The sequence below is a fragment of the Alphaproteobacteria bacterium genome (assembly GCA_040905865.1).
GTDB lineage: Bacteria > Pseudomonadota > Alphaproteobacteria > UBA8366.
In genome coordinates this window covers 57,532-115,202 of sequence record JBBDQU010000022.1, presented here as the reverse complement: position 1 = coordinate 115,202, position 57,671 = coordinate 57,532, and the positions used below count along the sequence as shown (strand labels likewise).

At 61.3% G+C, this 57,671-nt stretch carries 51 protein-coding genes, 1 tRNA gene, 1 other RNA gene and 1 pseudogene (2 of these 54 only partly in view); 25 read left to right on the top strand and 29 right to left on the bottom strand.

What is annotated here, in order from left to right:
* A protein-coding gene (locus WD767_04695; GenBank protein MEX2615373.1) for a prephenate dehydratase crosses the window boundary here: on the top strand, window positions 1-778 show its 3' portion. Its footprint begins 77 nt before the window's first position; 778 of the gene's 855 nt are visible here — the last part of the coding sequence; its start codon lies off the left edge, out of view; it ends in the stop codon at window positions 776-778.
* 4 nt (window positions 779-782) lie between these two features.
* Here WD767_04695 and nudC read toward each other — a convergent pair whose 3' ends face one another.
* Entirely contained in the window at window positions 783-1,685 is a 903-nt protein-coding gene (nudC, locus tag WD767_04690; GenBank protein MEX2615372.1) for an NAD(+) diphosphatase, read from the bottom strand.
* A 100-nt stretch (window positions 1,686-1,785) separates the two neighbouring features.
* On the opposite strand from nudC, the gene ffs reads away from it, so the two are divergent.
* The 5 genes from ffs (at window position 1,786) to WD767_04665 (ending at window position 6,219) form a co-directional block, all read left to right on the top strand.
* Window positions 1,786-1,883, top strand: an RNA gene (ffs, locus tag WD767_04685) — signal recognition particle sRNA small type.
* A 40-nt stretch (window positions 1,884-1,923) separates the two neighbouring features.
* The gene (locus WD767_04680; protein ID MEX2615371.1) at window positions 1,924-3,774 is read left to right on the top strand and encodes a DNA polymerase III subunit gamma/tau; all 1,851 of its coding nucleotides are present in this window, start codon (window positions 1,924-1,926) and stop codon (window positions 3,772-3,774) included.
* Complete coding sequence (locus WD767_04675) at window positions 3,771-4,094, top strand: YbaB/EbfC family nucleoid-associated protein (GenBank protein MEX2615370.1); 324 nt, start codon at window positions 3,771-3,773, stop codon at window positions 4,092-4,094. Before WD767_04680 ends, WD767_04675 begins: the two co-directional genes overlap by 4 nt.
* 22 nt (window positions 4,095-4,116) lie before the next feature.
* Entirely contained in the window at window positions 4,117-4,704 is a 588-nt protein-coding gene (gene recR / locus WD767_04670; GenBank protein MEX2615369.1) for a recombination mediator RecR, read from the top strand.
* A 96-nt stretch (window positions 4,705-4,800) separates the two neighbouring features.
* Window positions 4,801-6,219, top strand: coding sequence for a DUF4139 domain-containing protein (locus tag WD767_04665; GenBank protein MEX2615368.1), 1,419 nt, complete (start codon window positions 4,801-4,803; stop codon window positions 6,217-6,219).
* Here WD767_04665 and WD767_04660 read toward each other — a convergent pair.
* Window positions 6,209-7,675 (bottom strand): DNA recombination protein RmuC, encoded by a 1,467-nt coding sequence (locus tag WD767_04660; GenBank protein MEX2615367.1) that lies wholly within the window; start codon window positions 7,673-7,675, stop codon window positions 6,209-6,211. The genes WD767_04665 and WD767_04660 overlap by 11 nt on opposite strands.
* A 115-nt stretch (window positions 7,676-7,790) precedes the next feature.
* On the opposite strand from WD767_04660, the gene def reads away from it, so the two are divergent.
* Genes def through truA form a run of 3 tightly spaced genes read left to right on the top strand, consistent with a single transcriptional unit; the run spans window position 7,791 to window position 9,984 of the window.
* Window positions 7,791-8,318: a peptide deformylase gene (gene def, locus WD767_04655; GenBank protein ID MEX2615366.1), complete on the top strand. Its 528-nt coding sequence runs from the start codon at window positions 7,791-7,793 to the stop codon at window positions 8,316-8,318.
* A gap of 5 nt (window positions 8,319-8,323) precedes the next feature.
* Window positions 8,324-9,250 carry a methionyl-tRNA formyltransferase gene (fmt, locus tag WD767_04650; GenBank protein ID MEX2615365.1) on the top strand — a complete coding sequence of 309 codons (927 nt, stop codon included), beginning with the start codon at window positions 8,324-8,326 and terminating at the stop codon, window positions 9,248-9,250.
* Window positions 9,247-9,984: a tRNA pseudouridine(38-40) synthase TruA gene (gene truA, locus WD767_04645; GenBank protein ID MEX2615364.1), complete on the top strand. Its 738-nt coding sequence runs from the start codon at window positions 9,247-9,249 to the stop codon at window positions 9,982-9,984. Before fmt ends, truA begins: the two co-directional genes overlap by 4 nt.
* A 22-nt stretch (window positions 9,985-10,006) precedes the next feature.
* Here the strand turns inward: truA and WD767_04640 are convergent, their stop codons facing one another.
* From WD767_04640 to WD767_04610, 7 genes are all read right to left on the bottom strand, one after another.
* A complete protein-coding gene (locus tag WD767_04640; GenBank protein ID MEX2615363.1) occupies window positions 10,007-10,177 on the bottom strand; it encodes a hypothetical protein in 171 nt (56 codons plus the stop codon).
* Window positions 10,178-10,360: 183 nt separating this feature from the next.
* Complete coding sequence (locus tag WD767_04635; GenBank protein MEX2615362.1) at window positions 10,361-11,398, bottom strand: class I SAM-dependent methyltransferase; 1,038 nt, start codon at window positions 11,396-11,398, stop codon at window positions 10,361-10,363.
* Window positions 11,399-11,448: 50 nt separating this feature from the next.
* Window positions 11,449-12,405, bottom strand: coding sequence for a hypothetical protein (locus tag WD767_04630; GenBank protein ID MEX2615361.1), 957 nt, complete (start codon window positions 12,403-12,405; stop codon window positions 11,449-11,451).
* A 125-nt stretch (window positions 12,406-12,530) separates the two neighbouring features.
* Complete coding sequence (locus WD767_04625; protein MEX2615360.1) at window positions 12,531-13,100, bottom strand: hypothetical protein; 570 nt, start codon at window positions 13,098-13,100, stop codon at window positions 12,531-12,533.
* A complete protein-coding gene (gene dapE, locus WD767_04620) occupies window positions 13,097-14,296 on the bottom strand; it encodes a succinyl-diaminopimelate desuccinylase (protein ID MEX2615359.1) in 1,200 nt (399 codons plus the stop codon). The genes WD767_04625 and dapE overlap by 4 nt, the downstream gene beginning before the upstream one ends.
* Window positions 14,247-15,092, bottom strand: coding sequence for a 2,3,4,5-tetrahydropyridine-2,6-dicarboxylate N-succinyltransferase (gene dapD / locus WD767_04615; protein ID MEX2615358.1), 846 nt, complete (start codon window positions 15,090-15,092; stop codon window positions 14,247-14,249). The genes dapE and dapD overlap by 50 nt, the downstream gene beginning before the upstream one ends.
* A 75-nt stretch (window positions 15,093-15,167) precedes the next feature.
* Window positions 15,168-15,857: a pyrimidine 5'-nucleotidase gene (locus WD767_04610; protein MEX2615357.1), complete on the bottom strand. Its 690-nt coding sequence runs from the start codon at window positions 15,855-15,857 to the stop codon at window positions 15,168-15,170.
* A 193-nt stretch (window positions 15,858-16,050) separates the two neighbouring features.
* Between WD767_04610 and WD767_04605 the strand changes: the two genes are divergently transcribed.
* Window positions 16,051-17,769 (top strand): diguanylate cyclase, encoded by a 1,719-nt coding sequence (locus tag WD767_04605; protein MEX2615356.1) that lies wholly within the window; start codon window positions 16,051-16,053, stop codon window positions 17,767-17,769.
* Between the two features lie 14 nt (window positions 17,770-17,783).
* A complete protein-coding gene (locus WD767_04600) occupies window positions 17,784-19,058 on the top strand; it encodes a DUF2336 domain-containing protein (GenBank protein MEX2615355.1) in 1,275 nt (424 codons plus the stop codon).
* A 68-nt stretch (window positions 19,059-19,126) separates the two neighbouring features.
* On the opposite strand, the gene argB is transcribed toward WD767_04600, so the two are convergent.
* The 6 genes from argB to rpmH are packed head-to-tail and all read right to left on the bottom strand — an operon-like array spanning window position 19,127 to window position 23,362.
* The gene (gene argB, locus WD767_04595; protein MEX2615354.1) at window positions 19,127-20,035 is read right to left on the bottom strand and encodes an acetylglutamate kinase; all 909 of its coding nucleotides are present in this window, start codon (window positions 20,033-20,035) and stop codon (window positions 19,127-19,129) included.
* 45 nt (window positions 20,036-20,080) lie between these two features.
* Complete coding sequence (gene yihA, locus WD767_04590; protein MEX2615353.1) at window positions 20,081-20,731, bottom strand: ribosome biogenesis GTP-binding protein YihA/YsxC; 651 nt, start codon at window positions 20,729-20,731, stop codon at window positions 20,081-20,083.
* A complete protein-coding gene (gene yidC, locus WD767_04585) occupies window positions 20,728-22,551 on the bottom strand; it encodes a membrane protein insertase YidC (protein ID MEX2615352.1) in 1,824 nt (607 codons plus the stop codon). Before yidC ends, yihA begins: the two co-directional genes overlap by 4 nt.
* On the bottom strand, window positions 22,548-22,856 hold the full coding sequence (gene yidD, locus WD767_04580; GenBank protein ID MEX2615351.1) for a membrane protein insertion efficiency factor YidD: 309 nt from the start codon (window positions 22,854-22,856) through the stop codon (window positions 22,548-22,550). The genes yidC and yidD overlap by 4 nt, the downstream gene beginning before the upstream one ends.
* Window positions 22,849-23,202, bottom strand: coding sequence for a ribonuclease P protein component (rnpA, locus tag WD767_04575; protein MEX2615350.1), 354 nt, complete (start codon window positions 23,200-23,202; stop codon window positions 22,849-22,851). The genes yidD and rnpA overlap by 8 nt, the downstream gene beginning before the upstream one ends.
* Window positions 23,203-23,227: 25 nt before the next feature.
* Entirely contained in the window at window positions 23,228-23,362 is a 135-nt protein-coding gene (rpmH, locus tag WD767_04570) for a 50S ribosomal protein L34 (protein ID MEX2615349.1), read from the bottom strand.
* A 160-nt stretch (window positions 23,363-23,522) separates the two neighbouring features.
* Between rpmH and WD767_04565 the strand changes: the two genes are divergently transcribed.
* Both WD767_04565 and WD767_04560 read left to right on the top strand, forming a co-directional pair.
* Window positions 23,523-24,275 (top strand): TVP38/TMEM64 family protein, encoded by a 753-nt coding sequence (locus WD767_04565; GenBank protein ID MEX2615348.1) that lies wholly within the window; start codon window positions 23,523-23,525, stop codon window positions 24,273-24,275.
* Between the two features lie 64 nt (window positions 24,276-24,339).
* Window positions 24,340-25,698 carry a HAMP domain-containing sensor histidine kinase gene (locus WD767_04560; protein MEX2615347.1) on the top strand — a complete coding sequence of 453 codons (1,359 nt, stop codon included), beginning with the start codon at window positions 24,340-24,342 and terminating at the stop codon, window positions 25,696-25,698.
* Between the two features lie 6 nt (window positions 25,699-25,704).
* Here the strand turns inward: WD767_04560 and WD767_04555 are convergent, their stop codons facing one another.
* Together WD767_04555 and ggt are read right to left on the bottom strand one after the other, a co-directional pair.
* Window positions 25,705-26,886, bottom strand: a complete 1,182-nt coding sequence (locus WD767_04555; protein MEX2615346.1) for a class I SAM-dependent rRNA methyltransferase — start codon at window positions 26,884-26,886, stop codon at window positions 25,705-25,707.
* Entirely contained in the window at window positions 26,886-28,625 is a 1,740-nt protein-coding gene (gene ggt, locus WD767_04550; protein MEX2615345.1) for a gamma-glutamyltransferase, read from the bottom strand. The genes WD767_04555 and ggt overlap by 1 nt, the downstream gene beginning before the upstream one ends.
* 174 nt (window positions 28,626-28,799) lie before the next feature.
* On the opposite strand from ggt, the gene panC reads away from it, so the two are divergent.
* Window positions 28,800-29,723, top strand: a complete 924-nt coding sequence (gene panC / locus WD767_04545; protein ID MEX2615344.1) for a pantoate--beta-alanine ligase — start codon at window positions 28,800-28,802, stop codon at window positions 29,721-29,723.
* Between the two features lie 138 nt (window positions 29,724-29,861).
* Here the strand turns inward: panC and WD767_04540 are convergent, their stop codons facing one another.
* A complete protein-coding gene (locus tag WD767_04540) occupies window positions 29,862-30,284 on the bottom strand; it encodes a DUF4864 domain-containing protein (GenBank protein MEX2615343.1) in 423 nt (140 codons plus the stop codon).
* Between the two features lie 105 nt (window positions 30,285-30,389).
* Window positions 30,390-31,571, bottom strand: coding sequence for a hypothetical protein (locus WD767_04535; GenBank protein ID MEX2615342.1), 1,182 nt, complete (start codon window positions 31,569-31,571; stop codon window positions 30,390-30,392).
* Between the two features lie 247 nt (window positions 31,572-31,818).
* Between WD767_04535 and WD767_04530 the strand changes: the two genes are divergently transcribed.
* The 6 genes and pseudogenes from WD767_04530 (at window position 31,819) to WD767_04505 (ending at window position 36,197) form a co-directional block, all read left to right on the top strand.
* Window positions 31,819-31,895, top strand: a tRNA-Arg gene (locus WD767_04530).
* 163 nt (window positions 31,896-32,058) lie between these two features.
* Window positions 32,059-32,268, top strand: a pseudogene (locus WD767_04525) (hydrogenase expression protein HypE).
* An 11-nt stretch (window positions 32,269-32,279) separates the two neighbouring features.
* Window positions 32,280-32,696 (top strand): hydrogenase, encoded by a 417-nt coding sequence (locus tag WD767_04520; protein ID MEX2615341.1) that lies wholly within the window; start codon window positions 32,280-32,282, stop codon window positions 32,694-32,696.
* A gap of 8 nt (window positions 32,697-32,704) precedes the next feature.
* Complete coding sequence (locus WD767_04515) at window positions 32,705-33,592, top strand: DMT family transporter (GenBank protein ID MEX2615340.1); 888 nt, start codon at window positions 32,705-32,707, stop codon at window positions 33,590-33,592.
* A 257-nt stretch (window positions 33,593-33,849) separates the two neighbouring features.
* Window positions 33,850-34,890, top strand: coding sequence for a hypothetical protein (locus WD767_04510; GenBank protein ID MEX2615339.1), 1,041 nt, complete (start codon window positions 33,850-33,852; stop codon window positions 34,888-34,890).
* Window positions 34,891-35,048: 158 nt separating this feature from the next.
* Window positions 35,049-36,197 carry a hypothetical protein gene (locus tag WD767_04505; protein ID MEX2615338.1) on the top strand — a complete coding sequence of 383 codons (1,149 nt, stop codon included), beginning with the start codon at window positions 35,049-35,051 and terminating at the stop codon, window positions 36,195-36,197.
* 134 nt (window positions 36,198-36,331) lie between these two features.
* Here WD767_04505 and WD767_04500 read toward each other — a convergent pair whose 3' ends face one another.
* The 3 genes from WD767_04500 to WD767_04490 form a co-directional block, all read right to left on the bottom strand.
* Window positions 36,332-37,237, bottom strand: coding sequence for a PEP-CTERM sorting domain-containing protein (locus tag WD767_04500; protein MEX2615337.1), 906 nt, complete (start codon window positions 37,235-37,237; stop codon window positions 36,332-36,334).
* 309 nt (window positions 37,238-37,546) lie between these two features.
* A complete protein-coding gene (prsT, locus tag WD767_04495) occupies window positions 37,547-40,414 on the bottom strand; it encodes an XrtA/PEP-CTERM system TPR-repeat protein PrsT (protein ID MEX2615336.1) in 2,868 nt (955 codons plus the stop codon).
* Window positions 40,415-40,609: 195 nt separating this feature from the next.
* Window positions 40,610-40,984 (bottom strand): cyclophilin-like fold protein, encoded by a 375-nt coding sequence (locus tag WD767_04490; protein ID MEX2615335.1) that lies wholly within the window; start codon window positions 40,982-40,984, stop codon window positions 40,610-40,612.
* Window positions 40,985-41,121: 137 nt separating this feature from the next.
* Here WD767_04490 and WD767_04485 point away from each other — a divergent pair, with 137 nt between their 5' ends.
* Window positions 41,122-41,583 carry an MmcB family DNA repair protein gene (locus WD767_04485; GenBank protein MEX2615334.1) on the top strand — a complete coding sequence of 154 codons (462 nt, stop codon included), beginning with the start codon at window positions 41,122-41,124 and terminating at the stop codon, window positions 41,581-41,583.
* Between the two features lie 9 nt (window positions 41,584-41,592).
* On the opposite strand, the gene rfaE1 is transcribed toward WD767_04485, so the two are convergent.
* From rfaE1 to WD767_04470, 3 genes are all read right to left on the bottom strand, one after another.
* Window positions 41,593-43,053 carry a D-glycero-beta-D-manno-heptose-7-phosphate kinase gene (gene rfaE1 / locus WD767_04480; GenBank protein ID MEX2615333.1) on the bottom strand — a complete coding sequence of 487 codons (1,461 nt, stop codon included), beginning with the start codon at window positions 43,051-43,053 and terminating at the stop codon, window positions 41,593-41,595.
* 83 nt (window positions 43,054-43,136) lie between these two features.
* Complete coding sequence (locus WD767_04475; protein MEX2615332.1) at window positions 43,137-43,883, bottom strand: metallophosphoesterase family protein; 747 nt, start codon at window positions 43,881-43,883, stop codon at window positions 43,137-43,139.
* Window positions 43,884-43,896: 13 nt separating this feature from the next.
* Window positions 43,897-46,002, bottom strand: a complete 2,106-nt coding sequence (locus tag WD767_04470; GenBank protein ID MEX2615331.1) for an HD domain-containing phosphohydrolase — start codon at window positions 46,000-46,002, stop codon at window positions 43,897-43,899.
* 127 nt (window positions 46,003-46,129) lie between these two features.
* On the opposite strand from WD767_04470, the gene WD767_04465 reads away from it, so the two are divergent.
* Entirely contained in the window at window positions 46,130-46,813 is a 684-nt protein-coding gene (locus WD767_04465) for a transglutaminase-like cysteine peptidase (GenBank protein MEX2615330.1), read from the top strand.
* Between the two features lie 59 nt (window positions 46,814-46,872).
* Here WD767_04465 and WD767_04460 read toward each other — a convergent pair whose 3' ends face one another.
* Window positions 46,873-48,531 (bottom strand): POTRA domain-containing protein, encoded by a 1,659-nt coding sequence (locus tag WD767_04460; protein ID MEX2615329.1) that lies wholly within the window; start codon window positions 48,529-48,531, stop codon window positions 46,873-46,875.
* Window positions 48,532-48,905: 374 nt separating this feature from the next.
* Here WD767_04460 and WD767_04455 point away from each other — a divergent pair, with 374 nt between their 5' ends.
* From WD767_04455 to WD767_04445, 3 genes are all read left to right on the top strand, one after another.
* A complete protein-coding gene (locus tag WD767_04455; protein ID MEX2615328.1) occupies window positions 48,906-50,336 on the top strand; it encodes a FecR family protein in 1,431 nt (476 codons plus the stop codon).
* Between the two features lie 123 nt (window positions 50,337-50,459).
* Window positions 50,460-53,297 (top strand): EAL domain-containing protein, encoded by a 2,838-nt coding sequence (locus tag WD767_04450; GenBank protein ID MEX2615327.1) that lies wholly within the window; start codon window positions 50,460-50,462, stop codon window positions 53,295-53,297.
* Window positions 53,298-53,480: 183 nt separating this feature from the next.
* A complete protein-coding gene (locus WD767_04445; GenBank protein MEX2615326.1) occupies window positions 53,481-54,770 on the top strand; it encodes a hypothetical protein in 1,290 nt (429 codons plus the stop codon).
* Between the two features lie 58 nt (window positions 54,771-54,828).
* Here WD767_04445 and WD767_04440 read toward each other — a convergent pair whose 3' ends face one another.
* The 3 genes in view from WD767_04440 to cobT are tightly spaced (at most 23 nt apart) and all read right to left on the bottom strand, a layout consistent with a single transcriptional unit that may run on beyond the window.
* Complete coding sequence (locus tag WD767_04440; GenBank protein MEX2615325.1) at window positions 54,829-55,368, bottom strand: ActR/PrrA/RegA family redox response regulator transcription factor; 540 nt, start codon at window positions 55,366-55,368, stop codon at window positions 54,829-54,831.
* Between the two features lie 18 nt (window positions 55,369-55,386).
* Window positions 55,387-56,712: an ActS/PrrB/RegB family redox-sensitive histidine kinase gene (locus tag WD767_04435; protein ID MEX2615324.1), complete on the bottom strand. Its 1,326-nt coding sequence runs from the start codon at window positions 56,710-56,712 to the stop codon at window positions 55,387-55,389.
* Between the two features lie 23 nt (window positions 56,713-56,735).
* Window positions 56,736-57,671, bottom strand: the 3' portion of a protein-coding gene (cobT, locus tag WD767_04430) for a nicotinate-nucleotide--dimethylbenzimidazole phosphoribosyltransferase (GenBank protein MEX2615323.1). The gene runs 90 nt beyond the window's last position; the window shows 936 of its 1,026 coding nt (coding positions 91-1,026); its start codon lies off the right edge, out of view — the gene reads right to left on this strand; its stop codon occupies window positions 56,736-56,738.

Genomic DNA, 57,671 nt, shown 5'->3' with positions numbered 1-57,671 from the left:
GTACCCTGACATGACGCCGCTGCCCTGTCCGTCCTTCGAGGACGTTTTCGCCGCCGTTCGCGATGGCGAAGCCCGGCTGGCAATGATCCCGATTGAAAATTCGACAGCGGGGCGAGTCGCCGATATCCATCACCTGTTGCCGGATTCAAGGCTGCACATCATCGCCGAACATTTCCAGCCGGTGAATTACCTGCTGCTGGCCAATCCGGGCGTGAAGATCGAAAGCCTTGAATATGTATACAGCCATCATCAATCGCTGTCGCAATGCCGTGAAACGCTGCGGAAACTGGGCCTGAAGCCGATGACACACGCGGACAACGCGGGGGCGGCAAAGGACCTGTCCGAAAATCCCGACCCAAGGCAGGGCGCGCTGTCATCCCATCTCGCAGCGGAAATTTACGGGCTCGATATCCTGCGCCGCGACATGGAAGACTACGCCAACAACACGACCCGGTTCATCATCATGTCGAACGAACCGATCGATCCGGACCCGGAATCCGGACCCATCATCACGTCCTTCGTTTTTCAGGTCCGCAACGTGCCGGCCGCGCTGTACAAGGCAATGGGCGGTTTCGCGACCAACGGCGTGAACATGACGAAGCTGGAATCCTACATGATCAACGGGGAATTCACCGCAACGCAGTTCTATGCCGATATCGAAGGCCACCCGAGCGATACCTCGGTCCGGCTGGCGCTGGAGGAACTGGGCTTTTTCAGCCGCCAGGTGAAGGTGCTGGGCGTCTATCCGGCAAATCCGCAGCGCTACGCGAAACGCTGATCGGTCAGATTTCGCCGCGCATCCAGTCCTCGATCAGGCGGCGCGAAATCGAATCCTTCCGCGGCAGGCGAAAGCTGTCGTTTTCGGGCGAACTCAACAGCTGATCGCGGGTAAACCAGGCAGCGTCTTCCAGTTCTTCCCGGTCCACGTTCAGCGTCAGATCCGTCGCCCGCGCCGAAAAGCCCAGCATGATGGACGACGGGAACGGCCAGGGCTGCGACGAATGATACTGAATATCCGTAATCCGCACGCCGGCTTCCTCGAAGACTTCCCGGGCGACTGCGTCTTCCAGCGATTCGCCCGATTCGACAAAACCGGCAAGAACGGAATGCTGTCCCCGCGCCCAGTTGCGCTGCCGGCCCAGAATCAGTCTGTCGCCGCCGTCGTGGATCAGCATGATGACCGCGGGGTCGAGGCGCGGAAAAAACTGCGTGGCGCATTCCGGATCCGTGCATTGCCGGATATGTCCCGATTGCCTGCTTTCCGTCGGACTGCCGCAAATGCCGCAGAACCGGTGCCGCGCATGCCACTGAATGGCGGCACGGGCATAGACCAGCAGCGCCCCTTCCCGATGCGGCAGCAACTGGCCGACCCCGCGCATATCGCGGAAATGGCCATGCTCCGCCAGTGGCGGGTCGTCATATCCCGAAAAATCGGCGGCGAAATGCGGCCGCCCGTCGATCAGGCCAAGAAAGACCACCATCTGGGCGCCCATCAGCAGGCCACGGCTCGATTCAAGGACGGCGACTTCCGGCGACGGGCCGTGCCGCAGGAAATTCTGGGTGCGCCATAACGGTACGATGCGGGTTTCCCGACTGGCGAGCTGTTCGGCGATCCAGGCTTCGTTGGCGCGAAGATGCGCCGCGCGATCCATGCCGCCGGACGCGTAAAAATTAGGCGATTTCATGGACCTGACAGTGCCACGCTTTTACAGGCGGCGCAAATGATCCGCGCCGCGGACGACTCCTCTTGCCCGGGTGGGGTTGAGTCCTGATATAGTGTCTACGGAAGGCTGGCGCGTGGACGGATCCCTCGCCAAACCGGTCAGGTCCGGAAGGAAGCAGCCGTAACGAGTTCGATCCGGGTTGCGCGTCCAGTCTTCCACTTTTATTTCCCTTGCGCGGTGACAGGCATTTTCTGAGGATATGACCGACAGCCCCCAACCCGGCGCGTACCGCGTTCTCGCACGTAAATACCGGCCGCGCGGATTCGACGAGTTGATTGGCCAGGAAGCGCTGGTTCGCACGCTGTCGAATGCCATTTCCTCCGGCCGCATCGCCCATGCCTTCATCCTGACCGGGGTGCGTGGCGTTGGCAAAACCACGACCGCCAGGATCATCGCCCGCGCCCTGAACTGCGTCGGGCCCGACGGCGCGGGCGGCCCCACCATTGCGCCCTGCGGTGCCTGCAACAATTGCATGGCCATTGCCGAGGACCGGCATGTCGATGTTATTGAAATGGACGCGGCCAGCCGCACCGGCATCGACGATATCCGCGACCTGATCGAAGGCGTCCGCTACAAGCCGGTTTCCGCGCGCTACAAGGTCTATATCATCGACGAAGTCCACATGCTGTCGCGGCAGGCCTTCAACGGGTTGCTGAAGACGCTGGAAGAACCGCCGGAACATGTCATCTTCGTTTTTGCGACGACCGAAATACGCAAGGTTCCGGTCACCGTGCTGTCGCGATGCCAGCGGTTCGACCTGCGCCGGGTGGAACGGGAACTGCTGGCGCCGCATTTCCGCTCCATCGCCGAAAAGGAAGGCGTGCAGATCGAAGACGCCGCCGTCGATATCATTGCCCGCGCCGCCGACGGATCGGTCCGCGACGGGCTGTCGCTGCTGGATCAGGCCATAGCCCTCTCGGCCGATACGGTCACGGCGGCGCAGATCCGCGACATGCTGGGCCTTGCCGATCGCAGCGCCGTTTTCGACCTGTTCGATACGCTGATGTCCGGCGACACCCCCGCCGCGCTGGACCGGTTCCAGGAAATGTACCGCAACGGCGCCGACCCGATTGTCATCCTGGAAGACCTGCTGGAACTGACCCATTGGCTGACCCGGGTCAAGATCGCCCCGGCGCTGGCGGAGGAACCGGGCGTTCCCGAGGAGGAGCGCAGCAAGGGCGCGCAAATGTCCAGGGCGCTGACCATGCCGGTCCTGACGCGATGCTGGCAGATGCTGCTGAAGGGGCTTGGCGAAACGCAGATCGCCCCGTCGCCCCTGTCGGCGGCGGAAATGGTGCTGATCCGCATGACCCATGCAGCCGACATGCCGCCGCCGGCCGAATTATTGAAAACCCTGAAAGACGGATCGGAGGCCACCGCCGCGCCGTCCGTCGCCGCACCGCAACCCGCGCCGGCGGCAACCACGGCCGCCCGGCCGCGGCATGAACCGGCAATCGCGCCCGCCGCCCCGCAAATGACAGTCGCGGCAGGGTCCGAATCCGGCGGCGGCCGCGCCGTGGCGGCGCGTGACCCCCGTCCCGAACAGTATCCGGACGAACCGCCGATGCCGGATATCGATTCCTATGACGATATCGGCCCGTCGGCCGATTTCGACCCCGACGACATGCCGGTCGAGATACCCGGCGTTCTGAGCCCGCAAAGTTATGACGAGGTCGTCAGCCTGTTCGATGAAAAGCGCGAAGGCATCCTGACCGCGCATCTGCGCCAGGACGTACACCTGGTCCATTTTTCGCCGGGACGCATCGAATTCCGGCCCGGACCGCATGCGCCAAAGGATCTCGCCAACCGCATGGGACACTTCCTGTCGGACTGGACCGGCGAACGGTGGATCGTCAGCATTTCAGATGCGGAAGGCGCCCCCACGTTGTCCGAGCAGCGGGACGCGGCGGAAGCGGCCCGGTTTGCCGAAGCCAACAGCAATCCCCTGGTCACTGCCGTCAAGGAAGCCTTCCCCGGCGCCCGCGTCATCAAGGTCGTTGACCGGCCCGGCAGAAGACCGGCGGAAAACATGGAGAAGAAACAATTATGAAAAATCTTGGCCAGTTGATGAAACAGGCGCAGGAAATGCAGACCAGGATGGCGGAGATGCAACAGCGACTCGCCGACGTGGAAATTACCGGCCAGTCCGCGGCGGGCATGGTTGTCGTCACCCTTAACGGCAAGGGCGAAATGCGCGGGATCAGGATCGATCCGTCGCTGATCGACCCGGCGGATGCCGAAGTCCTGGAAGACCTGGTAGTCGCCGCCCATAACGATGCCCGCACGAAGGTGGATGCGCATATGAAGGAAGAATCGTCCAAAGCGATGGGCGGACTTGAGCTTCCGCCCGGCTTCAAGCTGCCGTTCTAGCGCCGCGCCGCCTGACGCATTCATGCGCGAAGTCGAACATCTGATTCAATTGCTGTCGCGGCTGCCCGGTCTGGGCCCGCGTTCCGCGCGCCGTGCGGCGCTGCATCTGATCCGGAAACCCGAAACGCTGATGGCGCCGCTGGCGCGGGCGCTGGGCGAGGCCGCCGCCGCCATCCGCACCTGCGGCACCTGCGGCAATATCGATACCATCGACCCCTGCGCCGTCTGCGCCGACCCGGAACGAGACGCCACGATCATCTGCGTCGTGGAAGACGTGGCGGACCTGTGGGCGCTGGAACGGACCGGCACGTATTCCGGCCGGTATCACGTTCTCGGCGGCCGGCTTTCCGCGCTGGACGGCATCGGGCCGGAAGACCTGAACATCGGGGGGCTCATCGCCCGCGCCGACGCGGGCGCGTTCAGCGAAGTCATCCTCGCCACCAACCTCACCGTCGATGGCCAGACGACCGCGCATTACCTGACCGACCGGCTGGCGCATAGCGGCGTGGCGGTGACGCGACTGGCGCATGGCGTGCCGGTCGGCGGCGAACTGGATTACCTGGACGACGGCACGCTGACCGCCGCATTACGGGCCCGCCGCCCGCTATGACGTCACCAATCCGCCGCAATCGGGGCGTCTAACCGCCTTGATCGGGCTATATCAAAGAATATCGCCCCGCCATCCCGCCGACAGAGGAGAAAATCATTGGCTTACAGACCGCTTGCAGCCCTGCTTCTGATACTGCCCCTTGCCGTCGCCGATTTACGGGCGGAGGAGCAGGCCACCACGGCGAATGACCGAACCGCCCTGTCATTGACAGTCTATCAGGGGAACCTGACGCTGGTCAGCGAGGAACGACGCCTTACCCTGCGACGGGAAACGGAGCGCCTGGCGGTCGTCGATGTGCCCCCCGCGATCATGCCGCAGACCGTTCTGGCCACGGGGACCCCGGCGGACAGCCTGCGCGTCACCGGCCAGGTATTCGAAACAGGGGTTCTGTCGCCGGAAGCGATTCTCGCCGCCTCGGTCGGCAAAACGGTCGAGGTTATCCGGACAAACCCCGCAACCGGCGCGGAAACGCTTGTCCCCGCAGAGGTGCTGCGGGCCAATGGCCGTGAAGCACTGGTTCGGATTGACGGCGGCATCCGGACCGTCAGCACGGACCGGATCGCCTTTGGCGCCCTGCCGCCCGGGCTGCGCGCGGCGCCGACGCTGGTGCTGGATCTCGCGGGCGGCGGCGAGGCGGCGTCCGGCCAACTCGTGTTGCGATACCTGACGGGCGGGCTGAACTGGCGGGCGGATTATGTCGCCGAACTCAATGCCGAAGAAACGGCCATCCAACTGGCAGGTTGGGTCAGTCTGACCAATGATTCCGGTGTCCCGTTCGACAATGCGAAGCTGCGCCTCGTATCCGGATCGATAAACCGCGAAAGCAGCGGGCTTGACCCGCGCGCCAAGGAAATGACGGTACAGGCCATGGTCGCCGCGGACGCGCCGGCCCAGTCGGTCGTGTCAGACCTGCATGTTTTCGATTTCAACCGCATGATTTCCGTCGGCGGTAATGAAACCCGTCAGCTTTCACTGTTGTCCGCGACCCGGGTCCCGGTGGCGAAGGAATATCGGCTGGTCAGCAACGGGGCGCATTACGGACAGCAGCTATCCGGGGAAACTGTCGACAACCCGTCGATCCGGTTCCGCTTCACGAATGAGGCCGCGGACGGGCTGGGCAGGGGGCTGCCGGCAGGTACGATGCGGTTTTACGCCAGCGATTCGGGCGGTCCGATCCTGGTCGGCGAGGACGCGGTCTCCTATACCGCACCGGACGAAAAGTTATTTGTCACGGTTGGCAAGGCCGTGGATATCGTCAGCGAGAGGCGGCAGACCGACTTCCGCCGCGACGGCCTGCCGCGCGGGGTTTCCGAAACCGCGCATGCGATCACGCTGCGCAACGCCAAAGCCACGGACGTTTCGGTGTCGGTCATCGAGCGTATCCCCGGCGACTGGACGATGCTTGCCGAATCGCAGCCCCACAGCAAGAAGTCGGCCGGCGAAGCGTCCTGGGATGTGACCGTCCCGGCCGGCGGCAAGGCGGAACTGGCCTACCGGGTCCGGGTTAAGTTCTAACCTGATCGGCGGCGGGTGGCGGCAGCTCCCTCCGGGAATCGACAACATTCGAATCGGTATCGATGGCATCCGGTGAGTCTGTCTCCACTACCTGAAAACCGGGCAGCGCCTTCGGCAATCCCTTCGATGGCGCCTCGATCCCCTGATCGATCAGCTTCCGGGCGCGGGGCAGAACGCGCGAATTGATCGACCCGGACAGTTTTCCATAGGCGGTCGCCGCCGACTTCAACCCGCGCCCCACCCCGCCGACATGAGTGAGCATAACCGTCACGCTTTCGATCAACTCGTGGACGGTTTCGACGATCCGGTCGCGGTTTTCCGCCTGCCGGCCCAGGTTGATGTGCAGGCCCGCGACCCCCATCGCGGTCCAGAGACTGTTCGGACCGGCCACGTAAATGTTCTGCTGCGACGCCTTGCGCTGGAAATCGGGGTCCGCCCGCTGCACTTTCTCCACTGCGCCGTCATTGGGCAGCCACATGATGCTGATCAACTGCCTTGCCTCTCGCCCATGACCGGCGGCCTTGTAATCCGCCTGGATCGCGGCGCGATACTGTCGTCCCGCCAGATCGCGCAGGTGCTGGTTCATGCTGGCGGCCAGGCGGACGTTCGCCGCCGATTCGGACATTTCATCCTCGGCGCGCGCGAGATCCAGAAGGTGTTTCGAGGCCTTGCTGTCCACCACCAGTACCGTATCGCCCGGCAGGAAAACCAGCGCGTCCGGGCGCAGCCGACCGCCTTCGCCGGAATCGACTGTGTATTGCAGGACATAATCCCGACCGGCTATCAGGCCAAAGGATTTCAGCGTGTTTTCCAGCACGGTTTCGGCGGCATAGCCGGCGCTGCTCGGATTCGACAGGGCCCGTTCAATCAGATTGACGGTCTCACGGCTCTGGCCGACCTGATCATGCAAGGAGGACACGGTCCGCGACAGCGTTTCGAACTGCGTCAGCAGTTGCTTCGTCGCCTCGCTGACCCGCTTTTCGCCCTCCTCCTTCGCCGTTTTCGATTCGCGCTTGTGGTCCTCCAGCAGCTTGCTCGACATATCCGCCGCCGTTTTCAGCATTGCCGATCGCGCCGCCGCCAGTGCTTCCTCCTTGGTCTTTTCCCAGTCGGTCATGCTGGCCCGGATAGCTTCGGTCTGCTGTTGCGCCAGCGCCGTCGCCTGTTCCGCCGCCGCGCGCGCCTGTTTCGCGGTTTCCAGTTCAGCCGCCTGTTTCGCCTGTCGGGTCAGGCTGTCCGTCAATTGCGACTCGGCCAGGGCGAGGCGGGTTTCGGCTTCGGTGGTGCGGCGCATGTGGTCATTGACCGCATCATTGGCGATGCGGTTGCGGTCGCGCTCCGCCGCCAGATCGGCATGTACCACCGCCAGTTGCCGGTCCAGTCCCCGCACGCGCATGGCGCCCAGAATGACAGCAATGGCGAGCGCCGCGCCGAGTACAAGTATCAGCGGATCCATCCATGTTCTCCCAAGTGGCTTTCGTGGCGAGTATAGACCGAGTCGCGCGCCCTGCCTTGACGAACTCGGGTTTCGACCATAGGTAAGTGCCTCCTTTAAGCATCATTGAAGCAATATGGCCGTTTTACCGATTATCGTGGCGCCGGACCGCCGGTTGAAAATGAAATGCGCCCCCGTCAGGGAAGTCGATTCGGAAGTCGTCCGGCTGATGGCGGATATGCTGGAAACGATGTATCTGGCCCCCGGCATCGGTCTGGCCGCGCCGCAGATCGGCGTGACCAAAAGGGTCATCGTCGTGGATGTCGCCGGCAAGGACGAAGAACGCAAGCCCTACAAGATGGCCAATCCGGAACTGCTGGGCGTGTCGGCGGAAACCTGGATCCATGAAGAGGGTTGCCTGTCCCTGCCGGAACACTATGCCGACGTGGAACGCCCCGAACGGATCGAAGTCCGCTATCTGGACGAGAACGGCAACACATGTCAGATGGAAGCGGAGGGGTTGCTGGCGACCTGTATCCAGCATGAAATGGACCATCTCGACGGGCTGCTGTTCGTCGATCACATCTCCGCGCTGAAGCGCAACATGATCCTGCGCAAGCTGACCAAGACCAAAAAGCTGAACCTGTCCAGCGCGGCCGAGTAGCCGCCATGGCGGCCCGCCTGCGCCTGGCCTATATGGGCACGCCGGACTTTGCGGTGCCGGCGCTTGCGGCGCTAAAGGAAGCCGGCCATGACATCGCCTGCGTCTACAGCCAGCCGCCCCGTCCCGCCGGCCGCGGCCAGAAGGAACGTTTGTCCCCCGTGCATGCCCATGCGGAATCACAGGGTATTCCGGTCCGGACACCCGTATCGCTGCGCGATACCACAGCGCAGGATGAATTCTCCGCGCTGAATCTGGATGCCGCCGTGGTTGCCGCCTACGGGCTGATCCTGCCGAAAGCGGTGCTGGATGCGCCCCGGCTGGGCTGTTTCAATATCCATGCGTCGCTGCTGCCGCGCTGGCGCGGCGCGGCGCCGATCCACCGGGCGATCCTGGCCGGCGACCGCGAAACCGGCGTCACCATCATGCGGATGGATGAAGGGCTGGATACCGGCGATATCATCAGCCGCAAGGCATTGCCCATTACCGAAGAAACCACGGCCGAAAATCTGCATGCCGTGCTGGCGGCGCTCGGCGCGCGCATGATCGTCGCGGCGCTGGACAGCGTTGCCGCCGGAACCGCCCAGGCAACGCCGCAACCGGGAGACGGCGTCTGCTACGCGAAAAAGCTGTCGCGCGACGAAGGCCGAATCGACTGGACCCGGACGGCGGCGGAACTGGCGCGGGCCGTGCGGGCCTATACGCCCTGGCCGGGCGCCTGGTTCGAACATAATGGCCAGCGGATCAAGGTGCTGGCGGCGGTTCCGGCGGCGGGAAGCGGTGCGCCCGGCACGATCCTGGACGACCGGTTGACAGTCGCCTGTGGCGAGGGCGCCCTGCGACTGCTGACCGTGCAGCGCGGCGGCCGTGGCCCTGTGGACACCGATTCGTTCCTGCGCGGATACGACCTGCCAAAGGGAGCCGTCCTGCCATGACCCGCTGGAAAATCACCGTTGAATATGATGGCGATCCGTTTGTCGGCTGGCAGCGGCAGGACAATGGCTATTCGGTACAGGCCGCGCTGGAGGACGCCATAAAGGGATTCACCGGCGCCGCCGTCACGGTGCATGGCGCCGGACGCACGGATTCAGGCGTTCATGCGCTGGCCCAGGTCGCCCATTTCGACCTGGATGGCGACACCGACGCCGGCACGGTACGCGACGCCATGAATTATCACCTGAAGGGCCTCGCCGTGTCGGTGCTGGAAGCGGAAGCCGTGCCGGACGATTTTCACGCCCGGTTTTCTGCCACCGGGCGGCACTACCTGTACCGGATCCTGAACCGTCGCGGCCCGCCATCGCTGGAGAAAGGCCGGGTCTGGCATGTGGTGCGGCCGCTCGATGCCGAGGCGATGCACGCGGCGGCGCAGGTGCTGGTCGGCAAGCACGACTTCACCAGCTTCCGCTCGATTCACTGCCAGTCGGAAACCGCCGTGAAAACGCTGACCGCCGTCCGCGTCACGCGGGCCGGCGAGGAGGTTCATGTCACTGCGGAAGCGCGGTCCTTCCTGCACAATCAGGTGCGGATTCTGGCCGGGACGCTGAAAATGGTCGGCGAGGGGTCGTGGCCGCCCGAGCGCGTGCGAACGGCGCTGGAGGCCCGCGACCGGACCGCCGGCGGGCCGACCGCGCCGCCGACGGGTCTTTTCCTGACCAGGGTGATCTACTGAATCCAGTTGATCACGATTTGCCTTAATCAGAATCGTCGTCCCGCATCTGCCGCAGGGTAATCCAGAAGATATAGAGCAGAAAGCCGACGCCGACCACGACAACCGCCGATATCGTGCCAAAGGATTCATGCACGATGACCAGCACCACCAGCGCAATCAACGTCAACAGAATCCGTTTCAGCAGACCGGCCATGGTGTCCGTCTTCCGAAAGCGCGGCCGCAGCACATCAGGTTTGAGGCGATAATGGCTGACAAAGAACAATTGCCTCTGGTGAAATGGAGCAGGTCCATTCATGTTGGATAAAGAAACGCACCTTACCGTAATCCTTTGACTGTTTGTACACAGCCCAGAGGTTCATGACAGCAGATTCACGTGTTAACGGGGCTTGACTGCTAAAATGCCCAAATTTGGCACGAAGTGAGGCAACAGACCAGTTCTTGCCAACAGCCCAAAAGCCGCCTGTTTGGAGCGTGAGTTGTACCCGGGCTCAAAGCCGGCTAACTGTTGGGGCACGTTTCCATCCAGATCTACGAGATAATTGGGATTCTGATAGCCGGGAACCGGCCAGAACATTTTTGCAACCTCGAACCCGGCGTTGCGCAGGATTTTTCTGTATTGCCTGTTGCTGTAGTTAACGATGCGATAGCGACCGCGCCCGGAGAGACGCATCGCCATATCCGAGACAGCAACGGGAAGCGCAGGACCGAACCGTATGCCGTTATGATCTCGCCCACCCAAAAGGTAGTTCCAGCCAAACCGGTTTTTCGAATGGATCAACAGCCGGCCACCGGGCTTCAGGATATTCAGAAGCGACTGAAGAAATGCCTTGTGCGCAGCCGCTATTGTCATGTCAGGTAGGCTTAATGGCAGATACTCGAACACGCCGACCATGACAACGGCGTCAAACGCATTCTTCGAGAACGGCAGGTGCAGCAGCTGGCTGTGACAGACAGGCTGGATGTTCTCGATCTTATCCTGCTCGATCATGATGGAGAGAAACGAGACGCGTTCCATCGAGCCATCCAGGGCAATGACCTTATCGAATTTCTTGGCCAGCGCGCGCGAAACGCCGCCATAGCCGGAACCAAAATCGAGAACACATTCGCCGCCGTCCGTGATCGGCGCTATGGACAGATCCCGCTCCTGACCCGTGATTAGCTGGACGACTCTGGGCCGTATCGGCTTGATGATTTCGTCAACCGCGCGGCGCCACCCGTTTTCCCTGGCAAATGAAAGGATCTTTTGCATTGTCTCACGGTCGAATTCACCGTGGCTGCTCTCATCCACCATGAAGCTGCAAACGCCGTCTTTGATGGCGTATGTGGAACGGCACTCGCGACAACACAGGTCGTTGCTCTCGGCCTCGAGGTTTGCGCCGCATTTGGGACAAGCAAATTTTTCCAGAAATCTCATGACTACTCTTCATTCATCCATGGGACATACGGCCAGATAGCGTCCTGTTATTAATCACAAAAATGGCTTATATGTTTTTCCAGTTTTTGCCTGTGCCACATCTTACGTTTTACATCGCCGGGTGGGCAGCTAAAGAATAAAGTAGAGTGTCGAACCGCCGCACAGGTTAAGTATATATTGGAGTTCGTAAGATGTTCATCGCCATATGCATGTGTGAACTCGGCCTTTAGTTTATCCAGAATCCTAGGAACGGATAAGACAGGGTTCCTCCAGCGAAAGCGGGTTTGCTCCTCAAGGGATATTAAAAACGTGCAGACGTCCCAACAAGGCGACATTTCCGTCCACTCCCAAATTCCAGGATCGATAACGGAAATCCTGCTTCCATCGGACAGTATATTGAAAAGGGTGAAGTCGCTATGTGTTGTTGCGATTTCATGATTGGAGCACGACTGCACCATGTATTTGATTTTCTCTCTGGTTGAGTAGGGTAACGCGCCAAAGGCGGCAGGCCGTGCTTGGACGTAGCTATCCAGTTGTTCGGTAATACTACCGGTATGCCGGGTAGCATCATGCCAGTGTCGAAGCCATCGCCCCGCCAGTTTTACTCCGTTGCGCAGGTCAGGGTAGCCTTTTAGTGCTTGCCGGGGCTTCAGCCCGGCAATGTTGTCGATAAGCGAAGGCAGCGGAGATTTTTTGAGGACAACCATAGCGGTGTCCTTGCAATAGCCAACGTAAAGGGAATCGAAGTACCTGACGCCCGCGAAGGAATCTTCAAACGACTTCAGAATGAGGGCCTGCCGTTCCGTACTTATGGTCTGCCGGGTGACTGAGGAACCAACCCTCTTGACGAAGTAACGTCCGGTCGCCCCGGTAGGATCTGGAATGGTGATCTGCCATAAACGCGACATTTCACGGTCGATTGGACTTATCGAAAGCTGCATATCCGGGCTGAGGACACCAGTATGTTCAAGGGTGCGGCGAATGTCAGCGAAGTTAAGGTCTTCCATAGGACGCTTAAATTTCCCTGATTAACGGTTTAGCTGACATGATCTGATCTAGCTTTTTGAAGATATAACATGTTCGCAGGTTTGAATGGAACCTGCGAACATGTTATCGCCTGTTAGTATCGCTCTCAGTGCAGCATGCCGTGGCTCATTCCGCGGATGAACTGACCCAGCACCAGCTCGCCGATGACCAGACCGACCGCCCCGCCCGGCGAGGCTTCCAGGGCGATCCGCAGGATGAACCAGTGATAGACCAGTATGACGATCAGGACGAAGAAGGCGAAGAACGCGGCGAAACCCGGCGGAACCCTGATAACCACGCCGAGAAACAGGACCAGAAGGTACAGGACAATCTGGATTGCCGCCGACCAGTTGAAGGCGACGATATAACGGATGTAGCGGTCGTCCTTGCCGATTGCCGGCGCGATATAGGCCATGACGAGCGGCCATGCCACCCAGCTGATCACGTAGGCGATCATTTCGACCGAAGCGATGCGGAGAAACCCGACATCCTGGTACAGCTCGCCCGAGCCGAGCGCGACCCAGATGATGTATCCCGGAAGGATGACGACGGCGCAGAAAAACGATTTCCAGTAGCCGTCGATCGAATCGTCCAGCCAGTCAATGCCGCGCGGGTCGCGGATGAACAGACGCCAGGCGCCGTAAAGCGAAATCAGCACCTCGTGGCGGGAAATCATCTGAAATAGCCGTGCAGCACGGCTTCGTAAATATCGGTCAGGTTTTCGATATCCCGCACGGCGACCTGTTCGTCGGCCTTGTGCATGGTCTGTCCCACCAGGCCGAATTCCGCGACCGGGCAGTAATCCTTGATGAACCGGGCATCGGACGTGCCGCCCGTGGTGCTGAGTTCCGGCCGTTCGCCGAGCACCTTTTCGCAGGCGTCGGATATGATATCGCTGAGCCGGCCGGGCGGCGTCAGGAAGGATTCGCCGCTGACCTCGATCCGAAGGTCGTATTTTCCGCCCTTGCCGATGGCGGCATCGAAGGTCCTGTGCAGCCATTCGGTCAGCGTGGCGGAGCTGTGCAGGTCGTTGAAGCGGATGTTGAAGGTCGCCCGCGCTTCGCCGGGAATGACGTTCGTCGTCGGATTGCCGACATCTATGGTCGAAACCTGCAGGGTCGATGGCTGGAAATGATCGGAGCCCTGATCCAGCGGTTCCGACGTGATGGCCTTCAGCATGTCGACGATCCGGTGCGCCGCGTTGTCCGCCAGATGCGGATACGCGGTATGTCCCTGTTCGCCGTGAATGGTCAGCCAGCCGTTCATGCTGCCGCGCCGGCCGATCTTCATCATCTCGCCGAGCCGAGTCGGATTGGTCGGTTCACCGACAATACAAATGTCGATTTCCTGCCCGTTCTCCGCCAGCCATTGCAGCATCTTCTTGGTGCCGTTGACCGAGGGCCCTTCCTCGTCGCCCGTGATCAGCAGGCTGATCGATCCTTCGGGCGTATTTTTCCGCAGCAATCGCCGCACCGCGACCACGAAGGCCGCAATGGCGCTTTTCATGTCGGTGGCGCCGCGGCCATACAGAATGCCGTCGCGGATTTCCGCGGCGAACGGGTCGACGCTCCAGGCGTCCGTCGGCCCCGTCGGAACGACATCTGTATGGCCGGCGAAACAGAAATTCGGCCGGGCCGTCCCATAGCGGGCATAGAGGTTATCGACATCCGGCGTCCCCTCCGCCGAAAACGGCAGCCGGTGACAGACAAAACCCATGCCTTCCAGGGTCGACTGCAACAGGTCCAGCGCCCCGCCTTCCGCCGGCGTCACGCTGGGACAGCGGATCAGGTCACGCGACAGGGCGACGGCTTCATGCACCGGATCAGTCCCGCAACAGGTCGTTGATCGAGGTTTTCGATCGGGTCTGCGCATCCACGGTCTTGACGATGACGACGCAATACAGGCTCGGCACCGGCGCGCCGGACGGGTCGGCCCGCCCCGGCAGGCTGCCGGGCACGACGACCGAGTAGGCGGGTACGCGGCCGATATGGATTTCGCCCGTGGCGCGGTCCACGATCTTCGTCGAGGCGCTGATGAAACAGCCCATGGACAGCACGGAGCCTTCCTCGACAATGACGCCTTCAACCACTTCGGAACGGGCGCCGATGAAGCAGTTGTCCTCGATAATGACCGGGTCGGCCTGCAGCGGTTCCAGTACGCCGCCGATGCCGACGCCGCCGGAGAGGTGACAGTTCTTGCCGATCTGCGCACAGGATCCGACGGTCACCCAGGTATCGACCATCGTTCCCGAATCGACATAGGCGCCGAGATTGACGAAGCTGGGCATCACCACGACCTGCGGCGCGATATAGGCCGAATGCCGCACGATGCAACCCGGAACCGCCCGGAAACCGGCGCTGCGGAAATTGTCACCGGTCCAGCCCTCGAACTTGGATGGAACCTTGTCCCACCAGGGCGTATTTCTACCCGGCCCGCCGGCGATGGTTTCCATGTCGTTCAGGCGAAAGGACAGCAGCACCGCCTTCTTGAGCCACTGATTTATCTGCCAGACGCCGCCGATCTTCTCAGCGACCCGTTCCTGGCCGGAATCGAGGAGATCCAGGGTATCGCCGACCGCTTCGCGAACGGCCCCTGTCGTTTTCAGGGAAACCGTATCGCGCGCTTCCCAGGCAGCGTCGATCGTCTGCCGCAAATCGTCGTGACTCATATCCGTCCAGCCTTTCAACTATATAAAGCGGCGCCGAATTTGGTCGCCTCGCCGGGGCAAGTCAACCCGGCGCCGTCATGCCGCTTCCTCCGCCAGGATTGCCTGCAGCCAGGCCAGCAGGTCATCCGCCACATGATGGATATGGTCGTCTTCCTCCAGATCCAGCGGATGGCGTTCGGTGCGGATCAGCACGGTCCCCATGCCCAGGTCGTGGGCGGGTTTCAGGTTCCGGTGAATATCCTCGAACATGACCGCGCGGGTCGGGTCTATTTCAAACAGCCGGATCATATCGGCATAGGGTTCCGGTGACGGTTTCGGCCGGTATCCGGATGCGATAATGTCATAAATTCCCGCAAAGGCATCGGTAACGCCAAGCCGCGTCATCACATTTTCCGCGTGCCGCCGCGATCCGTTCGTATAGACGATGCACCGTCCGGGCAGTTGCGACAGCGCATCGCACAAGGCCGGGCTGGGCGGAATGGGCGTCACGTCAATATCGTGGACAAATTCCAGGAACGCGTCCGGGTGAACCCCTTCGTTCGCCATCAGCCCGGCCAGCGTCGTGCCGTGCTCGTAATAATACTGTTTTTGAATGCGCCGGGCTTCGACAAGGTCGACCCCCAGCAGGTCGGAAATAAACGAGCCCATCCGGACATCGATCTGGCTGAAGAGATCGCAGGACGCGGGATACAGCGTATTATCGAGATCGAAAATCCAGCAATCGGTCTCGTGAAAGGGCGATTTCATCGGGGTCTTTTTCTGCATGGGCGGAGATTGCGTCAAGCGCCGGGTCGAGACAAGCCCTCTGAGCAACACTGTGGCAAGGCAAAATTTCGGATCGCGGCCAGTTCCCGACGATATGCCTAACCATTGATTAATGATTTCCAATTAGCCTGTCACACGGACGGCGCTTTTCCTCAGGTTTCGTCGTGTCGCAGAAACAGCAGTTCGAGGCAGAATGGTGACGGCCAGGGTCGCATCCATAGAAGATCACGCCACGCGGATACCTCCTGATACGATCAGGGTCTCGCATGCCATTCTCGTCAACTATCCGGGCCCGGCACTGTTGTGCGACGGCATTGGCCCGCCGACAGCCCTGAACGCGGAAGGCGAACGGCTCGCCGCCTGCCTGCTGCAACTTCCGCAGGTGTCGCAGCTTGAAAAGGTAAATGAACTTTGCGCGCAGGCGATGCGGCGCGGCGCGACACTGAAATACATGTTCTCGATCGATATCGACGGCGCCAGCCAGAGTATCGACGCCGCCTTCATGGCGGTTGGCGACGGCAACGTCGTCATACTGGGGCGGACAGCAACGCTTGACGTCAACATGCGGACGGCACTGGTCGAATCGCGCCAGCGCTACAAGGACCTGGTCGAAATTTCCAGCGATTTTGCCTGGGAAACGGATGCAAACGGTATCTATACCTTTGTATCCCCGCGGGGCGCCATGGGGTTTGCCGCCAGCGAAATCGTCGGCCGGCCCGCGCGATCGTTTTTGTACGTTCCCGACGCGGTGCCGCAGAATTTCGTGTTCGAAACCGAAGAACTGCTGGAACATGTGGAATTGTGGCTGAAGGACGCAACCGACAATCCTGTTTGCGTGCTCGCCAGCGCCATACCGCTGCGCCATGCCGATGGCAGCCTGACCGGCGTGCGCGGCGTCTGCCGGGACGTCACCGCCGACCGCGTGCGCGAGAACGAGTTGACCCGCCACAAGAAGCGCGAACAGATCATCTCCTATATCGTCGAAGCCGTTCGCAACGAAGCGAAGCCGGGCAACATGCTGAACGCAGCGGTAAAATCAGTGAGTCAAGCCCGGTCCGCCACATCCTGCGCCGTCTTCAAGGTCGGCGAGTCCGGCAAACTGACCCTGGCCGCAAAACACGGCGTCGTACCAAATGGCCGCCATCTGGCGGCGGCGATAAACAGCCTGGATCGCGCCATCGGGACCCAGGAGACGCTGCTGGACGGTTTCCGGATACTTGTCGAACCGACGCATTACCGGGAAGCGCCGAACGGTGCGACATTGCTGTGCCGCAGCGCGGCCACTCCGCCGTGGGACGATGACGACAAGCTGCTGCTGCAGGCGGTCGCGGGGCAACTGGGCATCGCCCTGCAACAGATAAACGACCAGCAGGAACTCGTGCGGCTATCCCGGACGGATCCGCTGACCGGCCTGTTCAACCGCCGGGCATTCCTGCAAGAATTGAGGCCGGCAATGGAGCGGACGCAACGCAACCGCGCCAGCAGCGCGATCCTGTATCTCGACCTGAATAATTTCAAACATGTGAACGACACCCTTGGTCATGAAGCCGGCGACCAGGTCCTGAAACGGCTTTCAGGGATACTGACCGGTATAACGCGGAGCTATGATTTTGTTGCGCGGCTGGGCGGCGATGAATTCGTGGTCTGGCTGGAAAACGTGGACAAGGAAACGGCCTTTCGCCGGGCCCGGACCGTACTGGCCAGCAAACGGATCCTGTGCGATTCGCCTATCCGGACACCGGGAAAACAGCTGGGGCTGTCAATTGGCATTGCGTTGTTCGAACACGACTATCCCGAGACGCCAGAGGAGTTGATGTCACGCGCCGATGAAGCCATGTACAGGGCAAAGAACAACAACAAACAGGATATCGCCATAGCCCGGCATAGACGCAGCGGCCGGCACGGCGCCTGAGGAAACAGGGTAGGATGCAACAGACCATTTCCTACGAGGCTTCCAGGCGTCTGGCCCGTAGCGGCAGCGTCGGGGAACGACGCGCCATCGCGTCTCACCAGGAAACGCGTCCTGAAATTCTGTACTTCCTGGCCGATGACCCGGACTCCGGAATTCGCCAGTGCATTGCGGCAAACGCTTCGGCGCCGCACCAGGCCGATTTTATTCTGGCGCGGGACGCGGACGACGATGTCCGCTGCGTTCTGGCTTCCAAGATCAGCCGCCTTTTTCCAAAAGTTTCAGCGGCGCAGCAGGACACCATGCGGCGCGCGGTACTGGACGTTATCGAAGTTCTCGCATCGGACGAAGTCAGCCGGGTCCGCGCCGTCGTCGCCGAGGCGCTGAAGGACGCGCTGGACGTTCCGCATCACCTTATTTTGCAACTGGCGAACGACAGCGACCTGCAGGTCTGTCTCCCGGTTCTCGAATGCTCGCCGATCCTGACCAATGAGGACCTGCTGGCGCTGATAAAGAGCGCGCCGGTCCAGGAAGCTTTATGCGCCATTGCCAGGCGCGAGGCGCTGGACGAAGACGTTTGCGACGCGATTGCCGTCACAAAGGATCATGAAGCGATTGCCGATCTGCTGGCCAATCCCAGCGCCCAGGTTCGCGAGGAAACCCTGGACATGCTGATCGACTCGGCGCCGGGCATCGAAGCATGGCACGCGCCGCTGGTGCACCGCCCGACGCTGCCGGCGGGGCCGGCCCGGAGAATTGCCGGATTTGTCGCACAAACGTTGCTGGAAAAACTCAGCAACCGCACCGATCTTACCGAGAAGACCATGGCGGCCGTCAAGGAAGCCGTAAAATGCCGCCTCAATGCCGTGTCTTCTCCTCCGCCCACGGTCGTAACGCGTCCGTTGTCTGCAAAGGAGATCGAATCGCAACAGCGCGCCATCGCGCTGTTTGCATCGGATGCGCTTGACGATCAGGCGATCCGTCGCGCCGTCACGAAAAATGACAGTCGCTTCGTTCAAACAGCGCTGGAACTGCGGTCAGGAACGAACGCAGGTACCGTTGAGCGGATATTCAAGGCGCAAAGCGGACAGGGTGTTGTCGCCCTGTGCTGGAAGGCGGGGCTGGACATGCAAATTGCCATGCAGATTCAATTCACGCTTCTGAAGCTCGCACCCGCCGATGTCGTGCGGTCGTCGAAACTCGATTCATATCCCATGCCCCCGGAAGACATGGAGGCAAAGCTCGCGTCTTTCGGGGATTCGGGCGTCAGGACTGCAGCAGAACGAAATTGATCCGGGCAATGGGATAAAGCCGCCGGTTCTCTGGAACGGCTGTTCCGGACGCGAAAACCCGACCTGCTTCAGCCGTTGCGGATCATCGTGCCGGAACCATGCGCCGTAAATATTTCCAGCAGGGTCGCATGCAGCGTCCGTCCATCGACGATGACGGCCGCCTCGACCCCCCCTTCAATCGCCTCGATGCAGGTTTCGACCTTCGGGATCATGCCGCCGGTCAGGGTGCCGTCCGCCATGCGGGCGCGGGCTTCCGCGACATTCATTTCCTTGATCAGGACCCTGTTCTTGTCCAGAACGCCTTCGACATCCGTCAGCAGCAGAAGCCTCGACGCCCCTGTGGCGATGGCGATGGCGCCCGCCGCCGTATCCGCATTGATATTGAAGGTTTCACCATCCGCGCCCAGCCCGAGTGGCGCGATCACGGGTATTATCTCGGACGAGGCAAATACGTTCAGGATACGGGGGTCGATCCTGGTCGGCTGGCCCACGAATCCAAGGTCGAGCACACGCTCGATACTGGAATCCTCGTCGCGGGTCGTCCGCGTCAGCTTGGTCGCCTGAATCAGCCCGGCGTCCTTGCCGGACAGACCTGCCGCACGCCCGCCGGCGCCGGCAATTGCCGCAACAATTTCCTTGTTGATACTGCCGGACAGGACCATTTCCACGATTTCAACCGTTGCCGCATCCGTCACCCGCAATCCGTCGACGAATTCGCTTTTGATTTTCAGCCGTTCCAGCATCGCCCCGATCTGCGGGCCGCCGCCATGCACTACAACCGGATGAAGACCGACCTGCTTCAGCAGCACGACATCGCGTGCGAAGGCGCTGGACAGCGCGGCATCGCCCATCGCATGGCCGCCATATTTGACGACGATGGTCTGGCCGGCATATTGCCGCATATAGGGTAGCGCCTCGGTCAGGATATCGGCCTTCGCAAGCCATTCTTCGCGCTGAATTTTACTGCTGTCGTTCATGTTTCCGTCCCGATTGCGGCAGCAATGACGCTGCGGTCGTAAATTTTACAGCAAAGGCTTTGGCGCCGCCACCATCGACAAAACCGTCCGCATTTCGGCGACGCCGTCACCGGTGCGCGAACTGGTCACCAGAATTTCCGGAATGGCGGCCGCGCGTTTTTTCAGTTTACCGGTGATATCGGCGACGCACGCCGACAGGGCGCCCGCTTTTACCTTGTCCGTTTTCGTCAGAACGATCTGATAGGGCACCGCCGCCTTGTCCAGCATATCCATGATTTCCGCGTCATTTGCCTTCAGGCCATGACGGCTGTCGATCAGCAGGCATATCCGCCGCAAACCAACGCGGCCACGCAGGTAGTCGCGGACCAGGCTGGTCCAGGCATGCACGTCCGATTTCGCCGCGCGCGCATAGCCGTATCCCGGCAGGTCGACCAGCATGAGCCTGCCGCCGAGATCGAAAAAATTGATCTGTTGCGTGCGGCCCGGCGAATTGCTTGTCCGGGCCAGCGTCTTGCGGCCGGTCAGCGCATTCACGAGGCTCGATTTTCCGACATTGGAACGGCCGGCAAAAGCGACTTCGGCCAAGCCGTCGGGCGGCAGTCCCGCAAGACTGGCCACGCCCATGACGAAGTCGCACTGCTGCGCAAAAAGGAGCCGTCCCTCCTCGATTTCCGCGTCAGAAAATTCGAAGGTCAGCTTGTCTTTCCCTTGGTGGAGCCGCCGCCAATCGCGACACCCTGGCGGCGCATGATCACATATTGCTGGGCAATCGACAGCGTATTGTTCCAGGCCCAGTAAATAACCAGCCCTGCCGGGAAACCGGCCAGCATGAACATGAAGATCAGCGGCATGAACATGAACACCTTGGCCTGCACCGGATCGGTGGGGGCCGGGTTCAGCTTCTGCTGCAGATACATGGTCAGGCCCATGATGAGCGGCCAGATACCGATATTGGCGAGCGTGAGAACGGCCGGAACATCCCAGGGGAAGAAACCGAATCCGGTCAGGATACCCGCCGGATCCGGGGCGGAAAGATCATGAATCCAGCCGAAGAACGGCGCATGCCGCATCTCGATATTGACGAACAGCACCTTGTAGAGGGCAAAGAAAACCGGGATCTGAACAAGAATCGGCAGACAGCCGGCCGCCGGATTGGCGCCTTCCTTCTTGTACAGCGCCATCATTTCCTGGTTCAGTTTCGCCCGGTCGTCGCCATATTTCTCGCGCAGTTCGAGCAGGCGCGGCTGCAGGAGCTTCATCTTGCTCATCGAGACATAGGACTTGTTGGCAAGCGGGAAAAACAGCAGCTTCACGAAAACGGTCAGCGCCAGAATTGCCAGCCCGAAATTCCCCAGATGGCCGTACAGCCAGTCGATCGCATAGAAAATCGGTTTCGTGAGATAATAGAGCCAGCCGAAATCGACCGCCTTGTCAAAATCGTAAATGCCCTGTTCGGCTTCATATTTGTCCAGAAGACGCACTTCCTTGGCGCCCGCGAACAGATGGCTCGACGTCTCGGTCGACCCGCCCGCCGGGACCGTCTGCGCAGCAGAAACGTAATCCGTCTGATAAAGCGGCCGGGGGCCCTTCATATCCGCGATGTATCGTACCTTGACCGGTCCGCTGTTGTCGGGAATCAGCGCGACCAGCCAGTACTTGTCGGTTATCCCGAGCCAGCCGCTGGTGACATCGAACTGCTGCGCGCCCTTGTCGCGCAAATCCTCGTAGTCAATTTCATGCAAAATCTCGTCCAGGACACCGATGGGGCCCTCATGCAGGATGAAAAAACCCTCTATATTGGGAGTCCCGGTCCGCGAAATCAGCCCGAATGGCGTAAGGGTCACCGGGGTTCCCGTGGAATTCCGGACGCGCTGCACGTTCCGGATCATGTAATTCTCGTCGATTGAAAATATCTGTTCGAACAGCAGGCCGGCGCCATTGTCCCACGACAACGTGACGGGCGATTGCGCGGACAACACGGAACCGCTCGCCTGCCACACCGTATCGAAGGACGGCAGGACGATTTCCTTCGGGCCGATCCATCCGAAGCTCGCGTAATAGGGCGTGTCGCCCTTTGTCGGATGCAGCAGGACGATATTCGCGCTGTCCGGATCGAGGGTCTCGCGATAGTCCTTCAGCACCAGATCGTCGATCCGGGCGCCCTGCAGGGAAATGGATCCCCGAACCCGGGGCGAATCAACCCTGACGCGGGGAGTCTGCGACAACGCCGCAGCCCGGCTCTGCATCGCGTCGGGGGCCGGTGTTGCCACGCCCGCCGCGTCGAGATTCGGACCCGGTCCCACCGGTATCATGGGTGCGGGTGTGCCATCCGGCAGAGTCGGGGTCAATTGCTGACCGCCGGGCTGACCGATCTGCCCCGCCTGATTCTGCTGTTGCTGCTGTTGCTGCGCCTGTTGGCGCTGTTCCTGTTTCGGCGCCTCGATAAAATAATTCCAGCCCACCAGAATCATGATGGAAATGACGATGGCCACAAGAACGTTTCTCTGATCACTCATACGTGTTGTTCCCATTCGCCTTTTCGGTGGGCGCGCGTCTTGCGGCGTTCCGGGACCGGATCATAACCGCTGCCGCCCCAGGGATGGCATCGCCCAAGCCGCCGAACGGCCAGCCATCCGCCCGCCAGCGCCCCGTGATCGTGTATCGCGGTTTTTGCATAATTCGAGCAGGTCGGCCAATACCGGCAATGCGCCGGTAGCAGCGGCGACACAACCAATTGATAGATCCGAATCAGAAGTCGCAGCGCGCGCGCCGCAAGGGTTGCCGGGACCGGTATCCGGTCCGTCTCCACGTGTCTATCCATCCCGCCATACCTTGAGCCGCTTCAATACCGATTCAAGGTCCCTTATCAATTCATCGAATGGCCGGACGGCCGTATTGTGTCGTGCTATCATTACGTAGTCATGGCCCCGCTTCGCATGGCGGGGCATAACCTGTTCCGCAAGCGCCCGCAAGCGTCGCTTGGCCCGATTCCGCTGAACCGCGTTTCCGGTCTTGCGGCTCGCCGTGATACCGACGCGCAGGGCGCTATCGGACGCCTGGTGCGCCAGCACCTGCAACACCAGCCCCGATGCCGCAGAACTCTGGCGCGCCCTCGTGACACGCACAAAATCCGCACGCCGCTTCAAACGGTCGTACGGCGTGCGCATGCGCTACAATCTTGGCGGCTGGCGTTCAGGCAGAGAGGCGCTTACGGCCTCTCGCACGGCGCCGCGCGAGGACTGTACGGCCGCCGGTTGTGGCCATCCGGCTACGAAACCCGTGGCGCCGCTTACGGACAAGACGACTGGGCTGAAAGGTGCGTTTCACGGTGGCTCTCCGAATTCTGGCTTGAAAATCTGGCCGCTGTATAAATTGTGCGTTACATCAAGTCAATCCGGTGCGGTCGGTCTGCTACAACTCGGCCCGGGCCATGAAACGGGCATGCGGGACCCGGGCATGGCGGCGATTCGGGAAGGACAGATATCACGTGAACGATCCATATGCCGATTCACAGTCGAAAGGAGGCGGAAACTCGCCATTCGGCATCAGACGCTTTTGGCCGGTTGCCCTGTTGCTCGCGGGGCTGGGCGCCTATTACGCCTTCGGGCTGGACGCCTATTTCAGTTTCGATCTGTTGCGCGAAAACCGCGAAATCCTGCTCGATCTGGTCGAGCGATATTCCATCGCTGCCGCACTGCTGTATTCCGTCGTGTATATCGTCGTTGTCGCCTTCTCCCTGCCGGGGGGCGCCTTTCTGACAATTACTGGCGGGTTCCTTTTCGGACCATTTCTGGGTACCGGCTATGTCGTGATTTCCGCGACAATCGGTGCAACCTTGCTGTTTCTGATTGCCAGAACAGCCCTGGGTGACGCCCTGCGCCGCCGCATGGGCCCCTCGCTGCGGAAAATGGAAGCCGGCTTCCGGGAAAATGCCTTCAGCTATCTGCTCGTCCTTCGGCTGATACCGCTGTTTCCGTTTTTCGTGGTCAACCTGGTTCCGGCTTTCCTCGGCGTATCGCTTCGGACCTATATCCCCGCCACGCTGATCGGCATCATCCCCGGCACGGTGGTTTTCGCGCAGGTCGGCGCCGGGCTGGGCAGCATCTTCGACAGCGGCAAACCCTTTACGGTGTCGGGAATCCTGACACCGGATATCGTCCTGGCCCTGTCCGGCTTGGCGCTTCTGTCACTCGCGCCGATCCTGTACAAGAAGCTGAAAGCGAAGCGGCGGGGCAGTTGACGAACCGGCACAGCCCCAGGCGGATGATCGTCGGCGCATCGCGTGAACAGGTGAAGTAGAAACCATGATGCGCAGCCTTTCAGCACGCCTTCTGGTTCTGACCGTTCTGTTTGTCATGGTCGCGGAAATTATGATCTTCGTGCCGTCCGTGGCGCGGTTCTACCATGACTGGCTGACGGAACGGCTGAGCGCGGCGCATCTGGCCATCCTGGCGCTGGACGTCGCGCCGGAAGGCATGGTCGATGACCGGATGCGCGAGGAATTGCTGGCGCACGTGGACGCCTATGCAATAAACGTTCACCGTGGCGGGGCGAAACTCGTCCTGGCCAGGGATACACCTCCGCCATTGCAGGAAACGATTGACCTTGTGGAACGCGGTCCGGTCGAACTCATCATGGACGCGCTCATGGTGCTGAGCCGGACGGAAGCCCGGGTAGTGCGTATCATCGGTCCGTCGCCGCAGGATTCCGAAACGATTATCGAGGTGGTTATCGAGGAACGGCCCCTGCAGGCGGCGCTGATAGCCTTTGGCTGGCGCGTTTTCCTGCTTTCGCTGGTAATATCGCTGTTTACTGCGGGACTGGTCTATCTTTCTCTGCACTGGCTGATGGTTCGGCCGATGCGCCGGATCACCGAAAGCATGACCCGCTTTCGCGAAGACCCGGATGACCTGCGCAATATTATCGAACCGTCGACGCGCAGCGATGAAATTGGTGTCGCCCAGCACGAACTTGCAGCCATGCAGGGCGTCCTGCGCGCCTCCCTGCGGCAAAAGGGTCGGCTTGCCGCGCTCGGCACGGGTGTCGCAAAGATCAATCATGACCTGCGCGGCATCCTGTCCTCGGCCCTGCTGGTCTCCGACCGGCTGGAAAACAGCGAGGATCCCGAAGTCCGGCGCGTCACGCCGACGCTGATTTCCGCGATAGACCGCGCCGTCGCCCTGTGCGACGACACGCTGGATTATGTTCGCCACGACCACACCGCCATGCGGTTCAGCCGGTTTCCCCTGGCGTCGCTCGTCGCCGACGTTCGGGCCACCCGGTATGTGTCGAAGGGCAATCCGATGACCGTCGAATGCGCGGTGGACGCCGCGCTGACGGTGTACGCGGACCGCGGCCAGATTCTGCGGGTCCTCGGCAATATATTGCAGAACTCGGCGGAGGCCGGGGCAACCGATGTGATTATCCGTTCCGATGTTGCGAACGGCATGGTCGCCCTTCTGGTGCAGGATAACGGGCCCGGAATGCCCGAACGGGCGCGCAAACGGCTGTTCGAACCGTTCGAAGGGTCGGCCCGCGCCGGTGGCACAGGCCTCGGTCTGGCCATTGCGCGGGAGTTGATGCGCAATCACGGCGGGGATCTCAAGCTCGACGCCACCGGCGAAACCGGCACGACCTTCCGGCTGACGCTACCGATAGCGTGAGCCGGATCAGTCCAGCGCCAGGGTGAGGGATTTCAGATACGACGATTCGGGCAGGTGGGGATGAACCGGATGGTCGGGACCGGCCCCCGCGTCGCGCAGGATCCGGCCGCTACGCCGGGCATCGCCAATTCCCTTGCGAACCGCCTCGCGGAACATGTCGGGCGTCATGTGATGCGAACACGACGCGACGAACAGTATCCCGCCCGGCGCCACAAGCCGCGCCGCCAGCCGCGCCATCTTCTGGTAGACGCGGCTGCCCGCCCCGATATCCTTGCGCGTCCGGACAAAGGCAGGCGGATCGGCGACAACAATATCGTATCGCTCGCCGGCGGCATCCTGCCGTTCCATTTCCTCAAAGGCATCAGCCTTGATGACACTGCAGCAGCTGTCGACGCCGTTCCGCGCCGCCGATGCCGCGGCATCGTCCAGCGCCGTAGCGGAACGGTCGACCAGCGTCGCGCTTGCCGCGCCGGCCCGAAGCGCCTGGATCGCAAACCCGCCGCCATAGCAGAAGACATCGATCATCCGGGCATTCGCGGCGAGGGACGCGATGAAGCCGCGGTTAGACCGCTGGTCATAGAACCAGCCGGTTTTCTGCCCGGCCGCGGGATGGGTGGTAAATTCCGCACCATTTTCCCGCACAAGAACCGGCGTGTCGCCATCGCCCCGCAGCACCGTCACAATTTTCGGAAGCCCTTCCATCTCGCGGCTGGCGCTGTCATTGCGCAGGATGACGGTCCCGGCGGCAAACACCCGGTCCAGTGCGGCAACCACCGTATCGGTCAGCCGGTCCATCCCCGCCGTGTTGAACTGGATCACCGCTGCGTCGGCATAGCGGTCGATGATCAGCCCCGGCAGCCCGTCCGCTTCAGCATGGATCAGCCGGTAATAGGGCTCGGAAAACATCCGGTCACGTAAAACCAGCGCAGCCCGCAGGCGAGCCTCGAAATAATCCGCATCCAGCGCGACATCGCCCCGCCGGTCCACGATACGGCCCGCCAGCAGCGTGTGCGGATTGTATATCGCCGTCCCGAAATTCTCACCATTGTCGCCGACGACATTAACGAGGGCGCCGGTTTCGAACGCGGCTTCCGACCGGGCGATTTCGTTGGAAAATACCCAGGGATGGCCGGTCTTGACGCGCTTGTGCCGCCCCGGCAGCAGGCGAATGGCAGGATACATGGTCATCAGCGCCCCATCACCACGCCTTCACGGCGCGGATCGGCTCCGCCGACCAGGCCGCGCGGCGTGACTTCGATGCCGTGCAGGCCGGACGTATGGCTGCGAATGGCGATATCATGGCCCAGCGCCATCAGCGCGGCGCGATAGGTTTCCGCCGCCGTGTCCTTTTCCAATTCCGTATCCTTGCTGTTTCTGTTTGCGAAATGCGGCAGGGAAATAGCCGACTGGATATCCATGTCCCAGTCCAGCACCGCTATAACCGTCTTCGCGACATAGCCGATGATACTCGTACCACCCGGCGACCCGACCGCAAGACGTAATTCGCCATCAGGGCCGAAAATCAGGGTCGGTGACATGGACGAGCGCGGCCGCTTGCCGGGCCCGGCGCGATTGATATGCGCCACCCCATCCCTGCGCGGGCGGAAGGCGAAATCGGTCAGCTGGTTGTTCAGGAAAAACCCCCCCGCCATGACGCGGGACCCGAAACCGATGGCGATGGAGGTGGTGAACGACACCGCATTGCCCCGCGCATCGACAATCGACATATGCGATGTGGACGGTTGCTCATCCGTTTCGCCGCCGCGTCCGGCCTGCTCGGGCAGGTCGCCGGGCGGCGCTGTACCCATGTCCTTTTCCGGATCGATCAGCGCGCCGCGCCGACGCAGGTATTCCGGGTCCAGCAGGGATTTCGCCGGAACCGGCGTGACATCCGCATCGCCCATATACCGGTTACGGTCCGCATAGGCGAGCCGCGCCGCCTGGGTATACAGATGCACGGCTGCCGGCGACCGTGCGCCCAGCGCCTTCAGGTCGAATGGTTCCAGCAACATGAGAATCATGGCGACGGTCAGCCCGCCGGTCGATGGCGGCCCCATCCCGCAAATCCGATAGAGGCGATAGGGCGCGCAGACCGGATCGCGCTGTTTCGCTTCATAACCCGCCAGATCGGCCAGGGTCATGAGCCCCGGATTTTCCGGCGTCGCAATGGCGGCGACAATGTCGTGCGCAATGGCGCCGGTATAAAAAGCGTCGGCGCCTTCCGCCGCGATCAGCCGCAGCGTTCGCGCGAACGGCCTGTTGACGAGCCGGTGACCGACCGGCAGCGGCGTTCCGGCGGCATCGAACAGGTATTCGCGCGCCGCGCGGTAGCGTTGCAGATGTCTCGATTCGCCGGCCAGCCTGTGCAGCCGGGGTGAAATGTCGAAACCGGCTTCGGCCAGTTCGATTGCCGGGGTGAAGAGATCCGCCCAGGGCAGCACGCCATGGTCCCGGTGCGCCGCTTCGAGCATCCGCAGAACGCCCGGCACCCCGACCGAACGGCCGCCGACACGGGCATCCCACCGGTCCACGAGGTCCCCGTCAGGTCCCAGGAACAGGTCTTCGCCCACGGCGGCCGGTGCGGTTTCCCGACCATCGTAACTGGCCAGCGACTTTGCCGCCGCATCCCAGTGCAGCAGGAAGCCCCCGCCGCCGATTCCGGAACTCTGCGGTTCGACGAGATTCAGCACCATCTGAACCGCAATGGCGGCGTCGATGGCGCTGCCGCCGCGATTCAGAATGTCGTAACCCGCCCGGGCCGCCAGCGGGTTGGCGGCCGCGACCATGAAGGATTTTGCGGTAACCGCCTGCTTCGGGGTGAACCCGCTTGCCGCTTCGGGCTCCGCGTGCTGGGCAGCGCCCGACGGCGCCCAGCCGACAAGCAGGATACCGATAAGAAAGGCGCAGCGGCGCAGCGAGACCAGCATGTCGTTATCCCGGATATTGCAGACAGCATTGTAAAGTCTTGGAAGCCCCGGGGATATGGCAGAGGGCTCGGGATATTACCCGGATGCACAATTATTGTGCTCCGCAACAATTGGGCTTATTGTGCCGCCGCCAAAGCGGAATGTGACGCATCCCGATACAGGAAAATCGCAAAAATGGGCGCCAAAATCAAAACCGGATTAATAGCCACCCCGCCAGTGGGCGGCGTGACAACGGCGAAAAGCACGAAAATCACCGTCGTCCGCGATATCGAAAGCCTTCGCGCGCATACGCGGGCCTGGCGGAAAAACGGCGAGACCATCGGCCTTGTGCCAACCATGGGGGCCCTGCATGAAGGGCATCTGTCCCTGGTGCAGACGGCGCTGCGGGAATGCGACCGGGTGGTTGCGACGATCTTTGTCAATCCGGCGCAATTCGCCCCCACCGAGGATTTCGAAGCCTATCCGCGCGACGAAGCCGATGATATCGCCAAGCTGGACCGGGTGAAGACGGACCTGCTGTTCGCCCCCGATGTCGCCGAGATGTATGCCGAAGGGTTTTCCACCAGCGTCACTGTTTCGGGAATCACCGCGGGTCTGTGCGGCGCATCGCGGCCGCATTTTTTCGGCGGCGTCGCGACCGTCGTAAACAAGCTGTTCATGCAGTCATTGCCGGACCGGGCCTATTTTGGTGAAAAGGATTATCAGCAGCTTCAGGTCATCCGGCGCATGGTCCGCGATCTCGACATTCCCGTGCAGATCGTCGGCGTGCCGACAATCCGCGAAAATGACGGGCTCGCCATGTCTTCGCGTAACTGGTACCTGACCCCGGAAGAACGCGCGATTGCGCCCCTGCTGCACCAGACCCTGCAGGAAACCGCGGCCGCCGCGGCCGCGGGCGAGCCCTGTGAAGACGCCACCGCGCGTGGCCGGGCGACGCTGGCCAGAAGCGGTTTTGCGCGGGTCGATTACCTGGCGATCTGCGACGCGGAGACGCTGGCGCCCCTGGAAGGGGTGGATCGTCCGGCGCGGGCCCTGGTCGCGGCCGTGCTGGGTTCGACGCGCCTTATCGACAATATTCCGGTACCGGTACGCGCCTGATCGAACCATTCAGCGGCGGCTGGAACTCGGTTCGGCATAAGCCGGTTCGATATCCCGTGGAAACAGGGTCCGGGTTTCCTGACTGGCCTCGGTCACAAAGATTTCGACCATCAGCCGGCGGGCATTCCCCGGGCGCGGTCACGCGGGGTTGCCCGGCGCCGGCACCAGCAGGCACCCCGAGATCCGCCACGCCCCGGATTCCAACTGCATCATCGTGTACAGCGCCATGATCTGCGCGCCGTCCGGCCCGGTCAGCAGGACACGCTGGACGACGCCGCCGGTCTGTTTTACGTCAAACACGTCCAGAAAGGTCACGGAGCGGGGTCGCAGCAGGGCCGCATAATCGCTCGCGACCGCTTCCATGAAATTCGCCGCCGTTCCGAACCGGGCCTGGATGTCGGGGGAGGCATGGCTGAACGCCGCCTCGCCATCGTCGCGGCCAAAGGCATCGAGCTGTTGCTGAATTACCCTGACGATACGCTCGCGGCGACCGGAATCCTCCGCGGCCGCCGGCGATGCAACGGCCAGAATGGCAATAACCAGGAACGATAGCGCTTTCATAGCCGGCACCGGCTTCAGTACGGGCACGGTGCGACGCACCGGCCTTGCGCCAGCATACATTTAATTCGGGCGATCAGGCGACGAATTCCTGCGGCAAACCGGCAATCAGCGTACGAAAATCTGAACCTCGTTCGCTTCGACATCGGGACTTGTCGTCGCCGACAGCTTCACGCGGTTCCCCGGCAGCCCCATATCCGCCAGTGTCCGCAGCACGGCTTCCGCATTGCGCTTGGTCTGCGTGCTGTTCAGCGCCGTCTGCGCCGCGCTGCCCCGTTTCGGCGTCACGGCAACCAGATCGAAGGACGCATCGGGTTTACGTTCCAGCGCCCGGCTGATCGCATTGTACAGCGCCTGCTGGTAAGGAATATCAGGCCGGTCGAAACGAATGACGACCAGCGGGCGCTCGCCCACGGCCGGGCCGGACGCCTGCGCGGCGGCGCTGGCCAGGTTCTGGCTTTGCGCAAAGGCGCGATTGACCAGGCTGGTGCCGTACAGTTCGCCATTCTTCACCGCCAGCGACATGGTCGTGATATTGCGGCGTTCATTGGCGACATAGGTCGTCTGGCGCGAGATATCCTCGCTCAATTCGTTCAGCAGCCGGTCGATCAGCACGACGGTGCCGTTGACTTCGTCCTCGAGAATCCGCAGTTGCCGGTGATCTTCGTCAACGGCGCCGCTCAGCGTGAAGGTGGCGCGCACGCTGTCGAGCAGCCATGCGGCGAGGCCCGCTTCGCCGGCCGCATCATTGGACAGCTTGTCCATATGGCCCAGACTCTCCGCGATATGCTCAAGCTGCTGCTGCGCATCGTTCCACTGCTTCACCATGACCGGATTGCCCGGCGTGGTGCCGATCTGCAGTCTGGCGTTCATATCCGCCACGATGGCATGATAGCGCTGCGACGCGGCCACGTTTTCATTGGTGATCTGCAGCATCCGGGAATTAAGGCCGGCCACCGAATCCTGCAGCTTGATCAGGTCGTTGCGCATCTGTTCGACCTTGCGGCCGACAAAAGTACCCGTCGGCGTACCGGCCACGGGGGCGGCAATCGTCCGTTCCACGGGCGCCTGGCTTGTCTGGACGGGCGCGGCGTAAACGGATGGCTGCGGCTCGGGAATATCGAGTCGCTGCGACGCAGGCGCGGTTGTGGATACGGTCGAAGCGGCCGGCGGCGGCGCGCCCGCGGGATCCGACCCGGACAGGGTCGGCCACAATGCTTCATCGGCCCCGCTGCACCCTGCAAGCAGGAATGCCGCCAGAAGACCTACGGTATAGCCCCGAAATTCCATTATAATACTTAGCCCCGGGATTACTGAAGTTTTATTGTTAACAGCAATAGACTGCTTTTTCATTAACATAAACTGTCAATAAACGCAGATTTTATTATCAGACTCTGCGGATACTAATGGAGGGTCGATCTGGGGACAAGCCGCTTTTCGGCACCGGAAAATGAGACCTCAGTCAACATAGGGCCTTGCGAAGCGGTGCCCTATTGAGTAGGTTCCGCGCCGTTGCGCCCGCGAGGCGCAGCCATTCGCGCCCGTAGCTCAATTGGATAGAGCGTCTGACTACGGATCAGGAGGTTGGGGATTCGAATTCTCCCGGGCGCGCCACTTCCTTTTATATCGTACCGTCGGCCGGACCGGTTCCCGGCGCGGATATCCACGTCCGGCGGACATGCTTCGCGCCGCTGCGGCAGATACGCGCCATTTCCTTCGCGCCTGCCTTTGTTCGTATGTGAACATCACGCCAAAGGTTGAGTCGACCGGCGGCGGCGAGGGGCTGGCGATTGTCGAAGCCTTCCGGGGCGATGTTCTGGTATGATTGCGGCTGTGTGAGGACGGCGTGGTCGACCGATGCCATCTGCGCGATGCCTCATGGTTCCAGTGGCCGTTGCTCGAAGCCGTGGTCGAAGGCAACATCGTCGCCGATTTTCCGTTATGTAACACGTCCTTCAACTGTTCCTGTTCCGGACATGATTTGTGAGTTTTCGGCCCATGCGTAGGCACCTGCTGGAAAGCCCGTTCCGGTCGCCGCTGACCGAGGCGGCCCCGCCGCCGGGACAGGAGGCGCCTGTCGAACGCGCCGAATCGGTTGGCCGTGCCGGGCAGCGGCGCCTGTCGATCCGAGAAATCGATGCAGGGTCCTGCAATGGCTGCGAACTGGAAATACATGCATTGAACAATGCGTTCCACGATATCGAGCGATTCGGGATCCGGTTTGTCGCCTCGCCGTCGCCGAAATGGGTCGTGCCATGCGGCGATTGCGCCCGCGATGGCGGCTGCTTCGCCGGCAGCCGGGCAGTTGTCGGCGTGGCCCGCAATGTCATTCCAGTGAACCTGCATGTCCCCGGGTGCCCGCCATCGCCGGGTCGGCTTCCGGAAAGCCTGCTTGCACTGCTGGCTTCGGCATAAGGCGCATCATGGCCATTCCCCTTAGCGCCATAATTGCCGCGGTTTTCCTGCAGACCCTCTGGGGCGCCAACACGGTGGCGATCAAATTGGGGCTTGAGGCCTTTCCGCCGCTGTGGAGTGCGTTCTTTCGGTTCCTGATCGGCGCCGGGTGCATCCTGATTTATGCGCAGTGCCGCGGTATCCGGCTGCGCCCGGAATCCGGGGAGTGGTTAGGCATTCTGGCGGGCGCCGCGTTGTTCATCATCCAGATTGCCGCGATGAATTTCGGCATTTCGATGACCACGGGGATGAGCGCTTCGGTCCTGTTGTCGACCTTCCCCCTTTTTGCCGCGGTGACATCGCATTTCGTCATTGCCAATGACCGGCTCACCGTGGCGAAGACGGCGGGCCTGTGTATCGCTTTTTTCGGAGTCGCCATCGTACTGACCGACGGCCGAATGCCGGATGTGGCCAGCCTGGGTTGGGGAAACCTGATCACGCTGCTGGCCGCCGCGCTGCTCGGATCGCGCCAGGTATTCAACGCGACACTGGTGCGGCGGATCGACCCGTTCCGGGTCATCTATTGGCAGATGGTCCTGTCGCTGCCGGTGTTCGCCGGGTCCGGCGCCCTGCTGGAGACCATTGCCTGGGAAAACGCAGGCTGGGTGCCCCTTGCCGGACTGGCATACCAGGGAGTCGTGATCGCCGGATTCGGTTTCATGATCGTCGCCTATTTTCTGAAACTGTACAGCCCCAGCGTCATGTTGAGTTTTGGTTTCATCAGCCCCGTTTCGGGCGTCGCCCTCAGTGCGGTTCTTCTGTCGGAGTCCTTTACCTGGCCATTGGGGGCCGGCATGGTAGCGGTTGCCGCGGGGCTGATTATTATTACGCGTAGCGACCGGAACGGGGCAACCTGACAGAAGCGCGGCGCCGGCATGATTTTGATCAGCCCAAGAATATAAGGCATGTGATACTACTTAAGATTTTCAATATTTCGGCGTATGAAAGCTAGTATTACTTGTTCAGCATTTGACCAGCTTCGATACTGCAGTAATTTTATTTAACTGATTGAAGTTTCTCGCCCGGACGTTTTCGAAGATTTAACGAAATTTGGGTACATCAGGCATATTACGATGCCTATACGGCCACGGAATCGCGAAAGAATGCGGATAATATGACATCTGTAATACCAGGTGACCGGGATCTGAACTCGGAGATAGATTCTCTCCATATCCTGCCAATGCATTTCCTGCCCCTGAAAACCCCGGGGCTGCGACACGCGCGGATGATCAAGAATGCGCGCGGCGACAGCATGGTTGAACTGTTTCACGACAGCGATACAGGCAGCGGGCAGGTCGATCCGTCCCGCCTTGCCCGCATGTTTGACTGGCCCGTCGGCGAAAAGCATCCGGACGGTGTGCTGATTGCGAAGTTGAGCCTGATGCAGAGTTTCGATGTCTACACTCTGCGGATGCAGTTGCGCGGTTTAGGCATCGAGGTCGAGAATATTGACGATCTGCGCCTGTCGGACAGGCGGCGTCAGGAACTTGACCGATATATGAGGGTCTTTACCCGCCCGCTGATGGACCTGATTTATTCACAGGATGAACAGATCGGGCTGGCGAGCATCAGCGACCTGATCGCAAGCTTCAACAGGGGCGACAACAGGACGGCGCGCGAGAACCTCAATCGTCTGGCAGGGAGGCTTAAAATCATTCTGGCCAAGCTGCCGGCGTTTCTCACGGATTACGGGGACGTGTTCCTGTCGCTGGCATATTTCAAGGATCAGTTTGACCGGCTTGTGCCGCGTCTCGACGCTCTGTTGAGGCGAATAGAAGAACTGAAACGGGACGAGATATGCCGTAGCGACCGGCACCTGAAGGATATGCTGACGAATGTCAGTTTGGACCTGAACGAAATCATGGCGCATATCGCCGGGCGCATACAATCCTTCGACAAGCATACGGAATCAATGTGGCAGAACCTGAGTGAGGAGACGTTTCGCAAGGTCAAGATCATGATAGAAAGCAATCATGGCACGATCGGCGGCATGTTGTGCGGCCTGTATGTCAAGATTCAGGGATATGAGGAGAAGTTCGGGGAGTCGGAAACGTCGAATCAGGTTTTGGTGGATTATATTACGGCCTATATCAAGCCGGGGATCGATCGGATCAAGAGTATCGAACGGTCCGCCCGTCTTGCGGAGCATCGCTAAAGCAGATTCACGCCCTGTTATTGTATCGTCAGTTTTGCCATGGTGGGGTGCAGCTTGGAGTTCTAAGGAAGCCGGAATTTAAGTTTTCTGTACTGACGTTTTTTTGCTGCTATATTAGGTTGAGGTTTCTCAGCACCGGTATCCTTCACCCGGCAATTATGAACCGCTCGCAACTACGAAACATAATCGACTCGGGCCGGGCAATCGCACTGGACTGCTATTCCATCGGCAAGGAAATTCCGGCCGGCGATGCGGTCGGCAAACTGTTTGAAACGGATATCCTGAACAAATCCGTCCTGTTGAAGCAGTTCGAGAAATCGCTGCCAACAGCGCGGCAGCCGATGATTATCAATACGCTGGTCTATTTCCCCTATGATTACGACAATATCTATGAGGGCGGTGAGTCGCTCAATTTCAGCGACAGCGGCTTTTACACTGCACTGGCGTTCAAGATCAGCCAGGGTAATGCAAGCAAGGAAGTGCTCGACCGGATCGGCGCCGACCTGAGAATATTGAAATTATTCGATTCGATGCACAGCCTGGATCCGTTCATGCTGCGCAGCAAGGCGGAACAGATGGGGCTGGAGGAGACAATTCACAGCGCCTATTTCGCAATTTCAAAGGCGGAATGGGACAAGATCCGCCTGCCGATACGGGAAAAGATTTCCAGGCTGGTCACCAAGGCTTTGTCGTCCCTGGCGGGTGGTGCCGATGTTCCGGCCCGCGAGCAGTATGTCGAACGCTTCCTGATGAAGATCTGGCAGGCGAAGGATGTCGACGGAATCGAACCTTTCATCAAGGCAATGCAGATCGCGCCCGAGAAGGCGCCGGAAGTGTTTTTTGCCTGGAAGGCGGTCTGTTATTATCAGGTGCGGTTCCATGAGGTTCAGGAAAAACTGAAAACCCTATTCAAATGGGCGGGGCACAACCAGCTTTGTTTTCCGGTGGACCATATCAGCCTTTCAAAGGAAGAACTTGCGCAAATTCGGGCAAAGCGGGAAATTCTGCGACAGAAAATGCGGGAAGGCTATGTAGCCGCGCATCAGGTTCTGGGCGAATATGAGCGCAGCTACAATCTGTTCGTCGATGAGGACAAGCCGCAGAAGTTCATCTCGTTTCTGGAAAGCTCGGAGAATTCCTATCTGAGCCTCGCGGCGCATGTTTCCGTGGCGACGCATAGCGTCAATCTCTGGAAATGGTATGTGGAGCAATATGGCGCGGAATTACGCCATGCACAGTTCCGGGAACTGTTTGACGGGCTGACGTCCTTCTACAGCGTCGACAGGAAATCCATGGAAACGGTGTAGCCGGATCTCCCGCGGGCCATGGCGCCCGATATGTGCCGCCGCCGCTTGTACCAAAAAAGCCCGCATCACGAAGATGCGGGCTTAATTTTGGGAAACGTTACGGTACTGCGGTCGTCAGACCGCCTGACCCTGTATCAGGCGGCCAGCCTGCGGCGCCGGCGTACCAGCGCCAGGCCGGCAATCCCCACACCGAAGAGCGCCATCGCGCCCGGTTCGGGAACGCCGCTGCCCGGCGGGTCGTCCGTCGCGCCGGCGATATTGTCGATCGCGCAGGAACCGGCGCATTTGACCATCATCGAAATGATGTTCTCGCCAAGATTTCCGAAGTCCAGGAACGCCACGGTGGAATCGCCAATCTTCGGAATGTCGAGCGAGGCCCAGTCATTGGTGGTGTCGTCCAGGAACCAGACCTTGCCCATATAATCGTTGCTGCTGGTCTCTTCCTCGATATCGAAGATATTCATTCCGACGAGATCGACCGCTTCCGTAAAGTCGAATTTCAAAACGCCGCCTTTTTCCTCATCGTCCGCGTCGGTCCCCGAGGAATAGCCACAGACGCCGCCAGTGTTGGAACTATAGTAAGTTTTAGAACCGCAATCACCGTCTTCCTGAATAATCAGGATGTTCCGGTAACCCGTTGTCGCAAGCGCCGAGCCGCCGATTCCGGTACCGGAAGTCTTGAAGCCGTTCCGTCCGTTATAGGATTCCTCAAGATCCGGATCCTCACCTATGGAAGCGGAAGAACTATCGTAACCGACGGCAAAAGTCGCCTTGCTGCCATACCAGTAATTGGAAGTCCTGCCCGCACTGATCCGGACACCCAGGCCATCCGCCGCTCCCTGAATACCGTCGAGATAGCGCTGAAAGGTGTTATTGCCTGAATCATTAAGGGCGCCCTTGTCACCGAAAATCGCGTCGCCCGCCAACGTGTTCCCGTCGCTGTCCTGATCAAAATCGATAACCCAATTCGCCGCCGAAACCGGCGCCGCCATGCCCACAATGGCAAGGGCGGTAAGTCCCCTCAAAATAATCTTCTTCATCGTCGCATCCAATCCCGTAACGCCCCTTAATCCAACATCTTTCCCAAAACCACCTTGCCACCTCATATATCAAGCAAGCTTTATGCCATATCCTGACATGGCTGTCTTTTCAATGTCTTACTGGATTTTTCCAGAACATCAGGGGTGATTCTGTAAAGTTTTTCGACACTTTTATCAGAGTCGCACCCAATTTATACAATTTTTACTCTTGTATTTCAATGGCTTAATTTGAAATTCACGCTTCGCTAACGATGTAAAGAATTCCGTCACGTGCGGTCCGGGGATTGGAATTCGATTCGCATTTGCAGTTCATCCGCCTATCTGTTCGAGGAGGCGTTTGGCCTCAGCCTCGAGGTCGCCAAGCTCGTTCATTTTCAGGATATCGTTCAGATGGCTGCGCGCCTCGTCATTTCGGCCCAGCTGGCTAAGCGCCACGGCCAGATGATAGCGGATGCTAGGCCGGCGGGACGCCCGTGAATAGGCGGCGCGCAGCAGTTCCAGGCCCTTTGCCGCCTCCCCTTGCCGCACATGGATCCAGCCGAGCGTATCCAGCGTTTCCGGCTGCCGCGGCGCCAGATTGTAGGCCGCTTCCGCGAGAGCCAGCGCCCGCTTGTCGCCGGCTTCAAGGTAAATTTCCGCGAGGTTATTCAAAACCATGGGATCGTTCGGCTCTTCCCGATTCAATTCCTCGTACAGCGCCCGCGCCGCCGGGATATTCTTCGCGCTCAGATAACCCGCCGCCAGCGCGGCACGCGCCGGATAGTCTTTCGGGTTTTTGGCCACCCAGGCTTCCAGCGGCGCCAGCGTCGGCGCCTCGATTCCCGATTTCCGCCGCGCCAGATACTGCCGGATCAGCAGGTCGCCGGAAACCTGAATCGCCAGTGCATCGCGATAGGCCAGGGCCGCATCGCCATAGCGCTGCTGACGGACATGGACATCGCCGCGCAGCTTGTCGCCTAGCGGGTTGTCCGGAAACCGGCTCGTCAGCAGTGCCGCACGCGCCAGGGCGTCGTCAAACCGCTTGAGGCGGGATTCGACGCTGACGATCGCCTCCAGGGCGCCCAGATGATCGCCGTTCGTGACAAGCGCCCGGTTCAGGGTCTCATAGGCACCCGTCAGGTCGCCCGCGGCAACCTGATAGCGGGCCGCCTTCAGCAGACCGTCGGCATCGTCGCGGATCAGGCTCGCCATGCGGCGATAGGCGACAGCCGCATCTTCGGACTTTCCGAACGCGGACTCGGCCAGGCCCAGCTGCTCCATGACATCGGGATTTTCCGGAAACCTGTCCCGGAGCTTGCGGGCGTTGCGCAGCGCCGCATCGCCGTCCCCGGACCGGCCGAGCATCTGGATCAGTTCGATCTGGACGGCCAGGTTATCGGGTTCCTGTTCCCGCGCCTTGGACAGCAGGGAAACCGCTTCGCGCAGGTTGCCTTCGCCGGTCGCGAGCGCCGCCAGTTCGGTCAGGGGCTGCACGCCGGCGCCGGGCATTTTCATCATGGATTCCAGCCGCGCCTTCGCGGCGGCCTTGTCGCCTTCCCGAAGGTCGATCTGTACCAGGTTACGATGCGCCGCGAGATATTCCGGATTGAGCGCTACCGCGCGCAGCAGATTTTCCCGTGCTTCCGCATCCTCGCCCTTGGCGTATAACGCGGTGCCGATGAAATTATACAGGACCGGGTTCGTCGCATGATGTTCGACCAGTTGCCGTGAAACCTGGATGACGCCATCGAAATCGCGATCGCGCATCCTGATCATGGCCAGCATCACGCCGGGACGCAGCGCTGCGGGATCCTTGGCTATCGCCGCTTCCAGTCCGGCGACGGCCTCGTCCCGGTTACCGCTCTGCAACTGGCTGCCGGCAAGCATCATCTGCAGCGTCGTTTCCTCCGGCTGCAATGCCGCGGCGGATTTGAGCGTGATATTCGCGTCTTCGTAGCGGCCGTGCTGCAGATAGGCCAATCCCAGCTGCCGCATGATTCCGACGTCGTCCGGCGCCAGCTTCGCGGCCATTTCGAGCTGCGCTATCGCTTCCAGCACCTTGCCCTGGCGCAGCAGCAGTTCACCCAGGATTTTCCGGGCGCCGGGGTGATACCGGTCGCGGCCGACATACTCGCGGCTGTAATTAAACGCATCATTGTAATTCTTGAGCGCCAGATTCACCACCGCCGCAAGCAGCAGCTTGTCCGGATCGCCCAACAGGTGTTTCCGATCCAGGCCACGCAGCAGCGTATCGGTTTTATGCAATCCGTCGAGGAAACCCGCCGTATCTTTTTGCCGCAGCTTCAACAATGCCTCGAGATAGGGACCGAACGGGTTTTCAGGATCGCTCTCCTGCACCATCGCAAGATCCGCGGCGCTTTCCTCGAAACGGCCCATCTTGAGGAGAATCATCGCGCGCGACGCCCGCGCCTCGACATATTCAGGCTGTAACTCTATCGCCTTGTCATAGCTGATCAGCGCATCCGCCTCCCGGCCGATGCGCCGTTTGGCCCGGGCATCCACAGCCCAGGCAAGGAAATTCCCCGGTGCGGCGACAACCGCCCGGTTCGCCATATTCAGGGCGGCATGAACTTCTGACCGCGCCAGATACACTTCCGCGAGCCCGACCATCGGCATGCTTTCATCGGGTCGCAGCGCCGCCGCCTTCTCGAACGACTCTTCCGCCTCCTCCAGGTCCAGACGCGCGAGATAGGCCTGACCGCGGACAATGCGGAGGCCGGCCTCTACTTCCATGCTGCGCCGTTCCGGCACAAACTTTTCGATGACCTCATCATAGCGTTCCAGCAGGTATGTCGCACTGGCCAGCGGCACAATCAGCAACTCCTCGTCGCCCCCCTCCACCAGGGCCCGGCGCAGTTCCTTCTCCGCCGATACGGCATTCCCGAGCCGCAGATAGGCCTTGCCGATCAGTATGCGCGCCGCCAGGTCAGCAGGATTCTGCTGCAACACGTTTTTCAGCTGGATGATGGATCCCTCGAAATCCTCTTCATTGAAGCGGGTGAGGGCGTTTTCATACAGGTTGTTGTCGCCACCTTCGGTCGGCGCCGCACGAAGCGCGCCGGAACCGGAAAAGACGATTATCGACAGAAGCAGCGACACCGCGATCCACGCGGTGCGAACCGCGCGACGACGGCACGCCACCGGAATCAGTACCGGCCTGTATATGCTGGTCACCATGGAAACGTTTTCCCCTTCAGCCCGCCAATTTTGCCTTCCCCGTGGAAAACCGGTCCTTACGAACAGCTTCAAACCTTCTCCAATATTGTCCGGAACGCACACACTGCAAATGGCTGCGCCGATCCGCCCGCAGGGCGCCGCCGACGATCATGCCAATCCTGCCGGGCACACTGGTTAGCCATTATTAATGGTTTCTCAATCGACCACCGTCACCCAAATGGGTGATCCACCTGTCACGGACGACAAAAGACGGACGTCGTCCAGCGCGCGGCCCCAGATATTCGCCGGCGACGCAAGGCGGATTTCGCCGTCCCGGGAAATCGGCGTCGGCCCGAAGCCGATGGCGATCGAATCGCCAGCCAGCCAGAACGCCAGTTCGCCCGCCTCGACGACAGTGCGGGCATCCGGTTCCGCCGGCACGCTGACGGGAGTCGCGAAATATACCTCATCGCCCCAGATGCCAGCCGTGGATTCAAAGGGCAGGGCGGCATACAGCGCGTCCGCGGTCGGCGTATCGAAGAGTTCCGCTTCGATTTCAACGGAACCGATAACCATTTTCAACCGTCGCATGCCTTTCTACCTGCTTTTGTCTTTCCGATTGTTGCACCTGTTATTTCACTTGCCGACGGCGCCCTCAACCGGTTTTGCCCCGATTTCGACCATTGTACCTGTTTTGTTCCAAAATTCAATCTGGTATATCTATATGCATGCCGGGAAACACCGACAATTCACGCGATACCAGCATCGCCACGGAGATCGCCCGGGGTGTTGCCCGGCTGCTGCGCAATATGGACGCGGACTGCCTGTTCGAGTTCAAGCTGCGGACCCGGCGGCGCGCCGATGTAATCGGCCTGGGGCCGGACGGCGCCTTCACCATCGTGGAGATCAAGTCATCCATCGCCGATTTTCGCGCCGACGGCAAATGGCCGGACTATACCGGCTTTTGCGACCGGTTCTATTTCGCCGTGCCGCCCGAATTTCCCGTTCGGATACTGCCGGAAGGCTGCGGCGTCATGTTCGCGGACGGTTATGGCGGCGAAATCGTCCGGCCCGCGCCGGAAATGTCGATGAACCCGGCGCGCCGCCGGGCGCTGACCCTGCTGTTCGCCCGCACCGCCGCAACGCGGCTGATGCGAATGGCCGACCGGCGCATGATCGCCGGCCTTTAGGTCATGCGGTTACTTGCCGAGACGGCGCAGCGTTTCGGTGGTGCTGTGACCGTCCAGAATCTCCGCCAGGACCACCTTGCCGCCCCAGGATTCGACCTCGTCGCGGCCGACAACCGTATCGACCGTGTAATCGGCGCCCTTGACCAGAATATCCGGCCGCAGGGCGGAGATCAGGTTCAGCGGCGTGTCTTCGGCGAAGACCACGACGAGATCCACCGCGCTGAGCGACGCCAGCACCGCGGCGCGGCCCGCTTCGTTCTGCACCGGACGCGCCGGCCCCTTCAGCCGCCTGACCGATGCATCGCTGTTCAGGCCGACGATCAGCCGGTCGCATTGTGCCCGCGCCTGATTGAGCAGCGAAATATGGCCAGGATGCAGCAGATCGAAACAGCCATTCGTAAATCCGATCCGGCGGCCCTGGGCGCGCCATCCATCGGTGCGGTCGCGCGCCGAAGCCAGCGTCGCCACCTTGGCCTCGCCGGTCAGGAATTCCTCCTCGTGCAGCGCCGCGAGGATTTCGCCGGCATAGGCCGCCGCGGTACCGACCTTGCCGACCGCGACCCCGGCCGCCGTATTCGCCAGCCGCGCCGCCAGCAGCATCGGCGCCCCCAGCGCCAGGCCGGCGCCCAGCGCCGCCGCCACCGTATCGCCGGCGCCCGACACGTCGAACACCGCCCGGGCCCGGGCGGCCAGATGATCCACCCTGTCGCCCTGCACCAGCGTCATGCCCTGTTCGCTGCGTGTCGCCAGCACCGCGCGGACGCCGCAATCGGCAATGATCCGGCGGCAGGCCGCGACGATGGCATCGTCGCCGTCCACCGGCAGACCACTGGCTTCCGCCAGTTCGGCACGGTTCGGCGTCACCAGCGTCGCGCCGCGATATCGGGCATAATCCGCGCCCTTGGGATCGACGACAACCGGCTTGCCCGCGTCATTCGCGGCGGCAATCAGCGCCGCGATCAGACCCGGATCGAGAACGCCCTTGCCGTAATCCGACAGCACCAGCGCGGCGCAATCGGCCAGCGCCGCCGCCGCGCGGTCCCGCAGGGTCTTGCGCCCGGACTCGTCGATCGTCACCGGGGCTTCGTGATCGGCGCGCAGCAATTGCTGCCCGCCGGTCACAAAGCGCGTCTTGATGGTCGTCCGGCGTCCGGGGACGGCCACGAGATGCGCCTCGGCGCCGCGGGTCGCGCCCAGCAGCGTCGCCAGCGCCGCGCCGGACGCGTCATCGCCGACCGCCGCGACCAGCGCGGCCGACGCGCCGAAGGCGACGAGGTTGCGCACCACATTGCCTGCGCCGCCGATCATTTCCGCTTCGTCCTCGACCAGCAGCACCGGGATGGGCGCTTCGGGCGATACCCGTTCGACCCGACCGGTCACGAACCGGTCGAGCATCAGGTCGCCGACGCACAGCACCCGAGCGCCGTCCATCCGGCCCACCAGGGCCGCTATTTCCGAAATTTCCGTCATGCCCGCCGCCATGTCCTGCATTTCACTGTCGCGTGGCTAATCCATTCCCCGGCGCCGTGCAAGACCCGCCGCATGACTGCGGATCAGGCCTGAAGAAACGACCGCCGCGTTTCCGACAGCACCACCGCTGTCAGTTCCCTGCCATAGCCCGCGCCAGTATCGATGCCGATCCGGTTGCGCCGGTTCACCACCTGGGTCACGGGCGTATGGCCATGCACGATGACATGGCCGTGGTCGTTGTCGGAATCGGTGAATTCCTCGCGAATCCACATCAGGTCCGCCGGTCGCTGATCCGCCAGGGGCCGGCCGGGCCGCACCCCCGCATGGACGAAGGCATAATCCCCTTCGACATGCGACAGCGACAGCGTTTCCAGAAACCGCCGGTGACGGGCGGGGAAGTTCGCCGCAAACGCCTGACGGTGCGCCACGAGATCGGAGTAATCGGGCATCGCCCCCTGACAATCCACCCCGTAGCTGCGCAGCGTCGCATCGCCGCCAAAGGCGATCCAGTTCGCGCCCGATTCCAGGTCGCCGTCCAGAAACTTCAGGACAATATCTTCGTGATTGCCTTTCAGAAAGACGCTGTCGAATCCCGAAATCGGCCGATCGATCAGCCGATCTATGACGCTTGCGGAATCCGGGCCCCTGTCGAAATAATCGCCGACATACACGACAACCCGGCGGCGTTCCGGCGCCGTCGCCGCATCGTCGGCAATCAGCGATTGCAGTTCGGCCAGCCGATCCACATGGCCGTGAATATCGCCCACCGCGTAGACACGCGTATCGGCCGGCGGCCGGCTGTGAAAACCTGTCTTGAAGCGCTCGAACATGCAGGGCCAGAGACTATTGTTCCTCCGTGATCGCGGGATTGCCGAACGACGCCCATTCGGTTCGCCCGTCACGATTTTCAATATAGTGGATCAGCGCCGTCACCGCACGCCGGTCGAACGCCGCGCCCGATTCCTTTTGCAGGATCGCCATCGCACGGTCAAAATCCATGCCCTGGCGGTAGGACCGGGCGCTGACCATCGCGACAAAGGTGTTCGCCACCGCCACGATCCGCGCGGTCGGCAGGATATCCTCGCCCTTCAGGCCATCCGGCATGCCGGTGCCATCGAAATGCTCCTGCAATTGCCGGATTGTCTCGGCGACGGGTCCATCGAATTCGATATCCGCCACCAGATCGGCGCTGGCGAGGACGCTGTCGCGGACCATCCGGATTTCGGGTTCGGTCAGCGCCTCGGTCTTGGTCAGCACCGATTCCGGAACCGCGATCTTGCCGAGGTTCATCAGGTTGCCGGCGATTTCCACCACTTCGCCATCGGCGGAATCGAGATTCATTTCCCCGGCAATCGCCCGCGCCACCATGCCGACACGGACCGAGTGATTGGCCGAATAGGGGTCGCGCCGATCGACCACGCCGACCAGCGTATTGACCAGCTGGCGCATGATCCGCTCGCGTCGGGTGCGTTCGAGCACGGCCTCGGTGATATCCTGGGAGACGACCAGAACGCCCTGCCGCTCGTCCCGCGTTACAGGCATCGGAATCAGATCGGAACTGTAAACCCGCTCTTCACCGGATTCCTCTTGCATGGTGTGAATGTGGCTGGCGGGTTTCGCCGCTTCAAGACAGTCCGCGACCCAGCCCGCGATCTGCCTGCCGACGACCGGTCCCACGATGCTGCTGACATGCTTGCCGCGCAGCGACTGCCGGTCGAGTCCGCTTTGCTCCACAGCCACCCTGTTGAACCAGCGGTAATGCCCGTCCGGATCGTAGATGATGATCGAGTTCGGCTGGCTGTCGGTAACCAGATGCATGAAATCGCGCTGGTTCTGGAACTCCGCGGCCAGTTTCTCGAACCGGCGGGCCGCTTCCGTCGCGCGGCGCGAGGCGCCGTAATACCACAGCGCCGCCATGCCGATCAGGACCAGCCCGATAATCAGCAGGAAGGCAATGCCGATCTGCTGAATGCGGGATTCCGATTCGGCCAGCGCCTCGGCGACGTCCACCTTGTACATGAGGACCCATGGCACATCCGAGACGGCGCGCGACGTGACGAGAACTTCAGTATCGTCGTAGTCGCGTTTGCGTGCAAACCCGCCGGGTGATTTCAGGGCGAAACTGGCCGCGAGTTCGGGCGTATCCTCCGCCAGCCGGCGCGCCAGGGGGGCGGTGCCGTCCGCCTGCGGCGACAGGTACGCCACGGTCACGCCGTCGCGCTGGACCAGCAGCGCCTCCGCCGTGACATCGACGCTGCCGGGCTGTTTCAGGCGCGCGTAGAGTTCAGGCGATGCCGGCTTGACGCCGAGCACGCGGCCGATCGGCGCATCCGTGGCGACATCCGCCTGCACATCGAGTATCGGGGCAAGAAAGGCGATGACCGGCGCCCCTGACGGACCGGCAAAAATACTGGAGACCGCGCTTTTGCCACGGTCGGCCCCGGCGATGAACGTCGCCAGCGGCCCTTCGATCAGGGGCATCGACGGGCTGGCCACGATGGTCCGGCCCTCGCCATTCAGTAGCGCGATACCCGCCACGCCAACGGATCCCACGTTGGCGGAAACGGCGGCGGGTGCAATTCCCGGTACGAATTTTTCGCGCTGGGCCACCACTGTCAGCAGGTTGCGCAGATAGGTCGCTTCCGCCGTGTCGGCGCCGGGATCGGCTTCCGCCAGGACCGAAAGATAAAGCTGCAGCGAACCGTTTTCCGCGAGATCGCGCATTACCGCCATCTGCGATTCGATCCACGATTCAACGTCGGCGAGGCGGCTGTCGGCGACAATGCCAAGGCGCTGCTGCCAGCGCTTCAGTTCGCGCTCCCGCTCCGCATCCGTGAACTGGAACACCGCCAGCACGCCGACACCTGCGGAGAAAACAATTGCCAGGGCGGTCAGTACCATGCGCATCAGGGCCTGGCGGCCATCGGGTTCTGTTTTCGCGTCCTGCACGGCAATCCTCGCAATATCGCGGCGGCAATCGTTTTAAATGTATGGGGCACAGTTAATTAAATTCGTTAATTTATAATTAGACGTTTTCGGCCAGCCTCAAATGAGGGTCACGATTTAGGGGTCACCGTTGCGAGAAACCCGCCGGCATCTGGCCAGGACGTTTCTGGCCGGCGTATTTATCGCGCTGGCCGCGCCATTCGCGACGATGTATTCCGTGGCCAGCGAAAACCTGGAAGCCGGCGCCGCCCATCCCCTGCTGTTCGGCACGCGCGAGGTCCGTTCCGCCACGCTGACGAAGTTCAGCAAATGGACCGGCGTGATCGCCCGCTACGAGTCAGAGCTGCATGCGCGCCGCCAAAAATGCCGGGTATCGCGGGTGAACACCTGCGCCCTGGAACGCTGGGAGGGGTTCCTCGAGGACATCGCCGACCTGCCGCGCCGCGAACAGATCGAGAAAGTGAACGTTTATGTGAACGAACGTGTCTATATCGTCGATCCGGTCAATTACGGCATCAAGGATTACTGGGCGACGCCCAGGGAGTTCTTCGATCGCGACGGCGACTGCGAGGATTACGCGATATCGAAGTATATTTCGCTGCGGGCATTGGGCATGCCGGTCAGCGACATGCGGATTGTCGTGCTGAACGACCTGAACCTGAAAATCGCTCATGCCGTTCTGGTGGTTTATCTGGATGGCGAAGCGCTGATTCTCGACAACCAGATTTCGCAGGTGATCAACGCCGACCGCATCCGCCACTACAAGCCGATCTATTCGATCAACGAAAAGAACTGGTGGCTGCATCGCGGCTGATACCGCGCCGGAAGGTAGGGCCGCATCCCAGCCGCCCGCGACCGACCAGCGTATAGGCGTCAGAATATCGCCGTCACATTAAGGAACGCACGCGTCCCCGTACTGTCGCGGGTATTGACTTCCCGTGTCAGCGGCTTGGCAATTTCCAGATTGATCCGGAACTGCGGCGTAATGATGAATCTGGCGCCGCCACCGACAGAAGACACTGAATCACGAGTCGTGCCGTCGCCGGCGACGTCGTTCCAGACCGAGCCCAGATCGTAGAACGTATAGGCCTGATACGCACTGAGCCATTTCATGCCGGTATTTGCGGTGTAATGAAGTTCGAGCGAACCCGCCACGGCGCTATCGCCGGTCACTTCCGAAAAATCATAGGCACGGCCATACTGGGTGCCGCCCAGGCCCATTTCCTCACCCGCGAGCAGGGGCTGCGCAGACCACTGTCCGCCGACCTGCGCCTGGAGCCCGACATTGCCGAACAGCGCCTGCTGCCGCGTGATGTTACCGGTCAGCTTGGTGAAATCGCTCCTCCCGTCGGCCAGCGACAGGTTGCGCGATCCCTGTTCCGTCGCGTCGAGGATGTTCAGACCCTGGCTCACCTGGGCGGTCAGGTTCGTCGAGCCGCTGCCATGGGTCAGCCAGTAGTCAAAGCCGGCGCGGAACACACGCTGACGGTCGTCGCTGGTGGTGCGGTCAAATGCCGTCTGGACCGAGTCCTGATAATCGAAGGCTCCCTTCACCCACAAATTCTGCTTGCTGGCGAGGATGAGCGGATAGCGCAAGCGGAACTGGGCATGCGTCGCCGCACTTTCTACACCCAGGATGTTTTGTTCCGATCCCGGATCGACCGCGGTCTGGGACAGTTGGAGCGCGTAGCTCAGCCCGTCATCGCCCACCGCCTGGGTGAACGATCCCTCCAGATACATCAGTTCGCTTGGCTGAGTAGGCACGGTAAACATGCCGAACTGGAAGCGCTCGCGCCAGCCCAGCAACCCATTCAGCCCCACGCTTGCCCAGCCCTGGGCCCGACCGACCGCCGGCGTACCGCGATTGTCAACGAAGGCAAAGCCGTCCACGGGAGTATGGGTCGTCCGCAGCACCACAGCGTAGCGCCCGTTATCCGCGTCGATAGCGCGCAGCCGGGGCTCTACCCGCAGCCCTGCGGTATTGTTGATCAGGAGGATCGAACGCTCCAGCGCCTCCAGACGCAGCGGCCGCTCCGCTTTTATCCGGCGGGCATAGATATCGACCGCGTCCTGCGGGAAGTCCTGCCCTTCGTAAATGATTTGATCGACGTAGCCCTCTATGACCGTGATTCGCACGACGCCGGCGGCAAGATTCTGCGGCGGCGCGATCGCGCGTGAAAGGACATAGCCTTCGTCGCGGTATTTCTTGGTGATCCGCGCAAGAATGTTCTCAATATCCGCGAGCGTGATTTCCCGCGCGAGAAGGTCTTCGTAATACGGCGCAAAATCGACCGGGTCGAACACCGTGGCGCCGTCTAAAACCACGGCGGCCAGAACGAAGCGGTCGTCGGTTGGTCCCGCCGTTCGCACGGGCTGGTCGGGCAACAGGCGGATTTCCGTTTCGGCAGGTCGCAGGCTGGGCTTCGACTGCTCAATCTGGCGTTCGATCTGACCAGGCTCCGCCGATTGCTGCGCGCCAAGCGGCAGCGCTGTAAAACAGATACCTGCCAACACGGTGAAGAACAATCGCATTGTTTGCCGGGTTCCGGTCATTGCACCATCGAAACCAAAGTTTCTTCCTCTTCGCATAAGGCGCTCGTATTCAACAGGAAAACATCGATCAATGCGACTTTAAAGTGAGGATAAGGCGCCTAAACAGTTGCTTAATTTAGTTAAAATTTTAACAGTTCTTTCGTTTTATTTTCCTAAAATGATCAAACAGAAACAATGAATTATTAATCAATGATACCCCATTTGGAGGATTATTCCCTTTTGGATCCATAGTAGATGTTATTCCAATATGGATGCATGTCGCGCTTTGACCTGGGATTTAAATTATGAGACTTCTTGATCGCCGCCCCCTCTTCATCCTCCTGATAGTGATAACCGGGTTCTTTGCGAATACGGTGCTGGCGCAGAACAGCCTGCCCTGGACCGTGCAGACTGTCAGCGGCGATGCCCGCCACACGATCGGCGCCACAGAATCGCCGCTGGCAGGCGGTGACCAGGTTGGGATCGGCAGCAAAATCACAACAGCCGCGGGCGCAAGGGTTATTCTGGCCCGTGGCGCGGAACGGATGACCATGTCGCCGGGCAGCGAGATCGTCATCCCGGCAGAAACCGGCGGCATGGTGACCCGCATCCTCCAGAACCTGGGCACGCTGCTGCTGAAGGTGAACAACCGGCCGGAACAGCATTTCGAAGTTGCGACACCGTATCTCGCGGCCGTTGTCAAAGGCACGACCTTCACAGTGAGCGTCGATACGAACGGCAGCGCAGTGCACGTCATCGAAGGGCTGGTCCAGGTAGACGACGTCCGATCGGGCCAGAGCGGGCTGGTTCGCCCGGGTCAGACCGGTGTTGTGCCTTCGACGCCGGGCGGCGGGCTGGAAATATCCGGAAACAAGGCGCCGGTGCAGGAAACACAGGTCACCGCAACGGCATCCGATGATTCGGCCCCGGCATCTGACGATGCGCCCGCTTCCAAAGCCAAGCCTGAAAATGCAAAGTCAGAAAGCCAGGTCGCAGTGAGCAAGAAATCGGCCGGCAAAGGTACGCTTAAATCTGGCCTCAAAATATCCAAGGCACTCGGCGCCGCCAAGATTGATATTGCGACGCTCACAGGCGGATTCATTGTCACCGACGTCGGCACCGGCCTCAACGCCGGCAGTGAAATGGAAGAGAAAAGCGTGTCCGGTAACCCGGCAACAACCCCGGCAGCTGAATTGCCGGAAGTTGCCAACAACGATGGCGGGAACGGCAATGGCGGGAACGGCGGTGGCGGGAACGGTAGTGGCGGCGTCCCGGCAAGCGATACGGCACTCGCAACCGCAGCGGTCCCGGTCAACTCTGGTGGCAATGGAAATGCGGGCGGCAACGGTAGTGGTAATTCGGGAAACGGCGGCAGCAATTCGATTAACCCGGCAAATGCGGCGGCGGCAGCGCAAGCGCCAGTTACCGGTATCAACGGCGCTGCCGGGCAGGGCAGCAGCGGTTCGGTAGTTGCTGCGGCGGCACCCATAGGGGCGGCAGCAGCGGCGCCGGCCGTATCTGCCCCAGCCGTATCGGCGCCGGTCGTGACCGCACCGGTCGTGTCGGCGCCGGTCGTGTCCGCACCGGTCATGTCGGCGCCGGTCGTGTCCGCCCCGGCCGTATCGGCACCGGTCGTGGCCGCGCCCGTTTTCACGCCGCCGCCAGTCGTCGCTCCGGTGGTATCGGCCCCGGTCGTGACCGCGCCCGTTTTCACGCCGCCGCCAGTCGTGGCTCCCGTGGTATCGGCCCCAGTCGTAACCGCACCGGTTGTCACAACACCGGCCGTCTCAGCGAGCCTGTTCTAGAAAGGCGGACGGGCATCCGGTTAAGAAGCGTTTAACATCGAACGCGTATCATGCAGAAAGCGTGGTTATCATTGTCCCGGGGAATAACGCGCCACTTGTTGTAACCAGCACGGAATGACCGGCATGACAATTGATGCGGAAACGAACGCTGCCAGCCGCCGCAGCCTCCTGCCGCAACGGGTCATGCAATTCCTTCCGGCGGCGGCGGTCACGACATTCATTACCGCTATATATCTTCTCGGTGGATTAGTTGTTGTTGATAACAAACTATCGGATTTCAGTTTCACGCTGAATCCGCGTCCGGCATCCGGCAACCTCGTCCTTGTTGCCATTGACCCGAAAAGCATTGAAAAACTGGAAATCTGGCCCTGGCCGCGCCGCTTTCACGCCCAGGTGATAGATAACCTGCTGGCGGCCGGGGCAACGCAGATCGCTATTGATATAGATTTCAGCGCGCGATCACGGCCGGAGGAAGATCGCATCCTTCAGGATGCTGTCAGGCGCAGCGAAGGCCGGGTCACCTTGCCGGCTTTCAGCCAGTTGAGCCGTGCAGATGACGGTTCTCGAATTCTCAGTGAATCAGTGCCGCTTCCCGAGTTTCGTCAGCATGCGCGGCTCGCCTCCGTAAACGTGAGGCCGGATCCGGACGGGCTGATACGCCGGATATCAACCCGTGATGCCGACAAACCAACCCTGAGCGCAGCCCTTGCCGGCAGTAATTTCCAGAATATGGAAGAGTTTCGCATCGACTACAGCATTGTTCCATCGTCGGTACCTCGGCTCTCTTATGCCGACATCATGGAGGGGCAATTCGATCCTGCCGCAGTCTCCGGAAAAATGATGATGATTGGCAGCACTGCCGTTGAACTGGGAGACCAGCTCGCCGTCCCGGTATACCAGACAGTCCCGGGCCCGATGATCCATATCCTGGCATACGAAACCCTCGTCCAGGGCCGCGCGTTGCACTCGCTGGCGACCGGGCCCATGGTATTCTTCATCATACTGCTGACATTCGGCATGGACGCCCTGTTCAGGGCGCTGTCCTGGCGGCAAAGCGCCATCGGCGCGGGCATCGCCCTGTGCGCCGTGCTGGGCGCAGCCTATGCCGTGCAAGCGCTGGCTCCTGTGATTGTGGATACTGCGGCCATGCTCCTGGCCGTGATCCTTTCCTTCGTCGTCTCGGTCATACGGCGCAGCGACCAGCAGGCCATCCGACTGGTCTTCCAGAGCCTGGATATCCGCCGCCGGGACATCATGATGCGCCATGTCGTCGAGCACAGTTTCGATGGCATCGTCACGACCGCGCCATCCGGCATCGTCCTGTCCGTCAATCCGGCAGCGATGAAAATATTCGGTCAGGGTGAAACGAATATTGTCGGCGGCCATATTGGCAAACTGTTTCCGGAACTTGCAGGCAGCGAAACGCCTGAACAGCTGGCTCGGCAGCTGCATGTCGGCGAGGCGCCGCACGAACTGCGGGGACAACGAGGCACACAAAGTTCGTTTCCCGCCGAAGTATCCGCCAGCAGGGTCGAACAAGACGACCAGACCGTTTTCACAGCATTCGTTCGCGATATCACCGAACGCAAACAGCAGCGGCAGACACTTGAACACCAGGCCAGGCATGACGCCCTGACAGGCCTTCCCAACCGGGTCATGTTCCAGGAACGCATAAGCGAAATTATTGCGCAGGCAGCACAGTCGGAAAGCAGCTTCGCGGTCCTGCTACTGGACCTGGACCGGTTCAAGGAAGTCAACGACACGCTGGGTCATCATATGGGCGACCGCCTGCTGGAACAGATCGCGATCCGCCTCGGCACGGTCGTGTCGGAAACCGACACTATCGCTCGCTTTGGCGGCGACGAATTTGCCGTGATCCTGCCCTCCGCGCGCAATACGGCCGATGCCAGCGACACATCGCGGCGCATCCTGAGCGCCGTTACGGCGCCTTTCGAACTTGCGTCGCTTACCCTGGAGGTCGGGGGCAGCATCGGTATCGCCATGTATCCCGAACATGGCGACGAGCCCGAGAGCCTGGTCAAATGCGCCGACGTCGCCATGTACATCGCCAAGGCCGCGCAAACCGGGGTTGCCGTCTACGACGTTGAAAAAGACGTCAACAGCGTCCGCTACCTGACGTTGTCGGGAGACCTGCGCCGCGCCGTTGCGGAAGACGAACTCGTGCTGTTCTACCAGCCCAAGATCAACCTGAAGGACCAGCGTGTTGTCGCCACTGAGGCGCTGGTGCGATGGATTCATCCCGTCCACGGTTTCATCTTTCCTGACGACTTTATCGACAAGGCGGAGCAGACGGGTGTCATCCGCGAATTGACATATTGGGTCCTGGACAAGGCGCTGGAACAGTTGTCCCGATGGCATGCCAGCGGCCACACCATCGACGTCGCCGTCAACATGTCGGCCCGTTTACTGAACGACCGGCATATCGTTGAAATGGTTTCTGACGGGCTGGCAAAATGGAATACCGACCCCGCGTCGCTGATCCTGGAGGTCACGGAAAATGCGCTGATGGCCGACCCGTCAACGGCGATGGCAGTCACTACAGCCCTCTCCGAACTGGGTGTCCGGATATCCGTCGATGATTTCGGCACCGGCTATTCCTCGCTGGGTTACCTGAAGGACCTGCAGGCGGACGAACTGAAGATCGACAAGAGTTTCGTGATGGCCATCCTGGAAGATGCGGGAAATGAAACGATTGTCCGTTCAACCATCGGGCTCGCGCACGCCCTCGGTATGAAGGTCGTGGCGGAAGGGGTCGAAACAACGGAAATTTGCGACCTTCTGGAAAATCTTAACTGCGATGTCGGGCAAGGTTACCTGTTCAGCAAACCGTTAAATGTTGCCGATTTCGACGAATGGCTGACCCATTCCGAATGGGGCGTGAATTTGACGTCGCAGACCCCCGTCGGCAATCCGGCGCGAGACCCGGTGTCCGTTGCCTGATCGTTTCAGCCGGCAGACCATGATATTCAAAAGCGACTCATGGGCCCGAATTGAAACGACCTGTCCAGAAAGCTATGCTAACACCATGGTGGATCGGGCCTTACAGCGTTCCGGCGCGGGAAATGCGCTTGCGGACGTCACCGTTTCAGGATCATCGCGAGGCCGGACACCCAGGACAACGGGATGCCGACGCTGACCATGCAAAACGCCGAAAGCCCATACAGTCAGGCCTATCTCCTGCTCGACTACACCCGGCGGCTGGACCGTCACCGCGAGGGCCGGCGCGCCGTCCATATCCATCTGTCGCGGCTGAAACCCCAGAACCGGCGCGAACAGCACATCCGGGTCGCCGTCAATACCTTCGAGGAGACCGTCAGCCAGTACGACGGACAGGTATTCGTATTGCAGAGTTCGGACATGGTCTTCATCTGCAAGGACGCCAGGATCGCGGATATCGACGATGCGGTCATGCGGCTGCGTTACCTGTTCAGCGAAGATCCCCTGACGCAGGGGCCGGACGAAGAAGCCATGACCCGGTTCTGCACCTGGTACAATATCGAAACCGGCTATCATAAATTCCTCGCCACGGCCGAGCAGCTCTACGAAGAAGAGCAGGCCCGCGAAAGGCGCCTCGCCGCCGCCGCCGCCGAAGCGGGCATGCCCCAGGAAAGGGAAGATAACCGGCGGCCGCTGTCACCGGAACAGCTTGGCAGGCTGGAGGATTACCTGCAGCGCACGGATGTATCGAGCGTGCTGCGGCGGCAGCATATCTGCGTCGTCGTCGGGGAAAACCCGCCGCAATCCATCGTCAAGGAACTGTATATTTCCATCGCGGATCTGGCGGAGTCGATGCTGCCGGACGTGAACCTGGCGTCGAACCGCTGGCTGTTCCAGCACCTGACCCAGACGCTGGACATGCGGATGCTGCGGATGCTGTCCCGCGCCGACGACAGCGACCTGTTTTCCTCCTTCAGCCTCAACCTGAACATCAGCACGCTGCTGTCGCCGGAATTTATCGAGTTCGATACCTCGCTCCGCACCGGCAGCCGGGGCACCATTATCATCGAACTGCAGCCGACCGAGGTCTTCGCCGATTACAGCGCCTTCATGTTTGCGCGCGATTTCGTGCATGAAAAAGGCTACCGGCTGTGCCTGGACGGCGTGAGCATGCATTTCTTCAATATGATCGATCGCGAAAAAATGGGCGTCGACCTGATCAAGATGGTCTGGTCTCCCGACCTGATGACCGAAGGTCACCGGATACATCGCGATGAAATTACCGAACATGTAAAACAGTCGGGCAAGGCGCGAATCATCATGTCGCGCTGCGATTCACCCGCCGCTATCCGCGTCGGGCAATCGATGGGAATCACCATGTATCAGGGACGGCATATCGACCAGCTGATGCAGAAGCAGCGCAGTTACACGCCGCCGCCGAAACGACCGCCGCGCCGCCGCGCCCTGGCGCGCTGACAGCGGCGACACAACGGACCGCCGCGGCGGAACGGTACGCTGTCCGTCACCAGGAATTTCAGTTTCGCGGTGCGTGCTTGTTCAGGATACGCTGCAAGGTGCGGCGGTGCATTTTCAGGCGCCTTGCCGTTTCGGAAACATTGCGGTCGCATTGTTCGAATACCCGCAGGATATGCTCCCAGCGTACGCGGTCCGCCGACATCGGTTCCTCCGGCGGCGGCGGCAGCGGCCGGTCGGTTTCCAGCAGCGCCGCCGTGATCTGGTCCGCGTCCACGGGCTTGGCCAGGAAGTCCACCACGCCCGCCTTGATTGCCACCACCGCGGTCGCGATGTTGCCGTAGCCGGTCAGCATGACGATCCGCATATCGGCGCGGGCGCGGCGCAGGGCGGATACGACCTCAAGTCCGCTGCCGTCATCCAGCCGAAGATCGACGACCGCATAGGCCGGCGGCGCCACCGCCGACGACGCCACCCCTTCGGCGACGCTTTCCGCCACCGTCACCGCGAACCCGCGCTGTTCCATCGCGCGCGCCAGCCGGTTGCGCAGCGGCGCATCGTCATCGACGATCAGCAAGGTGCGCTCGCCTGATTCTGTCATATCGGTCTTACCCTGAACTTACCCATTGCTCCGTTCCGCGATGCTACGCCCAAACCGGTTGCGAGGCCAGCGGATGGCGACTTCGGCGCCCCGCCGATTGCGGAACCGCAAGGTCGCGCCGTCGGATTCCAGCAATGTCTGCGCTATAAAGACACCCAGCCCCATATGTCCGCCGGATTCCGCCCGGGTCGAGATATAGGGTTCGCCCAGCGAGGCCAGCACGGTCGGCGAGAAGCCGGGGCCATCGTCATGTACCGTAAGCCGAACCGTTTCGTCGTCCCAGTAGAGTTCCAGCGCGACGCGGCTCCGCGCGAACTGCGCCGCGTTATTCACCAGATTACCGACCCCATGCATGAATTCCGGCTTTTCGGGCGCTTCCGGCTCGGCGCCCTGGCTGGTCTCGTCGATAACAATATCCAGCGTAACATTTCCATTCCGGTAGATTTCGCAGACCTGCATGATCATCGCGGAAAACGTCAGTTTTTCGAGCGGCCGATGGTCCACCGCTTCAGGCCGCTGGGAAAGCTGCGCCAGAATGTCGCGGCAACGATCCGACTGGCTGATCAGCAGGGCGACATCCTCGGCCAAGGGGCTGCCGGCCGGCACGTCGCGCGACAGTTCGCGGGCAACCACGGCGATGGTCGCGAGCGGCGAGCCGAGTTCATGCGCCGCCGCCGCCGCCAGGCCGCCCAGCGCCGACAGGTTGCGCGCCCGGCTGAGCGAGGCTTCCGTCGCGGCCAGCGCCGCCGCCATGCGCCGGGCATCGTCCGCAACCGACCAGACATAGGTGGCGATGAAGGCCAGCGCGACCGACAGGGCCGTCCAGACGCCCAGCGCATAGGGAAACGGCAGAGCCAGCGCCGAACCCGTCCACGGCAATGGCGCCCGCAGGAATGACAGCCCGGCGACCAGCGCCAGCGCCAACAGGGTCAGCGCAATGGTCGGTCCCCGCGAAAGGATCGTCGCGGCAACGGTGACCGGCGCCAGGATCAGGATCGTGAAGGGGTTTTCCAGTCCGCCCGTCAGGTACAGCAGCATGCCAAGCTGCAGCATGTCGAAGCCGAGCACCAGGGTGGCGTCCCGGTCGCCCAGCCGCGCCCGGGGCGACATGCGCAGGGCGAGCAGAATGTTCGACACAGCCGTCAGTCCGACGACCAGCAGGCAGGCAAAGACCGGCAGCGTGAACTCAAAGCCGTAATGGACTACGAGAATGGTCAGCGTCTGTCCCGCGACGGCGATCCAGCGGATCAGGATCAGCGTCCGCAGGCCCAGCCGACCTTCGCGCGGCCGTGCGGCCGCCGGGCCGGGCTCCGGGTGACGCGTTTCGTTTTCCACTGCCGCCATTGGCAATCTTCCCGCCGATCGTATTATACGGGCCCGTCCACCCGCGCCTGCGCGAAAGTCGCCATACCCGTATGGCAGGCGATCGCGGCGCGCACCAGCCCCAGCGCAACCGCCGCGCCGGTCCCTTCGCCGAGCCGCATGCCCAGATCCAGCAGCGGGCGCTTGCCGATGACGTCCAGCAGGCGCCTGTGCCCCGGTTCCGCCGAACAATGCCCGACGATGCAATGGTCCAGCGAACCGGAATCTATCGCATACAACACCGATGCCGCAGCCGTACAGGCGAAGCCATCGAGAATGACCGGCACGCGGCCGATCCGCGCCGCCAGGATCGCGCCGCCGATCGCCGCCAGTTCGTGGCCGCCGAGGCGACGCAGCACTTCCAGCGGATCGCCCGCCGCATCACGGTGCAGGGCGACACCTTGCGCCACGACCGCCGTCTTGCGCCGCAGCGCCTCTCCGGCGAGGCCGGTGCCGGGGCCGGTCCAGTCTTCCGGCGCGCCGCCGAACAGCGCATTGCATAGCGCCGCGGCGCTGGTCGTGTTGGCAATGCCCATTTCGCCAAGACACAGGATATCGATCTGATCCTCCACCGCCATCATGCCATAGGCCATCGCCCGGGCGCATTCTTCCTCGTCCAGCGCGGCGTCCCGGGTGAAATCCCGTGTCGGATGGTCCAGCGCCATTTCGTAGACCCTGAGATCCGCATCCTGCTGCAGGCACAGCTGATTGACGGCGGCCCCGCCGCCCTGGAAATTCGCCACCATCTGCGCGGTAACGGCGGCCGGATACGCCGATACGCCCTGGACGGCGACGCCGTGATTGGCGGCGAACACCGCGACGCGCGGATGTTCGATTTGCGGTGGATGCCTGCCCTGCCAGGCAGCGCACCATTGCGTCAGCGATTCCAGCCGCCCCAACGATTTCGCCGGTTTGGTCAGCTCCGCTTCGCGCGCCGCTGT

Coding starts and splice junctions, on each gene's coding strand:
- argB (MEX2615354.1), bottom strand. CDS start 20,035: ATGAACGACAGCAGTAAAATTCAGCGCGAAGAATGGCTTGCGAAGGCC.
- WD767_04460 (MEX2615329.1), bottom strand. CDS start 48,531: ATGCGATTGTTCTTCACCGTGTTGGCAGGTATCTGTTTTACAGCGCTG.
- WD767_04435 (MEX2615324.1), bottom strand. CDS start 56,712: ATGGCGGCAGTGGAAAACGAAACGCGTCACCCGGAGCCCGGCCCGGCG.
- WD767_04625 (MEX2615360.1), bottom strand. CDS start 13,100: ATGATTTCCCGCCACGAGGTGCTGATTTCGCTTTACGGCGCCTGGCGT.
- WD767_04600 (MEX2615355.1), top strand. CDS start 17,784: ATGCAACAGACCATTTCCTACGAGGCTTCCAGGCGTCTGGCCCGTAGC.
- WD767_04605 (MEX2615356.1), top strand. CDS start 16,051: ATGGTGACGGCCAGGGTCGCATCCATAGAAGATCACGCCACGCGGATA.
- WD767_04490 (MEX2615335.1), bottom strand. CDS start 40,984: ATGCGACGGTTGAAAATGGTTATCGGTTCCGTTGAAATCGAAGCGGAA.
- WD767_04485 (MEX2615334.1), top strand. CDS start 41,122: ATGCCGGGAAACACCGACAATTCACGCGATACCAGCATCGCCACGGAG.
- WD767_04505 (MEX2615338.1), top strand. CDS start 35,049: ATGAACCGCTCGCAACTACGAAACATAATCGACTCGGGCCGGGCAATC.
- WD767_04440 (MEX2615325.1), bottom strand. CDS start 55,368: ATGACAGAATCAGGCGAGCGCACCTTGCTGATCGTCGATGACGATGCG.
- panC (MEX2615344.1), top strand. CDS start 28,800: ATGGGCGCCAAAATCAAAACCGGATTAATAGCCACCCCGCCAGTGGGC.
- WD767_04520 (MEX2615341.1), top strand. CDS start 32,280: ATGCGTAGGCACCTGCTGGAAAGCCCGTTCCGGTCGCCGCTGACCGAG.
- WD767_04515 (MEX2615340.1), top strand. CDS start 32,705: ATGGCCATTCCCCTTAGCGCCATAATTGCCGCGGTTTTCCTGCAGACC.
- yidD (MEX2615351.1), bottom strand. CDS start 22,856: ATGGATAGACACGTGGAGACGGACCGGATACCGGTCCCGGCAACCCTT.
- fmt (MEX2615365.1), top strand. CDS start 8,324: ATGGCGGCCCGCCTGCGCCTGGCCTATATGGGCACGCCGGACTTTGCG.
- WD767_04675 (MEX2615370.1), top strand. CDS start 3,771: ATGAAAAATCTTGGCCAGTTGATGAAACAGGCGCAGGAAATGCAGACC.
- WD767_04640 (MEX2615363.1), bottom strand. CDS start 10,177: ATGGCCGGTCTGCTGAAACGGATTCTGTTGACGTTGATTGCGCTGGTG.
- WD767_04630 (MEX2615361.1), bottom strand. CDS start 12,405: ATGGAAGACCTTAACTTCGCTGACATTCGCCGCACCCTTGAACATACT.
- WD767_04660 (MEX2615367.1), bottom strand. CDS start 7,675: ATGGATCCGCTGATACTTGTACTCGGCGCGGCGCTCGCCATTGCTGTC.
- WD767_04535 (MEX2615342.1), bottom strand. CDS start 31,571: ATGGAATTTCGGGGCTATACCGTAGGTCTTCTGGCGGCATTCCTGCTT.
- dapE (MEX2615359.1), bottom strand. CDS start 14,296: ATGCGCAGACCCGATCGAAAACCTCGATCAACGACCTGTTGCGGGACT.
- WD767_04560 (MEX2615347.1), top strand. CDS start 24,340: ATGATGCGCAGCCTTTCAGCACGCCTTCTGGTTCTGACCGTTCTGTTT.
- def (MEX2615366.1), top strand. CDS start 7,791: ATGGCCGTTTTACCGATTATCGTGGCGCCGGACCGCCGGTTGAAAATG.
- rfaE1 (MEX2615333.1), bottom strand. CDS start 43,053: ATGACGGAAATTTCGGAAATAGCGGCCCTGGTGGGCCGGATGGACGGC.
- WD767_04445 (MEX2615326.1), top strand. CDS start 53,481: ATGCCGACGCTGACCATGCAAAACGCCGAAAGCCCATACAGTCAGGCC.
- nudC (MEX2615372.1), bottom strand. CDS start 1,685: ATGAAATCGCCTAATTTTTACGCGTCCGGCGGCATGGATCGCGCGGCG.
- prsT (MEX2615336.1), bottom strand. CDS start 40,414: ATGGTGACCAGCATATACAGGCCGGTACTGATTCCGGTGGCGTGCCGT.
- WD767_04635 (MEX2615362.1), bottom strand. CDS start 11,398: ATGAGATTTCTGGAAAAATTTGCTTGTCCCAAATGCGGCGCAAACCTC.
- ggt (MEX2615345.1), bottom strand. CDS start 28,625: ATGCTGGTCTCGCTGCGCCGCTGCGCCTTTCTTATCGGTATCCTGCTT.
- WD767_04680 (MEX2615371.1), top strand. CDS start 1,924: ATGACCGACAGCCCCCAACCCGGCGCGTACCGCGTTCTCGCACGTAAA.
- truA (MEX2615364.1), top strand. CDS start 9,247: ATGACCCGCTGGAAAATCACCGTTGAATATGATGGCGATCCGTTTGTC.
- WD767_04475 (MEX2615332.1), bottom strand. CDS start 43,883: ATGTTCGAGCGCTTCAAGACAGGTTTTCACAGCCGGCCGCCGGCCGAT.
- yidC (MEX2615352.1), bottom strand. CDS start 22,551: ATGAGTGATCAGAGAAACGTTCTTGTGGCCATCGTCATTTCCATCATG.
- WD767_04450 (MEX2615327.1), top strand. CDS start 50,460: ATGACAATTGATGCGGAAACGAACGCTGCCAGCCGCCGCAGCCTCCTG.
- WD767_04510 (MEX2615339.1), top strand. CDS start 33,850: ATGACATCTGTAATACCAGGTGACCGGGATCTGAACTCGGAGATAGAT.
- dapD (MEX2615358.1), bottom strand. CDS start 15,092: ATGAGTCACGACGATTTGCGGCAGACGATCGACGCTGCCTGGGAAGCG.
- recR (MEX2615369.1), top strand. CDS start 4,117: ATGCGCGAAGTCGAACATCTGATTCAATTGCTGTCGCGGCTGCCCGGT.
- WD767_04500 (MEX2615337.1), bottom strand. CDS start 37,237: ATGAAGAAGATTATTTTGAGGGGACTTACCGCCCTTGCCATTGTGGGC.
- WD767_04610 (MEX2615357.1), bottom strand. CDS start 15,857: ATGCAGAAAAAGACCCCGATGAAATCGCCCTTTCACGAGACCGATTGC.
- WD767_04555 (MEX2615346.1), bottom strand. CDS start 26,886: ATGACCATGTATCCTGCCATTCGCCTGCTGCCGGGGCGGCACAAGCGC.
- WD767_04540 (MEX2615343.1), bottom strand. CDS start 30,284: ATGAAAGCGCTATCGTTCCTGGTTATTGCCATTCTGGCCGTTGCATCG.
- rnpA (MEX2615350.1), bottom strand. CDS start 23,202: ATGCGCACGCCGTACGACCGTTTGAAGCGGCGTGCGGATTTTGTGCGT.